This window comes from Streptosporangium sp. H13245, from assembly GCF_055690525.1.
In genome coordinates, this window is sequence record NZ_JBSZKT010000006.1 from 114779 (window position 1) to 170656 (window position 55878).

At 69.6% G+C, this 55878-nt stretch carries 54 protein-coding genes, 3 tRNA genes and 2 pseudogenes (2 of these 59 only partly in view); 30 read left to right on the forward strand and 29 right to left on the reverse strand.

The window, feature by feature from the left end:
• The 4 genes from ACW9TB_RS13465 to ACW9TB_RS13480 all read left to right on the forward strand — a co-directional run.
• On the forward strand, positions 1–268 hold the final stretch of the coding sequence (locus tag ACW9TB_RS13465; protein ID WP_472748331.1) for an ACT domain-containing protein. Its footprint begins 395 nt before the window's first position; only the last 268 of its 663 coding nucleotides appear in the window; the start codon falls outside the window, past its left edge; the stop codon is at positions 266–268.
• Positions 269–421: 153 nt separating this feature from the next.
• Positions 422–493 (forward strand) — tRNA-Gly (locus tag ACW9TB_RS13470).
• A 25-nt stretch (positions 494–518) separates the two neighbouring features.
• Positions 519–589 (forward strand) — tRNA-Cys (locus ACW9TB_RS13475).
• A gap of 17 nt (positions 590–606) precedes the next feature.
• A tRNA-Val gene (locus ACW9TB_RS13480) sits at positions 607–681 on the forward strand.
• A gap of 289 nt (positions 682–970) precedes the next feature.
• On the opposite strand, the pseudogene ACW9TB_RS13485 reads toward ACW9TB_RS13480, so the two are convergent.
• Positions 971–1249: pseudogene (locus ACW9TB_RS13485) on the reverse strand (FAD-dependent thymidylate synthase); the annotation flags it as partial.
• Between the two features lie 25 nt (positions 1250–1274).
• On the opposite strand from ACW9TB_RS13485, the gene ACW9TB_RS13490 reads away from it, so the two are divergent.
• From ACW9TB_RS13490 to ACW9TB_RS13510, 5 genes and pseudogenes are all read left to right on the forward strand, one after another.
• Complete coding sequence (locus tag ACW9TB_RS13490) at positions 1275–2099, forward strand: recombinase family protein (protein WP_472748332.1); 825 nt, start codon at positions 1275–1277, stop codon at positions 2097–2099.
• Positions 1993–2817 (forward strand): recombinase zinc ribbon domain-containing protein, encoded by an 825-nt coding sequence (locus ACW9TB_RS13495; protein WP_472748507.1) that lies wholly within the window; start codon positions 1993–1995, stop codon positions 2815–2817. Before ACW9TB_RS13490 ends, ACW9TB_RS13495 begins: the two co-directional genes overlap by 107 nt.
• A 38-nt stretch (positions 2818–2855) precedes the next feature.
• Positions 2856–3662, forward strand: a pseudogene (locus ACW9TB_RS13500) (IS5 family transposase).
• Positions 3663–4166: 504 nt separating this feature from the next.
• A complete protein-coding gene (locus ACW9TB_RS13505) occupies positions 4167–4355 on the forward strand; it encodes a hypothetical protein (RefSeq protein ID WP_436757765.1) in 189 nt (62 codons plus the stop codon).
• The gene (locus tag ACW9TB_RS13510; RefSeq protein WP_472748333.1) at positions 4352–5779 is read left to right on the forward strand and encodes a replication initiator; all 1428 of its coding nucleotides are present in this window, start codon (positions 4352–4354) and stop codon (positions 5777–5779) included. The genes ACW9TB_RS13505 and ACW9TB_RS13510 overlap by 4 nt, the downstream gene beginning before the upstream one ends.
• Before the next feature lie 73 nt (positions 5780–5852).
• On the opposite strand, the gene ACW9TB_RS13515 is transcribed toward ACW9TB_RS13510, so the two are convergent.
• From ACW9TB_RS13515 to ACW9TB_RS13545, 7 genes are all read right to left on the reverse strand, one after another.
• Positions 5853–6152 (reverse strand): hypothetical protein, encoded by a 300-nt coding sequence (locus tag ACW9TB_RS13515; protein WP_472748334.1) that lies wholly within the window; start codon positions 6150–6152, stop codon positions 5853–5855.
• Entirely contained in the window at positions 6116–6781 is a 666-nt protein-coding gene (locus ACW9TB_RS13520; protein ID WP_472748335.1) for a hypothetical protein, read from the reverse strand. The genes ACW9TB_RS13515 and ACW9TB_RS13520 overlap by 37 nt, the downstream gene beginning before the upstream one ends.
• Before the next feature lie 186 nt (positions 6782–6967).
• Complete coding sequence (locus ACW9TB_RS13525) at positions 6968–7588, reverse strand: hypothetical protein (protein WP_472748336.1); 621 nt, start codon at positions 7586–7588, stop codon at positions 6968–6970.
• Positions 7576–8115 (reverse strand): 3'-5' exonuclease family protein, encoded by a 540-nt coding sequence (locus ACW9TB_RS13530; RefSeq protein ID WP_472748337.1) that lies wholly within the window; start codon positions 8113–8115, stop codon positions 7576–7578. Before ACW9TB_RS13530 ends, ACW9TB_RS13525 begins: the two co-directional genes overlap by 13 nt.
• A complete protein-coding gene (locus ACW9TB_RS13535) occupies positions 8115–8636 on the reverse strand; it encodes a hypothetical protein (RefSeq protein WP_472748338.1) in 522 nt (173 codons plus the stop codon). The genes ACW9TB_RS13530 and ACW9TB_RS13535 overlap by 1 nt, the downstream gene beginning before the upstream one ends.
• Before the next feature lie 516 nt (positions 8637–9152).
• On the reverse strand, positions 9153–9806 hold the full coding sequence (locus ACW9TB_RS13540) for a hypothetical protein (RefSeq protein ID WP_472748339.1): 654 nt from the start codon (positions 9804–9806) through the stop codon (positions 9153–9155).
• 38 nt (positions 9807–9844) lie between these two features.
• Positions 9845–10006 carry a hypothetical protein gene (locus ACW9TB_RS13545; protein ID WP_472748340.1) on the reverse strand — a complete coding sequence of 54 codons (162 nt, stop codon included), beginning with the start codon at positions 10004–10006 and terminating at the stop codon, positions 9845–9847.
• 234 nt (positions 10007–10240) lie between these two features.
• Between ACW9TB_RS13545 and ACW9TB_RS13550 the strand changes: the two genes are divergently transcribed.
• The 6 genes from ACW9TB_RS13550 to ACW9TB_RS13575 all read left to right on the forward strand — a co-directional run bounded on the left by ACW9TB_RS13550 (position 10241) and on the right by ACW9TB_RS13575 (position 15751).
• A complete protein-coding gene (locus ACW9TB_RS13550) occupies positions 10241–10474 on the forward strand; it encodes a hypothetical protein (protein ID WP_472748341.1) in 234 nt (77 codons plus the stop codon).
• A complete protein-coding gene (locus ACW9TB_RS13555) occupies positions 10455–10973 on the forward strand; it encodes a DUF6879 family protein (protein WP_472748342.1) in 519 nt (172 codons plus the stop codon). The genes ACW9TB_RS13550 and ACW9TB_RS13555 overlap by 20 nt, the downstream gene beginning before the upstream one ends.
• 9 nt (positions 10974–10982) lie before the next feature.
• Positions 10983–11822, forward strand: a complete 840-nt coding sequence (locus ACW9TB_RS13560; protein ID WP_472748343.1) for a helix-turn-helix domain-containing protein — start codon at positions 10983–10985, stop codon at positions 11820–11822.
• A gap of 57 nt (positions 11823–11879) precedes the next feature.
• Entirely contained in the window at positions 11880–12269 is a 390-nt protein-coding gene (locus ACW9TB_RS13565; RefSeq protein WP_472748344.1) for a hypothetical protein, read from the forward strand.
• A gap of 233 nt (positions 12270–12502) precedes the next feature.
• Positions 12503–13756 carry an alkyl sulfatase dimerization domain-containing protein gene (locus tag ACW9TB_RS13570; protein WP_472748345.1) on the forward strand — a complete coding sequence of 418 codons (1254 nt, stop codon included), beginning with the start codon at positions 12503–12505 and terminating at the stop codon, positions 13754–13756.
• 354 nt (positions 13757–14110) lie between these two features.
• Positions 14111–15751 carry a DUF885 domain-containing protein gene (locus tag ACW9TB_RS13575; protein WP_472748346.1) on the forward strand — a complete coding sequence of 547 codons (1641 nt, stop codon included), beginning with the start codon at positions 14111–14113 and terminating at the stop codon, positions 15749–15751.
• Positions 15752–15990: 239 nt separating this feature from the next.
• On the opposite strand, the gene ACW9TB_RS13580 is transcribed toward ACW9TB_RS13575, so the two are convergent.
• Both ACW9TB_RS13580 and ACW9TB_RS13585 read right to left on the reverse strand, forming a co-directional pair.
• On the reverse strand, positions 15991–19134 hold the full coding sequence (locus ACW9TB_RS13580; RefSeq protein WP_472748347.1) for an AfsR/SARP family transcriptional regulator: 3144 nt from the start codon (positions 19132–19134) through the stop codon (positions 15991–15993).
• A gap of 361 nt (positions 19135–19495) precedes the next feature.
• Positions 19496–19645, reverse strand: coding sequence for a hypothetical protein (locus tag ACW9TB_RS13585; RefSeq protein ID WP_472748348.1), 150 nt, complete (start codon positions 19643–19645; stop codon positions 19496–19498).
• A gap of 261 nt (positions 19646–19906) precedes the next feature.
• On the opposite strand from ACW9TB_RS13585, the gene ACW9TB_RS13590 reads away from it, so the two are divergent.
• From ACW9TB_RS13590 to ACW9TB_RS13600, 3 genes are read left to right on the forward strand one after another with little or no spacing between them, the layout of a single operon-like run.
• A complete protein-coding gene (locus ACW9TB_RS13590) occupies positions 19907–20245 on the forward strand; it encodes a hydroxyisourate hydrolase (RefSeq protein ID WP_472748349.1) in 339 nt (112 codons plus the stop codon).
• Positions 20246–20286: 41 nt separating this feature from the next.
• Complete coding sequence (locus ACW9TB_RS13595; RefSeq protein WP_472748350.1) at positions 20287–21126, forward strand: AfsR/SARP family transcriptional regulator; 840 nt, start codon at positions 20287–20289, stop codon at positions 21124–21126.
• Positions 21123–21800 carry a hypothetical protein gene (locus tag ACW9TB_RS13600; protein WP_472748351.1) on the forward strand — a complete coding sequence of 226 codons (678 nt, stop codon included), beginning with the start codon at positions 21123–21125 and terminating at the stop codon, positions 21798–21800. Before ACW9TB_RS13595 ends, ACW9TB_RS13600 begins: the two co-directional genes overlap by 4 nt.
• A 203-nt stretch (positions 21801–22003) precedes the next feature.
• Here ACW9TB_RS13600 and ACW9TB_RS13605 read toward each other — a convergent pair whose 3' ends face one another.
• From ACW9TB_RS13605 to ACW9TB_RS13665, 13 genes are all read right to left on the reverse strand, one after another.
• A complete protein-coding gene (locus tag ACW9TB_RS13605) occupies positions 22004–23050 on the reverse strand; it encodes an FAD-dependent oxidoreductase (RefSeq protein ID WP_472748352.1) in 1047 nt (348 codons plus the stop codon).
• A 13-nt stretch (positions 23051–23063) separates the two neighbouring features.
• Entirely contained in the window at positions 23064–24350 is a 1287-nt protein-coding gene (locus ACW9TB_RS13610; protein WP_472748353.1) for an MFS transporter, read from the reverse strand.
• Positions 24347–25585 (reverse strand): ATP-grasp domain-containing protein, encoded by a 1239-nt coding sequence (locus ACW9TB_RS13615; RefSeq protein WP_472748354.1) that lies wholly within the window; start codon positions 25583–25585, stop codon positions 24347–24349. The genes ACW9TB_RS13610 and ACW9TB_RS13615 overlap by 4 nt, the downstream gene beginning before the upstream one ends.
• 1 nt (position 25586) lies before the next feature.
• On the reverse strand, positions 25587–26957 hold the full coding sequence (locus tag ACW9TB_RS13620) for a cation:proton antiporter (protein ID WP_472748508.1): 1371 nt from the start codon (positions 26955–26957) through the stop codon (positions 25587–25589).
• A gap of 5 nt (positions 26958–26962) precedes the next feature.
• Entirely contained in the window at positions 26963–28768 is a 1806-nt protein-coding gene (locus ACW9TB_RS13625; protein ID WP_472748355.1) for an ABC transporter substrate-binding protein, read from the reverse strand.
• Between the two features lies 1 nt (position 28769).
• Positions 28770–29189 carry an avidin-fold protein gene (locus ACW9TB_RS13630; RefSeq protein WP_472748356.1) on the reverse strand — a complete coding sequence of 140 codons (420 nt, stop codon included), beginning with the start codon at positions 29187–29189 and terminating at the stop codon, positions 28770–28772.
• A complete protein-coding gene (gene ddaH, locus ACW9TB_RS13635) occupies positions 29186–30034 on the reverse strand; it encodes a dimethylargininase (protein ID WP_472748357.1) in 849 nt (282 codons plus the stop codon). The genes ACW9TB_RS13630 and ddaH overlap by 4 nt, the downstream gene beginning before the upstream one ends.
• Positions 30031–31275: an ATP-grasp domain-containing protein gene (locus ACW9TB_RS13640; protein ID WP_472748358.1), complete on the reverse strand. Its 1245-nt coding sequence runs from the start codon at positions 31273–31275 to the stop codon at positions 30031–30033. Before ACW9TB_RS13640 ends, ddaH begins: the two co-directional genes overlap by 4 nt.
• Positions 31276–31286: 11 nt before the next feature.
• Positions 31287–32822, reverse strand: a complete 1536-nt coding sequence (locus ACW9TB_RS13645) for a class I tRNA ligase family protein (RefSeq protein WP_472748359.1) — start codon at positions 32820–32822, stop codon at positions 31287–31289.
• On the reverse strand, positions 32819–33184 hold the full coding sequence (locus tag ACW9TB_RS13650) for a cupin domain-containing protein (RefSeq protein ID WP_472748360.1): 366 nt from the start codon (positions 33182–33184) through the stop codon (positions 32819–32821). The genes ACW9TB_RS13645 and ACW9TB_RS13650 overlap by 4 nt, the downstream gene beginning before the upstream one ends.
• 30 nt (positions 33185–33214) lie before the next feature.
• Positions 33215–34513: a SidA/IucD/PvdA family monooxygenase gene (locus ACW9TB_RS13655; protein ID WP_472748361.1), complete on the reverse strand. Its 1299-nt coding sequence runs from the start codon at positions 34511–34513 to the stop codon at positions 33215–33217.
• A gap of 75 nt (positions 34514–34588) precedes the next feature.
• Positions 34589–34735, reverse strand: a complete 147-nt coding sequence (locus ACW9TB_RS13660; RefSeq protein ID WP_472748362.1) for a hypothetical protein — start codon at positions 34733–34735, stop codon at positions 34589–34591.
• Between the two features lie 150 nt (positions 34736–34885).
• Positions 34886–35254, reverse strand: coding sequence for a hypothetical protein (locus tag ACW9TB_RS13665; RefSeq protein WP_472748363.1), 369 nt, complete (start codon positions 35252–35254; stop codon positions 34886–34888).
• Positions 35255–35712: 458 nt separating this feature from the next.
• Between ACW9TB_RS13665 and ACW9TB_RS13670 the strand changes: the two genes are divergently transcribed.
• Positions 35713–36702: a LuxR C-terminal-related transcriptional regulator gene (locus tag ACW9TB_RS13670; RefSeq protein WP_472748364.1), complete on the forward strand. Its 990-nt coding sequence runs from the start codon at positions 35713–35715 to the stop codon at positions 36700–36702.
• A gap of 191 nt (positions 36703–36893) precedes the next feature.
• Here the strand turns inward: ACW9TB_RS13670 and ACW9TB_RS13675 are convergent, their stop codons facing one another.
• A complete protein-coding gene (locus ACW9TB_RS13675) occupies positions 36894–37415 on the reverse strand; it encodes a hypothetical protein (RefSeq protein WP_472748365.1) in 522 nt (173 codons plus the stop codon).
• A 307-nt stretch (positions 37416–37722) separates the two neighbouring features.
• On the opposite strand from ACW9TB_RS13675, the gene ACW9TB_RS13680 reads away from it, so the two are divergent.
• From ACW9TB_RS13680 to ACW9TB_RS13690, 3 genes are all read left to right on the forward strand, one after another.
• A complete protein-coding gene (locus ACW9TB_RS13680; protein WP_472748366.1) occupies positions 37723–39396 on the forward strand; it encodes a purple acid phosphatase family protein in 1674 nt (557 codons plus the stop codon).
• Between the two features lie 90 nt (positions 39397–39486).
• On the forward strand, positions 39487–40143 hold the full coding sequence (locus ACW9TB_RS13685) for a hypothetical protein (protein WP_472748367.1): 657 nt from the start codon (positions 39487–39489) through the stop codon (positions 40141–40143).
• On the forward strand, positions 40140–40922 hold the full coding sequence (locus tag ACW9TB_RS13690; RefSeq protein WP_472748368.1) for a nickel/cobalt transporter: 783 nt from the start codon (positions 40140–40142) through the stop codon (positions 40920–40922). The genes ACW9TB_RS13685 and ACW9TB_RS13690 overlap by 4 nt, the downstream gene beginning before the upstream one ends.
• Before the next feature lie 146 nt (positions 40923–41068).
• Here ACW9TB_RS13690 and ACW9TB_RS13695 read toward each other — a convergent pair whose 3' ends face one another.
• The gene (locus ACW9TB_RS13695; protein ID WP_472748369.1) at positions 41069–41584 is read right to left on the reverse strand and encodes a methyltransferase family protein; all 516 of its coding nucleotides are present in this window, start codon (positions 41582–41584) and stop codon (positions 41069–41071) included.
• 278 nt (positions 41585–41862) lie between these two features.
• Here ACW9TB_RS13695 and ACW9TB_RS13700 point away from each other — a divergent pair, with 278 nt between their 5' ends.
• From ACW9TB_RS13700 to ACW9TB_RS13710, 3 genes are read left to right on the forward strand one after another with little or no spacing between them, the layout of a single operon-like run.
• Positions 41863–45954: a Pls/PosA family non-ribosomal peptide synthetase gene (locus ACW9TB_RS13700; RefSeq protein WP_472748370.1), complete on the forward strand. Its 4092-nt coding sequence runs from the start codon at positions 41863–41865 to the stop codon at positions 45952–45954.
• A 24-nt stretch (positions 45955–45978) separates the two neighbouring features.
• The gene (locus tag ACW9TB_RS13705; RefSeq protein ID WP_472748371.1) at positions 45979–47271 is read left to right on the forward strand and encodes a M1 family metallopeptidase; all 1293 of its coding nucleotides are present in this window, start codon (positions 45979–45981) and stop codon (positions 47269–47271) included.
• 54 nt (positions 47272–47325) lie between these two features.
• Positions 47326–47640, forward strand: coding sequence for an L-rhamnose mutarotase (locus ACW9TB_RS13710; RefSeq protein ID WP_472748372.1), 315 nt, complete (start codon positions 47326–47328; stop codon positions 47638–47640).
• Positions 47641–47679: 39 nt separating this feature from the next.
• On the opposite strand, the gene ACW9TB_RS13715 is transcribed toward ACW9TB_RS13710, so the two are convergent.
• Positions 47680–48111: an ester cyclase gene (locus ACW9TB_RS13715; protein ID WP_472748373.1), complete on the reverse strand. Its 432-nt coding sequence runs from the start codon at positions 48109–48111 to the stop codon at positions 47680–47682.
• Between the two features lie 441 nt (positions 48112–48552).
• On the opposite strand from ACW9TB_RS13715, the gene ACW9TB_RS13720 reads away from it, so the two are divergent.
• Both ACW9TB_RS13720 and ACW9TB_RS13725 read left to right on the forward strand, forming a co-directional pair.
• Entirely contained in the window at positions 48553–48966 is a 414-nt protein-coding gene (locus ACW9TB_RS13720; protein ID WP_472748374.1) for a ribosomal maturation YjgA family protein, read from the forward strand.
• Between the two features lie 33 nt (positions 48967–48999).
• Positions 49000–49809 carry an Fpg/Nei family DNA glycosylase gene (locus ACW9TB_RS13725; protein ID WP_472748375.1) on the forward strand — a complete coding sequence of 270 codons (810 nt, stop codon included), beginning with the start codon at positions 49000–49002 and terminating at the stop codon, positions 49807–49809.
• 125 nt (positions 49810–49934) lie between these two features.
• On the opposite strand, the gene ACW9TB_RS13730 is transcribed toward ACW9TB_RS13725, so the two are convergent.
• Entirely contained in the window at positions 49935–50789 is an 855-nt protein-coding gene (locus tag ACW9TB_RS13730; RefSeq protein WP_472748376.1) for a tryptophan 2,3-dioxygenase, read from the reverse strand.
• 149 nt (positions 50790–50938) lie between these two features.
• On the opposite strand from ACW9TB_RS13730, the gene ACW9TB_RS13735 reads away from it, so the two are divergent.
• The gene (locus ACW9TB_RS13735; RefSeq protein ID WP_362506312.1) at positions 50939–51364 is read left to right on the forward strand and encodes an Lrp/AsnC family transcriptional regulator; all 426 of its coding nucleotides are present in this window, start codon (positions 50939–50941) and stop codon (positions 51362–51364) included.
• Between the two features lie 107 nt (positions 51365–51471).
• Here the strand turns inward: ACW9TB_RS13735 and ACW9TB_RS13740 are convergent, their stop codons facing one another.
• Positions 51472–52716: an alpha/beta hydrolase gene (locus ACW9TB_RS13740; protein WP_472748377.1), complete on the reverse strand. Its 1245-nt coding sequence runs from the start codon at positions 52714–52716 to the stop codon at positions 51472–51474.
• A gap of 28 nt (positions 52717–52744) precedes the next feature.
• Positions 52745–53431 (reverse strand): GntR family transcriptional regulator, encoded by a 687-nt coding sequence (locus tag ACW9TB_RS13745; RefSeq protein WP_472748378.1) that lies wholly within the window; start codon positions 53429–53431, stop codon positions 52745–52747.
• 124 nt (positions 53432–53555) lie between these two features.
• Between ACW9TB_RS13745 and ACW9TB_RS13750 the strand changes: the two genes are divergently transcribed.
• Positions 53556–54908 (forward strand): MFS transporter, encoded by a 1353-nt coding sequence (locus ACW9TB_RS13750; RefSeq protein WP_472748379.1) that lies wholly within the window; start codon positions 53556–53558, stop codon positions 54906–54908.
• Between the two features lie 217 nt (positions 54909–55125).
• Positions 55126–55878 carry the 5' portion of an SPFH domain-containing protein gene (locus ACW9TB_RS13755; protein WP_472748380.1) on the forward strand. 276 nt of this gene lie beyond the right edge of the window, so the window shows 753 of its 1029 coding nt (coding positions 1–753); the start codon lies at positions 55126–55128; its stop codon lies beyond the right edge, outside the window.

Below are 55878 nucleotides of genomic sequence, written 5' to 3' on the forward strand. Positions count from 1 at the left end.
CAGCTGGCGCGCTCCCGAGCAGGTGCCCTTCCCCGACGAGACCCCCGTCCGCCCGACGGCCTTCACCCTCGACTCCGGCCTGCACGTGATCGCCGCCCCGCTGCCCCCGCTGGCCCTGACCTTCCTGCTGGCCCGCGCGGACGGCCCCGCCTTCCACCGCATCGAGGTGCACCGCCTCACCCGCATCCTGGAGATCTTCCTCACCCTGCCCGCCGTGGAACGCGTCGTCACCCGCCAGCCGCGCCGCCCGGCCGGGCAGGACGGCTGAACGACCACCTGGCCGGACCCGCCGTACGGGGGCCCGGGGGCGGATTCGCGCGACGGGCACGGGACCGGGGGCTGAACGCGCGGTTACGCAACCGCCGGGAAAACCCGCTAGAGTTCTCTCGTCGCCACCGGGTACGAAACCCGGAGGAAACACGCGGAAGTGGCTCAGTGGTAGAGCATCACCTTGCCAAGGTGAGGGTCGCGGGTTCGAATCCCGTCTTCCGCTCGAAGGGTCTTCGGGCTCTCACTCCGGTGGAGTGGCCGAGAGGCGAGGCAACGGCCTGCAAAGCCGTCTACACGGGTTCAAATCCCGTCTCCACCTCTGGTCCTTCCCCATGCGGACGATTAGCTCAGCGGGAGAGCACTTCCCTGACACGGAAGGGGTCACAGGTTCAATCCCTGTATCGTCCACCACCGCCCGTACACGGGTAGCTAGAACGGCCGTCAAAGTCCCACCCCAGGGACCTTGGCGGCCTTTCGGCTTCTCTGGGTGATGTCGGTTGTTCCGGGTTGTTGTCAGTACCGGTGCTGACATTGTGCTGACCCTCGACGCCCCTGCCGGCACACGGACCGGGCCTGAGAGTCCGCCCGATAGATGAGTGAACGGGGAGGGGAAGTATGACCTCTCCCCCTCGACTCGTCCCATGACGACCATGTCCACGGGATGGCTGTCGAGGAGGAAGGCGCGGGCGGCCTCTCTGGCCTTCTGGCGCGGCACTCCCTTCTGGGCCAGGTCGTTGCGGACGGCGACGTACCAGTCCTCGGCGATCCCCGAGAAGTTCGTGAGGTAGGTCTCGTAGTCGGTGCCGCGCAGGGCGGGCGGGATGATCGGCTGTCGGCCGGTCTCATCTACGTAGCGCTGGCTCTGCACGGAGAACGAAAGGTGCCGGTGCCTGATCAGCTCGGCCAGCAGGGTTCGGCTGACGTCCCTGATGAGGAACGTCGCGCTGAAGTGCTCCAGTACCGAGAAGTGGTAGAACATGCACAGAGGCCCTATTAAACCGTAGGTGCTCGTGCCGAAGACGACCACACTGCCAGAGGGAACGGACCTGGTCCCCGTCGTGTCCTACGCTCGCATCTCGGCCGACCTTCGCGGCGACGAACACGGAGTGCAGTACCAGCACCGGGTCAACAGCCAGACGGCCGAGCGGCACGGCTGGGTCGTGGTGCACGAGTTCACCGACAACGACAAGTCAGCCGCCAAGGCCGACGTCTACCGCGACGACTTCGAAGCGATGCTCAAGGTTCTCAAGGGCGGAAAGCTGCCGGACGGCAGGGAGGTCCGGGGCGTCGTCATCATCGCAGAGGATCGGCTGGCCCGTCGTCCCGGCGACTACGAACGGTTCGTGGAGGCGATCACCTACCGGGACGGGCGAGTCTTCGCGGACGCCAAGCAGTCCAAAGACCTCTACAGCGAAGACGTGGAGAGCATGGGCCTGTTCGGCGCGGTCATCTCCAAAATGGAGGTCCGCAAGATGCAACGCCGCATGCGCGACTCTCACCAGGCGCGGGCACTCCAGGGCAAGGCCGTGGGCGGTCCTCGTCCGTTCGGCTGGAAGGATGACCGGATCACGGTGGAAGAGCAGGAAGCGGCCTTGCTGCGCCAGGCTGCCCGCGACTTCGCCGGGGGCACGTCGCTCTACGCCATCGTCATGGACTGGAAGCGGCGCGGGGATCAAGACCCCTCGGGGCAACGACTGGCAGATGCGCACACTCAACTCGGCACTGGCCAAGCCGCGCATGTGCGGCTACCGGGAGCTGCGCGGCGAACTGGTCCGCGACGCGAGCGGCGCCCCGATCACCGGGGAGTGGCAACCGATCCTCACCCCTGAGGAATGGCTGGCCGTACGAGACATCATCGACAGCCGCAAAGGACACACCGTCAAGCGGGGCGGCGCCGTAGGTGCTCCCCTCCCCCTGGACTACCGAGAGCACCGCTACCTGCTGACCGGCGTGCTGCGCTGCGGCCGTCCCGTCGCGGGCGGGGGCGTGTGCAACGTGCCGCTGAGAACCAAGAAGACGAAGGACGGCAAGCGGCACATCTACTTCTGTCCCGGCCAGGACGTGGGCGGCTGCGGCGGCGTCGCGCGGCGCGGGGACCTGGTCGACTTCGCGATTTCGGAACTCGTGCTCGGTCAGATGGAACTCGCCCAGTACACGGACGTGGACGACGCTCCCCTGTGGACCAGGGAAGAGGAACTCACCGACGTGGAGGAGCAACTGGAAGAACTGACCCGGCAGTGGCGGGCACGGAAGATCTCCAACAACCTCTACTTCCGCAACGCCGCTGACTTGGAAGGCGACATCGCCCGGTTGCGGGCGGAGAAGAACAAGATCACGGGACGGGCGGAACGCCAGCGGGCGAGCATGGTCACCGACATCAAGGAGATCCGGCGGCGCTGGTACCTCCCGGAAGCGGAGGGTGGGCTACCGCTGTCACGGAAGCGGGCGCATGTCCGGGAGATGCTCCACGCGGTGATCGTGCACCCGGCGGGCAAGGGGCGGGCCACCTTCAACCCCGACCTCCTCGAACCGGTGTGGATGGAGTAGGAGCGTTACTCATCTGGAGATCAGTCGTTAAATCGTCCGTGGATGCGTTCCTTCAGCGACTGGTCCCTGATGAGTTGTGGGAGCTGTTTCAGCGGGTCGTCCCGATGGCGCCCACCCGGCCGCAAGGCGGCGGCCGACGGCGCGTGGACGATCAGATGATCTTGGCCGCGATCGTGTACGTGGCCACCACCGGGTGCGCCTGGCGGCAGCTGCCGCCGGTCTTCGGCGCCTCCTGGCAGACCGTCAATCGCCGATTCGCCAAATGGAGCGCCGCCCGGGTGTGGGCCAAGCTGTACCGCATCATCCTGGACAAGCTCGACGCCCGGGGCGAGCTGAACTGGTCGCGCTGCGCGATCGACTCGGTCAGCCTGCGCGCGGTCAAAGGGGGGAGCTGACAGGCCCGAATCCTGTCGATCGCGGCAAGAGCGGGTCGAAAATTCATCTCATCACCGAGCGGACCGGTCTGCCGATCTCTGTCGCGATCAGTGCCGCCAACACTCATGACAGCCTGGCCTCGCAGCCGCTGGTCCGAAGCAGGCCGCCGATCCGCTCGCGCCACGGACCGCGACGCCGCAAACCCGCCAAGCTTCACAGCGACAAGGGATATGACTATCCCCCACCTGCGGGCCTTTCTGCGCGGCCGGGACATCAATCCGCGCATCGCCCGCCGCGGTATCGAGTCCAGCCAGCGGCTCGGCCGGCACCGCTGGGTCGTGGAGCGAGCCGTCTCCTGGCCGGTCGGCTACCGCCGCCTACACCGGCGTTATGAGCGTCAAGCTGATCATTTCGCATCCTTCGTCGCCATCGCCGCAGCTCTCATTTGCTACCGCCGACTCGCCAAATGAGTCGCACTCTAAGACGTCCTGGGACGTCCTCGATCTCCAAGGGGGCTGAGCACCTGACCAACAGGTGACAGCTCCCTTACTTGTTGCCTCTGACGATCAGATGCAGCCGTACGCAGCCGGACACCACCGGACGACAGAGGACGGCTCGGAAGACGTCCCGGCGGAAATTTCCGCACGCATAATTTCCCGTCCACCGTGGCAAAATGACCATAGATAATTTCCCCCGTCTTTCGGGAAGCAGCAAGAGACCAGACGCGACACATTCGAGCGCAGTACGCCACCGGGCACCAAGATGACGAGAGCCGTTCCGCTGGAGGGACCCGGCCAGCGGTGGGCCAGCACTACAGGCAGCGCTCACTGGTTCACCGTCGCGCGACCTCAACACTCCATCAATCTCGCTGACGAGTGCCGCTCCTCCACAGTCATGTCATTTCCGCATGCCTGCCGATGGCACCTGTATTTTCCCGAAATGGCGTGGGAACTCCGCAGAGAGAAAGGAGTCCTTTGGTACCTCCCGAATTGGTACCGCACGCCGCGCTTGTACGGGAGTGGTCCAAGCGCAAGATCGCCGAGTCGCCTCGGTGGTCACCCGAGAAATGGCGGCGCATCGCCGCCATCCACGGCATCGAGCTGGCCGACGGGCCGACTCGCGCCGAACCTCCGTCCCTCGAAGCCGAGAGGGGGGCCGCGTGAACCCGGCTCCCTCCTTCGCCCCTGACATCCTGGCCGCACTGCAACGCGCGGCCATGCCCGACTTCGCCCGCTGGCAACGCATGGTCTACGCCACGGGCGGCTGTGCCCAACCGGTCCGCCTGCACGGTGAACGCCTGACCTTCGACGGCGCGACCGGTGAGATCCTCGACGTCTATCGGACGGCCGACGAACCTACCGGCTTCCTGCTGACGGCCTGCGGCAACCGTCGCGCGTCCCGGTGTCCTGCCTGCTCGGCGGTCTACAAGGACGACACCTATCACCTCATCATCTCCGGCCTGCGCGGCGGCAAGGGCGTCCCCGAAGACGTGGGCGGCCACCCTCGCGTGTTCGCCACCTTCACCGCTCCCTCCTTCGGCGCGGTCCACGCTCACCGCACCGGCAAGGACGGCAAGACCCTGCCCTGCCGTCCCCGGCGCGACTCCCCGACCTGTCCCCACGGCCGGTATGAGGGTTGCGGCAAGCGCCACAAGCGCGATGACCCGCAAGTGGGGCAACCGCTCTGCGTGGACTGTTATGACTACCAGGGCGCGGTCCTGTGGAACGCTCACGCGGGAGAGCTGTGGCGCCGCTTCACCCAGGCACTCCCGGCTGTCCTGGCTCGACAGCTCGGCGTGCCTCGTGCTCACCTGCGTGAGGTGCTACGCCTGTCCTATGCCAAGGTCGCCGAGTACCAAGCGCGCGGCCTGGTCCACTTCCACGCGGTGATCCGCCTCGACGGCCCGGACGGTCCCGCCTCCCCTCCGCCGGACTGGGCAACCGTCCCACTGCTGGACACCGCGATCCGGCAAGCCGCCGCACAGGTCGTAATGCCTGCCTCGAAGGAATCGCCGGACGCTCCTCCCCCGGTCCTGCTGCGCTGGGGTAATCAGCTCGACGTGCGACCGGTCTACCTCTCCACCGATCTGGACGGCGTGAGTGACCAGCGGGTGGCGTCGTACGTGGCCAAGTACGCGACCAAAGGCGCCGAGTCGGCGGGAACGGTGGACCGACGCATCCGTGACGCTCGGGACATCCCCCGACTGGACGTGACCGAACACGCCCGACGCATGATCTTGACTTGCTTCACTCTCAACCGCCTGCCGCGATACCGGCTGCTCCCGCTGCGGCACTGGTCGCACATGCTGGGGTACCGGGGCCACTTCTCCACCAAGAGCCGCTACTACTCCACCACCCTCGGCACGCTACGCCGGACCCGTGCCGACTACCGGGCCGCGCAAGCTCGGATGATCCTCGGCCTGCCCGACCCTGCCGAAGAGACCACGCTCACCCTGTCGAAGTGGCGCTACGCCGGAAGCGGCCACCGACACGGCGAACCCTTCTGGGCGGAACTGGCTCGGCAACGCATCGCCACTGCTCGTCAGATCGCTAAGGAGCGGACATCTCATGAAGATCATGGAGAATGAAGAATGAACCGCACGGACTTGTTAGGTCTATTCGGCTATTCAAGCGTCGTTCAGTTCGTCACTCAGAAAATGATCACAGAGTCACACCAGAGCGACGCGCGAGAGCATGCAGACCGGAGAGCTTGCCGTGGCGGTCGCGGTGGAGTAGATCGGTGATCACCTGCCGAGGGCCGGTCCGCCGCACTTCGGAAGGGGCGATCTTCTCGGCGACCAGGAGCGCACGCACGGCGCGATCGGTCTTTCCCCAGAGCGTGTACGCCTCGGCGATGCCGGTGTAGTAGCTGGCGCGACGTTCCAGGGGCGGGATCTCTTCGGGAACGATGTCCCTGGCGTGCTCTATGGCTGTTCCGGCGCCCCCGAGAACGATAGACACACCGATCTGTACGTCGCCACATGCCCGACGCTGAGCACGAGCTTGGGCGCGTGTCGTGCGGCCTCTTCGGCTTCCTCCAGCATGCCCAGGGCGTTGTCACGGTCTTCCAACCGAGCTGCGGCGATGGCGCCGGTGGACATCAGCGCCCCGTACGACCCCCAAGCAGAGGCAGAGGCGGAAGGTAGTTGCGGGCGAAGCAGTTCCGCCGTGCTCACCGTGATGTCACGAGCCTTGCCGTAGTCCATCGCCCGGTGGAAGAGGCTGGCCAGGTCTCGACGAGCCTCACCGATGGCCCGGAGGTCACCGCTGGCGTGCGCGGCCCGCTCGCCCTGATGGGCGGCAACCCATGCGTACGGTGAGGCGCTCAGCTTGATCAAGGTGCGGGTCGTCAGGTGATAGACCTGTGCGGCGGTGGCGAGGTCAGCCGGATCGGACGCGTCGCGGGCAACGGGGATCAGCTCGGCGAGATCACCGGCGAGATCGGCGTAACGGGCGGCGGTGAAGTCCCGCCGGGCACGGGTGACGGCACGTGCGAACGACGTAACGGTGACATCACCCGTGTGGCTTCGGTGACCGAGGTTGCCCTCACTAGGATCACTGGTCAGGGAGAGGAAGGGTGCAGCAGTCACGCGTCAACGGCTATCTGACCCCAGACGTGAATTCGCTCATCCTGTGGAGCGCTCTGGCACTTATAGAGGAAGCAGCGGCGAACATGCCAGTCCCCGGCCGGGAGGGTCTGAGCCGGGATGCCGGTAATGCTCATCCGGCCGGTACTGGCCTGGAGCGTGTTGATGTTTGCATGGCAGCGGCCGTTCTCATCCATCCGCGTTGTTCAGGAAGGATTCGGGCCAGGTGCCCGCCCATTTGCCGGCCTTCTTGTACTCCTTGATCGCCTTGGCGAAGTACATGCCGCCTTCGGCCAGGTGCTCCAGGAGGTCGTCATCGGCCTTCGGCTTGCCGGTGGGAGTCTGGAGGAACTCGTCGTGGCCCATATAGACGAGGGCTTCGAAGACCTGCTCCGTCGAACCGGGGTTGAAGGTCTCCGTGTCGATGAAGCCGAGCTTGTCGATCTCGCGCTCGATCTCCATCAGCCAGTACTCCTCCTCTTGGCGGAGGCGGGTGGCCAGTTCGGAGCTGTAGGTGCGGTCGAGTAGGAAGCCCTGTTTGGAGATGTCGGAACAGATCCTGCCGATCTCGTGCTCGTAGCCGATGAGGTGGCGGGCGCTGCCGGGCACCTTCGGGGTGAGCGTCTTGGCCAGGACCCAGGCCAAGATCGGGTCCATCAGCGAGTACATCTGGTAGATCTCGTCGTCGAGCGAGACCGACTCGAAGTACTCGGCTTTCGTGACCTTCAGGTCTTTGCACTGCTGGGCAACGCTGCCCTTGATGTCCTTGGCGGCCTTCGCGTCGATGTAGACCTCGGTCAGTTCCTCCAAGCTGTGTCTGGAGCCGCCTTCCTTGCGGGCGCGGGAGTCGACCAGGCGGGAGATGATGCCGGTGCGTCAATGGCCTTGGGCCACATCTCGGCGAGGGGAACCCCCAGATGGCGGTCCGCCACCTGGAGGTCGAAGCTCGCGTTGTGGATGTAGAGCTTCTTCGCGTGGTGCAACGTGGTTGCGGCGTACCACTGGATTCGGGGGTGCCGCTCGACGGGGAGAAACCGGGTTTGGTCCCCCGCGCTGAACTGGGCGGTGCGAATCCGGAAGCCCGGCTTGTAGACGGCCAAGCTCATGGTCTCAGAGTCGTAGCCGAACTCGGTGTTGCGTGACGCCCACTCCGCGAACGGGGCGAGGTCGGCTTCGGTCTCTACGACATGGCCGGTGATCGTGCGGCCCGCGAGCCGCATCTCGTGGGTCCGCACTGCCAAACTCCTGTATTGGGGCATGCTGAAATGCAAGAGGAGGATGAACATGGCGACCCAGATCGTCAGAAACACCAGGAGCACGTCTCGCGGGTCGGGCATTAGCGCTGCTTGACAAAGATCGGCTTGCACTGGTCGGCGTCGCCCTTTTCGAGCGAGCAGAAGTGCCCAGCCCAGGGGCTCTTGGCGCCGTTGCCAGTCCTGTAGACCATCTCGTCGTGCGCCCAGCTCTTGCCCTGCTGGCCGGGCAGGGTAGACGTCTGCTGGCGAGCCTGGCCACCACCGCTCGCGGCGGCGGGACGGGCAACAGCGCCGGAGTCGAGGCCCTTGGCGAACTTGGCGGCCTTGGCGGTCAGCTCCAGTAGTGCCCTGGCCTCGGTGTTGAGGATGTTGAGGGCCTCCTCCACGCTGGCGGAGTGGAAGACAGTCCACGGGGCGTCGTAGCCCGCACCGTACTTGATGGTGGTTGTGACGCCCTTGGCCTCGGAGCTGTTGTTCGTGGTGATGATGCTCTCCCTGCTCGGTGTGGTGGTAGTCGGCTGGACGGCGGCTTGGGCCTCGTCGACGGGCGGCTCGGGGGGTGGTGTCGAGGTGGCCCAGGGGTCTGTGTCGAAGGTGCTCATAGAGTTGCCGATCTCTTGTATGTGGAGTTGATCAGGGCGCTATCGACGAATGGTTTTTAGGCCCCCGAATCAGAGGGCTCTCCCGTTACTCTGATTCGGTGGACGGAATTGGCTTATTCATTGGCTTAGTCGGCTTGATTCTGGCTGTCGTGCAGATCCACTACGCGCGCCAGCAGACCAAGCGCAAACAGGACACCCGTGAGATGCGGCGCGTAGATCCCAGATGGGTGTATAGCCCCCCACAACCCCCACCTGCCCCAAAACAGCGGAGGTTTTTCCGCAGGCTACGCCAAGTGATCATTTGGCTTGTTATTTTGCTGGCCCTGGCCTGGGGGTTGCTCGTATTGGTGACCACGGCCGGTCGCGGGTACTTTTGACGTGCGAACTCTGAGTCATCAAGCGGTTTCCGGCGTACAGTGACCAAACCCTGTTAAGTCACTTCAACGGATCAGGCACGCGCACTGAAGCGCTCTTCGTCAATGCTGCCTTCGACGCGGGTCGGGCCGAAAGTGAAGTTCAGCCACCCTGCTTTCGCGTGATGTAGATGGCGTCGGCGTTGGACAGGGGGACTCGTGCGCCGGGTCCCTCGTGAAAGTCGGTTGGCTTGTTCGGGCGCCGGTTCAGCTCGTGGGTGAGCTGAGCGACGGCCTCGCTGAGACGCCGTTTGTCGGGCTCGGGAAGGTTCAAGTCCTCGGGGCCGTAGGCGGCGAGGATGGCGTCATGGGCCTTGTCGCCGACCCGCCCCAGTGCCACGTTGATGTCGTGCAGGTTGGCCCAGATGCTCCGGGCCTCCACGGCGGCACCGTGGTTGGCGTCGCGGCCGGGGGTCGTCCAGGAGTCGGGGTTGAAGTAGTACTTCTTGAGTAGCGCACGGACCTCGCGGGGCGTGTAGAGCACCGTGGCGGTGTTCATCATGTAGGCGTAGTGCTGGCGACCGCAGTAGACGCTGGCCCGCTCGCTGAGCAGGAAGTGCAGCACCTCGTACTCGGTCCGCTTGTACTCACCAGCCTGTCCCAGCTTGGTCGAGATGTGCCGCCACTCGCTCAGGGCCTGAGCCGTGACCTCGGCGGCGATCTCGTCGGCTTCCAGGGCGGGGTACTGGCGGGCGAACCTCCTCCCGACCGACGCGGCTACCTCGGCGAGCAGGTCTGTTCGATCGGAGGGGGTCATCCGGCTGTTACCAGTCTCATGTATCTGGCCATGAGTCATCACGCGGCGGCTTTGAACTTGCCGCTGGGGGTGCGCTTGAGGGAGCCGTAGCGTTGAGCCTCGACGACGAACGACCCGTCCGGCCATACGTCGATGGCGACCGGCGACACGTCGCACTTGCCGACGTACAGCAGTCCGAAGCCGGTCTGCCAGTTGGCCACTCCCCCGGCCCCCAGGTACTGATACCGGACCTACCTCGACAAGCACATCAAGCCAGCCCTCGGCGGCATGCGCCTGGACAGCATCGAGGCCACCCACATCGAAGCCCTGCGGGACAAGCTCACCGCGGGCGGATACGCCTCCTCCACCGTCCGGGGCATCCTCACCGTGGTCAAGCAGGTCATCGCAGTGACATCGCACAATCGCCTGCAATCAGATTTTTCGGAGGCCAGGTCATGCGAGTACGGTTCCTCGGCACGGAGACCCAAGGCGGAGGATCTCCGACCCTGTACGACACGGATGAGATCATGTACGGGAAGGAGGTGTACCTCCTTCAAGGGTGGAAGATCACCGACCCTGAGATCCTGGCGCAGTTCGACATACCCGACCACGAGATCATCATGGCGGTCCCGAAGAAGCTCATGAGGCACCTACCGAAGGACAACCCGAATGGAACTGCTGAGGGGTGACGAGTTCGAGAATCTCTTCCACACCTTCAGGAGGACCGCATTCCATCTGGAGCTAAGAGATTCTTACGACACCCCCGAGGAACGAGGTCCGTTCAACCTGTTCCTCGAAGGAAGATCCGACGACTTCGCATGGCATCAGCCCTGGCTGAACCTCGTGCGCGAGGTCACCGGCGACGACAAAAGAATCGAGAGAGTTCGTGTCGTCTCCACCCCTCACACCGACTACACGCGATGGGGCTTGACGGTCGCACCTTTGAACATCGGTGCGGGCGAGGATATTCGCTGGCTGCCTCGTCACATGACCGACGACATCAAGCTGCCCGCAGATGATTTCTGGCTATTCGACGAAAGTCGTCTTGTATTCACGGTGTTCGAAACGAACGGTCAATTCATAGGTGGCGTAGAAGCCCATTATCCCACCCTGGTCGAGCTGTGCCGGACAGCCCAGAAAATAGCCTGGGAACGTGCGATCCCGCATGGCGACTACACAGCAGGGTGAGCGTGTTCCTTGTCAAGTACGGTTCATCAAGCCAAAGAAGCACTGGGTAACAGGCTCAGGGATCTCCGCAAGGACGCTGGGCTGACCGGCAAGCAACTTGCGTCGCTTGCCGGTTGGCACAGCTCCAAGGTCTCCAGGATCGAGTACGGAAAGCAGTCCCCGTCAGAGGAGGACATAAGACACTGGTGTCGGCACTGCACCGCGCCAGATCAGGTTCCAGATCTGATCGCCACCATTCGCAACATCGAAACGATGTACATCGAGTGGCGCCGGAACCTCCAGACCGGCACCAGAAAGCGCCAGGAAGAATCCATCCGCATCGAGGCCGGAACCAAGCTGTTCCGCTGGTACGAGCCCGTCCTGGTCCCAGGAATTCTACACACCGCCGAATACGCCGCCGCGGTCATGGAGAAGGTGATCGGATTCTACGATATTCCGAACGACCTAGACGCCGGGGTATCGGCCAGGATGGAACGCCAGCAGATTCTCTACAGAGGGGACCATCGGTTCCACATTCTTCTCTCCCAGCAGGCCCTGCTGACGAATGTCGGCGGGCCCGCCGTCATGATTGGGCAACTGGACCGTCTGCTCGCGGTCTCCTCCCTGGCGAGGGTAAGTCTGGGAATCATCCCCTCAAGGTCCTCATATGAGGTTCCGTCGAATCAGTTCATCATCTTCGACGAGCGAATGGTCCATGTCGAGGCGGTCTCAGCGGAACTTGCGATAACCCAGCCACGGGAGATCGCCCTGTACGCCAGAGCGTTCCAGGGGCTGACGAACCTGGCGGTCTACGGCCCGAAGGCACGAGCGATCATCACCGCCACGCTGGAAGACCTGCGAGACGACTGACGCAATCTGCTGCAAAATCCTTGAGGGCGGAGACTCCCGGTTCCTATCGTCGCAGGCATGGCGACTGGACAGGCAGCGATAGAGCCCTGCGCGGAGGGGTCCCAGGGCGACGCGACGGCGAAGCTCGCTGAGCGGGAAACTCCCGCGTCTTTGCGTCATCTCGCCGGGCTGGTCCACGCGCGGGGTGTTCGTACGTCGATCATTCACTACGTGGGGCTTCGGCTTCGTGGGCATCGGCCGCTTCCGTTTCCTCGGGAAGATCGGTTCGAGCTGATCGCGCACAGCCGCGACGGGTGGGAGGTGGCGAGCGTGACCGTGGAGGAGCGGTCCGGTTGTTTCGTGGTCTCGCTGCCCTCGGTGGGGATCACCACCCAGCTGGTGAACGCCGACCAGCCGCACGCGGTGGTGGACCTGATCCTCGCCGCGCTGCCGAAGGAGACGGTGTGAGGCGGGAGATGGCGCGGTACGACGTGGCGGAGAAGCCGCGCGGTCGTTTCCGGAACCGCCAGCGAGATGCGTTCACCTCGGATTGGATCACCCGCGAGCGGTGACATATCCGGTGTCGCTCGGCTGGAATGGTGCTGTTCGCCGGGAACCGCGTTGATCCCGGGCGGCTGGAAACATGATAGGCGGGCACCGGCCGGAGCGCGACGGAAGACGTCGAGGAAGGGCTGACCTCCATGGACATCACCGAGTACGCCGACACCGTGTGGCGGGGCGAGGTCCCCGACAGCATCGTGCACGCGGGCCTCGCCGGGCAGGGCTTCGTGGAGATCGCCGACGGCGTGGGTTTCCGCGGCGGCTTCGGCAACGTGATCGCGCTGCGGCACGGCGGGGAGGTGACCCTGTTCGACACGGGCAACCCCTTCGACGCGGACCGGCTCCACACCGAGCTGCGGGCCTGGACGGACGAGCCGGTGACCGCCGCGGTCTACTCCCACGGGCACATCGACCACGTCTCGGGCGTCGGCCCGTTCGACGCCGAGGCGGACACGGCGAGGCGGCCCCGGCCGACGGTGGTGGGGCACGAGGCGGTCGCCGTCCGCTTCGAGCGCTACGTGCTGACCAACGGGTACAACGCCGTCGTCAACCGGCGGCAGTTCCAGGCTCCCGGCCTGACCTGGCCCACCGAGTACCGCCACCCCGACGTGGCCTACCGCGACGTGATGTCGCTTGGCCACGTCGACCTCTTCCACGCGAAGGGCGAGACCGACGACGCGAGCGTCGGCTGGGTGCCCTCGCACCGCATCCTGCTGCCGGGCGACCTGTTCATCTGGGTGACCCCCAACTGCGGCAACCCGCAGAAGGCGCAACGCTACCCGCGCGAGTGGGCGATCGCGCTGCGCAGGATGGTCGAGCTGCGGCCGGAGATCATGCTGCCCGGCCACGGTGCCCCGGTCATCGGCGCCGACAGGGTCGAGCAGGCGCTGACCGAGACGGCCGAGTGGCTGGAGTTCATGGTCGAGCGCACCCTGGGGATGCTCAACGAGGGCGCCAGGCTGGACGACATCGTGCGCGCCGTACAGCCTCCCGCGCGTCTGGCGGAGCGGCCCTACCTGCGCCCGCACTACGACGAGCCGGAGTTCGCGGTGCGCAACATCTGGCGGCTGTACGGCGGCTGGTACGACGGCAACCCGGCCAATCTCAAGCCCGCGCCCGAGGCCGAGCTGGCGGCGGCGGTGGCGGAGCTGGCCGGGGGCGCGGACCGGCTGGGCGAGGCCGCGCTCCGGGCGCTGGCCGCCGGAGATCAGCGGCTGGCGGGGCACCTGGCCGAGATGGCCGTACGGGCCGCGCCGGACGACGCGGCGCTGCACAGGACGCGGGCCGAGGTGTTCGCCGCCAGGGCGGAGTCGGAGGCGTCGCTGATGGCGAAAGGCGTGTTCGGCTGGGCGGCCGAGGAGTCACGCAGGGCCGCGGGAGACGCCCCGGCCTGACCTCCGGGCCGGGTGTGAACGGGCTCCCGCGCCGCCTGGGGCGAGCACACCCACACTGCCCCGGGCCCCCGGGGCGAGCACGCCCGCGCGGCTTCCGGCCCCGGCATGAGCCCGCACCACCCGGGGCGAGCCACACCCACACGGCTTCCGGCCCAGGCACAAGCCCACGCCACCCGCCGCAAGCACACCCACACCGCCCCCGCCCCCGGCACAAGCCCACGCGGCCTTCGGCCCCGGCGTAAGCCCATGTCACCCGGGGCGGGCGCGGCCGTGCGGCGCCGGGTTTGCGGACGTCAGGGCGGGTGGATAGCGAAGGGATAGGGAGCGGATGCCGGGCAGTTTTACGTTCCGGACATGAGCACTCCGATCTTTGAGCTTTGCGATGAGTACGTCACCCGCTGGGCGGCACTCGACCCGATCGCGGCAGGTGCCGAGGGCATCGTGTCCGACTTCGTGGCCGCCACCGACCACAGTCCGGCCGGGAGCGCCGCCCGAGCCGAGCTGATCCGTTCGACCCTGAAGCGTCTCGACGAGCTGGTCCCGACCGGTGAGCCGGACATCAGGGCTGCCACCCACCTGCGGGAGCGGCTGGAGGCCGAGCTCGCCTGGCACGACACGGGCGAGCCGCTCCGCTGGGTGGCGGCGCCGTACGGGCTGCCCTACCGGGTGCGCTCCAGCGTCGTCCTCCTCCCCCACGGCAACGACGACGAGTGGCGCGACGTCGCCGCCCGCCTGGCGGCGATCCCGGAGATGCTCGCCGGGTGGCGGGAGAGCCTGGAGGCCGGTCTGGAGATGGGCCTGCGGGGCGCCCGCAGGCAGGCGCTGGCCATGGCGGACCAGGCCGACCAGTTCGCCGGTGCCGGTGGGACTCCCCCGGCGCACGACGCCTTCGTCGCCACCTACGGCGAGGGCCCGGTCAAGGAGGAACTGCTCAAGGCCGCAGCGGCGGCCCACGACGCCTACGCCTTCGCGGGGCGCTACCTGCGCGAGGAGTACGCGCCCCGGGCGAGCGAGGCCGACGCGGTGGGCCCCGAGCGCTACGCGGTCGTCGCCAGGATCAGCCTGGGCGCCGACATCGACCTGCGCGAGGCGTACGAGTGGGGCTGGGCGGAGCTGGAGCGCATCGGAGCCGAGACGGCCGCCGAGGTCGAGCGGATCAAGCCGGGCGCGACCATCGAGGAGGCGACCGCGATCCTCAACGAGACCCAGGCGGTCGACTCCCTGGAGGAGTACCAGGCGTGGCTGCAGGAGCGCCACGACCGGGCGGTCGAGCAGCTGAACGGCACGCACTTCGACATCCCCGAGCCGCTGCGGCGCATCGTGGCCGAGGTCGACGTGAGCTCCACGTCCGGCGCCGCCTCCTACAACGCGCCCAGCGAGGACCTGTCGCGGCCGGGCCGCACCCTGTGGCCGGTCGGCGGGCGGACCCGCTTCGCCACCTGGACCGAGCTGACCACGATCTTCCACGAGGGCGTTCCCGGCCATCACCTGCAGTTCGGCGCGATGCGCACGGCCGGGGACACCCTGTCCAGGTTCGCCAAGGTCTCCTGGGTGGACGGTCACGGCGAGGGGTGGGGCCTGTACGCCGAGCGGCTCGCCGACGAGCTGGGCTGGTTCACCGAGCCGGGCACCCGGCTGGGCATGCTCAACTGGTCGGCCCTGCGTGCCGCCCGGGTGGTCATCGACCTGGGCGTCCACCTCGACCTACCGCTGCCCGACGGCTCGAAGTGGACCTTCGAGAAGGCCTGCGAGGTGCTACGCGACCAGGGCCGCTGCGAGCCGCACCGCGTCGAGGCCGAGGTGGTGCGCTACTTCGGCTGGCCCTCTCAGGCCATCTCCTACAAGCTGGGCGAGCGGGCGTGGGTGCAGGCCCGCGAGGAGGCCAAGCTGCGTCTGGGTGACGCCTTCGACCTGCGTGCCTGGCACACCGCCGCGCTGGAGCTGGGCCCGGTCGGCCTGTCCAGCCTCGCGGAGGCCCTGCGCCGCATCTGCTGAGCGTCGGCGGCCGTCCCGCTCTCGCGGGGCGGCCGTACGCCCGTACTATCCACGCCGCCTCCGCCGGGCACCGGCGGCCCATCGACCGGTGGCACGGCCGCGACCGATAGGCCCGCGACAGCGGGCGACGGCACGGCGGGCGACGACCGCCCGGAGAGGTCCGGCTCCCGGGCCTCTCCGAATGGCTCACCGCTCGGAACGGTTCGCCGCTCAGAACGCCGAAGCCCGGCTGTCCCCGTTCAGGAGGCCGGGACCCGTCCCGTCCGTCCCCGTGGGTTCTCCGGGTCGGGCGGCGGAGGGTCCTCCAGCTGGGCGCGTATCCGGGCGGCGACCGCCGGGGGCATCGTGTCGGCCAGTTCGAGCGCCTCCTCCGAGACGCTCCGCGCCGCCTCCGTCTCGCCGACGGCGACGTAGGCCGCGCTGAGCATGACCAGGACGCGTACCTGGTGGAGCGGTGCGTCGATCTTGTGGAACAGGCCGAGGGCCTGGTGGAAGCGGCCGATGGCCTGTTCGGTCTGGTCGACGGCGAGCGCCAGTTCGCCGAGCCCGAGCACGACCCTGGCCTCGGCGAGCCTCTCCCCTGCGGCGCTCGCCACCTCCAGGGCCTGCTGGAGGGTGAGCTCGGCCGCCTGGAGGTCGCCCTGGCGCAGCCGGGTGATGCCCAGGCCGTGCAGGGCGTACGCCTCGCCGGTCGGGTCGCCGATGTTGCGCACGGTCGTGAGCGTCTGCTCGAAGACCTCGGCCGCCGACGCGAACTCCTCCGACCTGAGGTAGGTCTCGCCCAGCCGGTGCAGGACCTGCGCCTCCACCCGGCGGCTGCCGCCGACCCTGCTGAGTTCCAGTGCCTCGCCCAGCAGGCGCTTGGCCTCGCCGAGCTCGTCGCAGTCGAGCCTGATCTGGGCCATGCTGTGGAGCACGTAGGCGGAGGCGACCTGGTCGCCGGTACCGCGGAAGATGCCCAGCGCGCGTTCATAACGTTCCACGGCGTCGTCGAGGCGGCCGCTCATCCGGTCCAGGAAGGCGATGTTGCGGATGACGAGGGCCACCCCGAGGTCGTCCCCGGCCTCCTCGAACAGCTCGGCCGCCGACTCGAAGTCGCGCCGCGCGTCCCCGAAGCGCTGCTCGGCGATGTACAGCGAGCCGATCGAGTAGAGCATCGCGGCCTGCCCCCGGCGGTCTCCCGCCTGCCGGGCGGCGGCGAGGGCGACCTGGTGGGTCTCCCGCCAGTCGTCGAAGTAGATTCTCGACTCGAACAGGGTGACCGCGCTGATCGCGAGGTCCCAGCACAGCTCGACGAACCCGGCCTGCGCCGCCTGGCGGATGCCCGAGACGAGCGTGAGCCGCTCACGCTCGTACCAGGGCAGGGGGGCCATCACCAGTTTCTCGACCAGCCGCGCGGGCAGCGGCCAGCGCGGCGCGTCACTGTGGACCTGCACGTAGTCTCCGCCGTACTCGCGGCGGTGCGCCTCGCCGGTCAGGAAGAGCAGGCCGCCGAGCACCCTCTCCAGGGCGGCGTTGCGGTCGGCGATGGCCTCCTCGCCCGCGAGGCGCTCGCGGGCGAACACGTGGATCAGGTCGTGGAAGCGGTACTGGCTGTGCACGCCGTACCCGGCGTCGGTCGTCTCGACCAGCTGGCTGTCGGCGAGGTCGTCGAGCAGGTCCTGCGCGTCGGAGGGGTGGCAGTCGAGCAGCGCGGCGGCGACCCAGCCGGAGAAGTGCCGGGACTCCAGGATGGCCAGGCGCCTGAACAGGCGGCGCGCGTCCTCGCTGACGCTCTCGTACGTCAGGGAGATGCTCGCCCTGATGCCCAGGTCGCCGTGTTTGAGCTCGTCGAGCCTGCGGGTCTCGTCCTCCAGCCGTCCCACGAGCTGGTCGATCGTCCAGTGCGGGCGGGCGGCGAGCCTGGCGCCCGCGATGCGCAGCGCCAGCGGCAGATGGCCGCACAGGTCCGCCAGCTCGGCCGCGGACTCCCGCTCGGCCTGCACCCGCTCGACACCGGCGATGCGGGAGAGCAGGTCCACCGACTGCCTGGAGTCGAAGAGGCCGACGTCGAGGTGGGCCGCGCCGGGCAGGCCCGCGAGCCGGCTGCGGCTGGTGATTATCACCGCGGCCTCGGGATTGCCGGGCAGCAGCGGCAGCACCTGGCTCTCGCTCCTGGCGTCGTCCAGGACGATCAGCACCTTGCGTCCGGAGAGCAGCCCGCGGTACATCTCCGCCCGCTCGTCCACCCCGTCGGGGATCGCGTTGCCCGGCACGCCCAGCGCGCGGAGGAAGCGTTCGAGCACCTGCCCGGAGCCGACCGGGTGGGACTCCCCTCCGTGCAGGTCGGCGAAGAGCTGGCCGTCCTCGTACCGTCCGGCGACGCTGTGGGAGACGTGCACCGCGATCGTGGACTTGCCGATGCCCGGTTTGCCGACGACGGCGATGACGGGGACGGCGAGCCGCTGGCGGTCCTCCGCGGCGAACGTGAGCTGGCGGCGGATGGCCTCGACCAGCTTGATGCGGCCGGTGAAGTCGGCGATGTCGGTGGGCAGCAGGCGGGGCACCGTCCGGCGGGCGACCGGCGCCTCCTGCGCCTCCGCGTGGCGCTGGGACTGCTGCTGCTGTTGCTGTTGTTGCTGCTGCCGTCCCGGCGGGTCGAGGCTCTCGTCGGAGGTGAGGATGGCGTACTCGAGCTGCTGGAGGCTCTCGTTGGGTTCGATGCCCAGCTCGTCGATCATCGTCTGGCGGGCGCGGCGATAGACCGTCAGCGCCTCGGCCTGGCGTCCCGAGCGATAGAGCGCGAGCATCAGCTGGCCGCGCAGCCGCTCCCTGAGGGGGTGTTCCTCGACGAGTTCGCTGAGTTCGCCCACCAGCTCGTGGTGCCTGCCCAGCTCCAGCTCCAGCTCGACGCAGTCCTCGTTCGCGGTGATGCGGCGCTCGGTCAGCCTGCCGACCGCCGCCTGCACCAGCCGGCTCTCCTGGCCGTCGAGGGCGGGTCCCCGCCAGAGGGCGAGCGCGTCCCGATAGTGCCTGACGGCGTCCTCGGGGTGGTGGTTCTCGCGGGCCTGGCGGGCCTGGTTCAGGAGGCCCTCGAAGTTCTGGGAGTCGAGCTGCCCTTCGGCGACCCGCAGTGTGTATCCCTGGGAATGGGTCGCGATGACGTCGGGGCCGCCATTGGCGGCGAACAATCGCCGCAGCGAGGAGATGCAGATCTGCACCTGGGCGCGCGAGGTGCTGGGGAGATCCTCACCGTAGATCGCGTCTGTCAGCCGTCCGATGGTGACCATTCGGTTGGCCTCGAGCAGGAGGCAGGAGAGGACGACCTGTTGCCGGGGCGCTCCCAGATCCAGGCGCTGGGCGCCGGCGACGACCTCCAGGGGGCCGAGGATCCGATACTCCACCGAATCTCCTTACAGAATCGCGGCCTGTCCGGGAGTAGTTCACCGCACGGTTGGTGTAAGAGAGACATCAGGGATCTAACCACTGCCTTAAATCAGGCAACAATATCCTCAACCCCACCCTCTGTGATCTCTGGACATATAACCCAGCGATCACGGTGGGCAATTTTATATGCATGAAACGCGCTCTGCCCGGGATCATACAGCGAGGCTGGGTGGAGAACCAGGGGGGTTTGTAAAGGTCTGGCCCGATTTGCGACTAACGGGCGGGTTTGAGACGCGAAGAAGCGGCCGGGCCTTGGACGGCTCCGACCGCTTCGGCGGACCCCCACCGCCGGCGAGTTCGCCGGGCGGGGGGTGCAGTTCAGCCCCAGGGGGTGTTGCTGGCGAGCACGGTGGTCTTCGTGGCCCCGTCGGCGACCGAGGGGAGGACGGCGGTGAGGCCGAGGCACCCGAGGACGGCGACGGCGGAGACGATGATCCGGAGGGTGTTGAAGCTCGCGAATTCCCGCATTTTCTGTACCTCTTCTTCGTGTCTCGCAGGCCGTTCACTGCTGTCCGCCTGTCTGCTTCAAAACGTAAATAGCGCCCCTATCCACGCCTTATCCGATTCCTTCTGATCCGGCATCCGGCCCATCCGAGGCGAAAGAATAGGCGTGGGTAGCCGATGGATAGCGGGCCGAAGGCGGACGGATAGCCCTCCCCTGGAACCTGATGGGACCGAGGCCGCGTGATAAGGGTCACGCGGCCCCGAACAGCAGATGGGTAACCTCACATGAGCATCGCCACGCAGGCACTTGACGGCGTCTACGGCCGATCCGCGGCCGGTGTCCGAGCTCGCCTGGAGCGCGCCTCGGGTGCCGGCTGGGAGCCGGTCTCCGAGGGCGAGACCGACATCGATGGAAACGTTAAAGAATGGACGGACGAATTCATGGAGCGCGGGCTCTATCGTCTCGTTCTCGCCACCGACCACTATTTCGCCGGGCTCGGCATGACCACCTCCTACCCGGAGATCACGGTCATGTTCAGAATGCACGACGAGCGCATGCCGTATCACGTCCAGGTCGTGCTGGCACCACACTCGTACTCAACGTGCTTCGGCGTCCGCGGGTGAGTCCGCGAGCGGCGGAGGCCGTCCTCCCAAGGGAAGCGAACATGCTCGTTCAAGAATTGGCGACACCCGGCCCCCACGACTCCGGGCAGGACCAGGGCTCGCCCTCGGTCATCGCCCGATGCCTGAGCAACTTCCGCCTGGAGGTCGACGGGCAGGCCGTCTCACACTGGCGGGCCGGCAAGTCCCGGGCCCTGTTCCAGTACATGCTGGTCAACCGCGAACGGTTCGTCCACAGGGACCGGCTGCGCGAGGTGCTGTGGCCCGAGCGGGAGGAGCACCACTCCAGCTCGCTCAAGGTCGCCGTGCACGGCGTGCGGCGGGTGCTCAACGAGTTCGAGGACAGGGACGGTTTCACCCTGCTCCACCAGGACCACGGATACGTGCTGCGGACGAACAGCGCGTGGGTGGACATCGAGGAGTTCCAGCGCGCCTTCGACCGGGGCCGGAACGCGTGGGTGGCCAAGGACCACGACACCGCGATCGCGTGGTTCCAGCGGACCGCCGACCTGTACGTCGGGGACTTCCTCTCCGGCGAGACCGGCGGCTGGATCAACGAGCAGCGGCAGTGGATGCGCGGGACCGCCCTGCGCGCCCTGACCGCGCTGCGCACCGAGGCGCTGGAGCGCGAGGACTGGCCGGCCGCGATGCACTGGTGCCGCAGGGCCCTCGACGTCGACCCCCACCACGAGACCACCTACCAGACCCTGATGATGATGCACGGCGAGCTGGGCGAGCTGGGCCGCGTCCTGAGCTGGTACGAGGTGTGCCGTCACCGGCTGCGCACCGACCTCGGCGTGGACCCGAGCGAGCGTACCGAGCGGCTGCTGGCCACGCTCATGCGAGGCCGGACCCTGCCGCCCCTGAGCGGGCCGCGCCCGTGACGGCGCTCGTAACGGTGCCGGTGATGGCCCTCGACCGGGGGCCCGATCTGGAACGCCTGCGCGCGGCGGTCGGCGAGTTCGCCCGCTACAGCGCGGCCGACAGGTCGTGGGAACGGCTGCTGCTGGCGACCGGGCCGCGGGTCGATCCCGCGCTCGCGGCCCATCGCCGGGCGCTGCTGGCCTGGCTGAACGCCTGGGGATGCCGGCTGCGCTATCCACGTGACGGCGAGCCCGACGTCTTCTGCGCGGAGACCTCGGCCTGGTGGGAGCGATGGAGGGAGCGCCTGCCCGGCCCGGACGCCACGCTCGCGACGCTGGACGACGCGGAGATCGACGTGCTGGGCGAGTGCTACGCGGACCTGTCGGCGATGCGAGCGGCTCCCGGGGCCAGGCCCCGTTCCCTGGGGCCGACCGCGGCGACCAAGATGCTGCACGCCCTGCGCCCGGAGGCGCTGATGCCCTGGGACGCGGCCATCGCCGACGCCCTGCACGGATCCCGTACGGCGGACGCCTACCGCGCGCACCTGCGGCTGGGCCGGGAATGGGCGCGGCGCCTGCTCTCGGAGGCCGGTCTCGGCGAGCGGGAGCTGGCGGTGGAGCTGGGCCGTCCCGGGCGTCCGCTGGCGAAGATGCTGGACGACTACTGCTATCTGATGTTCACCGCGGCGACCTGACCCGCCCCCGGGACCTCGGGAACGGGGTTCGGGAACGGAGCACCGCGGGCCGATAGCGAGTGGATATCCCGCTCGCGCACGGCATGAGCCCGGCCGGGGCCGCCCTCTCCTTCGAGGGCGGCGCCCGGCCGGGCCCCGTTCTCACGGTCGCCGGGACCCGCCCCTGACGGACGGCGTCCCCGGCGTCCCCGGCGTCCCCTCGCTCACCGCAGCGACCTGACGAGGCTTCGCGCGGCCGTACGGCTCGCGGCGAGCACGGTCTTGCCCGCGCCACCGCTCCCCCCGGTGAAGGTGTAGACGCCCTTGGCCAGGGGCCGCAGCGACAACCCGCCCGTGGGGTGGTAGCACTCGACCGCGGTGACGGCCTTGACCGTCCCGCCCGGCGGCCGGTATCCGATCCTGGCCTCGGCGACGTCCAGGATCCTGCTGGTGAGGACGGGGTCGGTCGGCGTGCTTCCAGGGGTGATGTCCCATCTGTTGGTGGGCAGCCCGAGCAGGACCCGCTCCTCGGCGTAGGACCTGCCGTAGAGCCCGGACGTCTCGTCGACGAACGCGTCCGGCTTCTTCCCCGCCGAGGGGCCGAGCACGTACTGGATCACCTTGGTGCGCAGCCCCGCGTCCGTCAGGCCCGTACGGGCGAGAAGGCCCTGGGTCCACGCCCCCGCGGCCACCACGACGGCGTCGAACCTCGCCGGACTCCCCTCGGACGGCCGGACCTCCGCCTCGGCGGTGATGCCGTCCACCTGACCGTCGATGACGAAGGCGCCCGACCTGACGAGCTCGACGAGAAGCCGGTCGCGGAAGGCGTTCGGGGAGAGGTATCCGGCGCGCTTCTCGACGACGGCCACGCTCCCCTCCGGCAGCTGGCGGAACGTGCCCCGGGTGCTGAGCTCCGCGCCGCTGACCAGGGAGATCGAGCCGGGAAGCCGGCTGCGTACCAGCTCGACCAGGCCCTCGGTGCCCGGTCCGAGGCCGGGCAGCAGGTACACCGAGCCGGTCTCCCGGTAGGAGGCCCACTCGCGCAGTTCCCGGTTCGAGTGGAGCTCGGCGAGGCTGTCGGCGGCTTCCAGGCACAGGGCGGGGTCGGGCTCGAAGGCCCTGGTCAGGCCACCGGAGGCGGCGCTGGCGTCGGCCCTCCTGTGTGGCTCTCCGGTGTACAGGTGGACGGCACTGCCTCTGACGACCTCGCACAGGCGCCAGGCCAGCATCGCTCCGGCGATCCCGCCCCCCACGACGGCGATTTTGATCATCGCACTCCTCCGTTCATGTCGCCGAGGCGGTCGCGGTCTGCGACTCGTCGGCCTTGCTTGGGTCTCTCATGCCGATCAGTCCCGCCACCGTCGCGATCGCGGAGACCAGGGCCGCCCACAGCCACACCGAGCGGCCGACCTGGAACCACACCAGGGTTCCGATCACCGGCCCGATCGCGGTGCCGAGCCCGAAGACGCTCTGCATGGCGCCGATGTAGCGCCCGCGGAGCCGCTCGGGAGCGGCCAGGGCGGGGTAGGCGAACGTGGTGGGCCCGCCGATGATCTCCGAGAGTGTCCAGACCAGGGTGCCGAGCATGAACCAGATCGGGAGGGGGGAGATCGCGTAGATGGCGTAGCCGACCGAGACGAGGCCGAGGCCGAGCAGCGCGGTCAGCCGGATCGGCCACTTCTGCACGACCTTCGTCATCGCCAGCTCGCAGGTGATGACGATGAGGCCGTTCAGCGAGACGGCCGCGCCGTACCACCACAGGCTGATGCCCGCGGCGGAGATGTCCAGCGGGAGGGTCGCCGTGTACTGGCAGTAGACGATGGAGGTGAGCAGCATCGCGACCAGGTAGACGCTGTAGCGCCAGTCGGCGAGCACCGCGCGGTAGCCGGTACGGCCCGCCTCGGGGGACTCCTCCACCGTCTCCACCGGCTTGGCCACGCGCGGGGCGCGCTTGGGCAGCGCGAACATCACGATGCCGCCGAAGACCAGTGCCGCCGCGGCCTCGCCCCAGAAGAGCGCGTTGTAGGAGACGGACAGCAGCGCGGCGCCGATCAGCGGGGCGGCGGTCATGCCGAGGTTCAGGCCGAGCCGGTACATCGCCGTGATCATCACGACCCGGTGCCTCGGCGTCAGCTCGGTGAGCATCGTCTGGGCGGCCGGCCGGTAGAACTGGCCGACCGTGCTGACCATGAAGACGGCTGCCAGGATCATGGCGTAGGACGGGGCGTAGAGGATGGACACGATCAGCAGGGCCGAGCCGCCCATGCTGATCAGGGTGACCGCCCGGGCGCCGAGCCGGTCGGAGAGCGATCCTCCGGCCAGCGAGCCCACCACCGCACCGGCTCCGTACACGCCCAGGGCGAGTCCCGCCTGGGTGGCGGAGAAGCCCCGGTCGGTCAGGAACAGCACCAGGTAGATCTGGATGAACGCGGCCAGCCTGCTGATGAATCCCCCGAAGAGCAGCGCCTTGACGGCGCGCGGGGAGTCCCGCAGGGTGGCGAAGACCCCGTCGTCCGGTTTGTCGGGGGGTGTCGCGGACACGTTGCTCTCGTTCTCGATGACGGCGGTCATGCTGCTTCCTTCACCTTCAGGTGCGCCTCGGCGGCGTCCAGCGCGGCCCGGCACTCGTCGACGGTCGGGGACAGCGCGGTGGCGTAGGCGATACGCCCCCACAGAGTGCCCTTGGGCGGTGGTGAGACGGTCGCGCCCGCGGCGACCACCGGGACGACCCGGTCGATCTCGGGGGGCAGGCCGGTCTCGTCGAACTCGATCGACTCGATCGTGGTGTCGTCCTCGGCGACGTAGAAGAAGCGCACGCCGCCGACGAGCTTGCGCTCGGGGACGAGCGCGGGGGTACGGCCGCAGGCCACCGCGGCGGCGGCCAGGCCGGGGTCGATCCCGGTGGTGAGCATCCCGAGGTAGGGGATCATGTCCCCGCCCAGGCGGGCGTTCACCTCGATGACGCGCAGCCCCCTGGAGGAGAGCTTGACCTCGGTGTGGGTGAAACCGTCGGTGAACCCGAGGGCGGTGTGCGTGTCCTGCAAAACGCGGCAGAACTCCGGGTCCTGCAAAAGCTCGTCCTGGGCGTCGACGAAGTGGCCCACCTCCTCGCAGTAGGGCTCGTAGCCGAGGACCTTCCTGCCGAGGAAGAGCGGGGTCACCACACCGTTCTGGACGACGGCGTCGACGCTGACCTCGGAGCCGTCGGCGAACTCCTCGACCAGGACGGGGACCTCGAACGTCGCCCCGTCGGGGACGGTGAGGTCGTGGACGAAGGCGAACCGCTCCGCCAGCTCCGCGGGGTCCTCGACCTTGATGACGCCCAGGCTGCCGCCGAGGCCGCGCGGCTTGAGGATGGCCGGGTAGCCGACCGTCTCGGCGGCGCGCAGGGCCTCGTCGAGCGTGGAGACGGCGAGCGACCTGGGCTGCGGGACGCCGAGCGCGTCGAGCGCGACGCGGGTGAGGTGCTTGTCGCGGCAGCGGCGCACCATCTCCGGGTCGCCGCCCGGCAGGCCGAGGGCCTCCGAGACGTGCGAGGCGGCCAGGATCCTGGACTCGTCCCAGCACAGCACCCCGTGCACGGGCTCGCGGGCGGAGAGCTCCAGCGCGGCGGCGGCCAGCGCGGGGCCGTCGGTGGTGTCGGGGACGACGGTCCAGCCGGTGACGTACTCCCGCTCCCAGCCGGGCTCGGTGGCCACCAGGAGGTGGACGCGGTACTCGGTGGCGATGGAGCGCAGCAGGTACTCGCGGTAGTGCCGCATCCCCGTCGCGACCACCAGGATCAGCGGCCTGGTGTCGGTGGTCATGTCACGCCTCCTTGGCGGTGGTCACGAGCTGCTTGTCGGAGCTGTCGGAGCCCTGTTCGGGGCCCTGAAGGGTGTCGAAGAACTCCTCGCGGATGGCCTCGTCCTCGGTCGGGGCGATCCTGGCCGCCGCGTAGCGCAGCAGGGGCGGCGCCATCATCGAGGTCACGACCGCGACCAGGACGATGACCGTGTACGACGCGGTGGTGAGCACGCCCAGGCGGAGGCCGACCATCGCGATGATCACTTCGATCACCCCGCGGGAGTTGAGACCGGCGCCGAGCGCGAGGGCCTCCCAGCGGGTACGGCGGGCGATGCGCGCCCCGAGGTAGGCCCCGGCGAACTTGGCCGCGATGGCGACGGTCAGCACCACGATCCCGGCGATGAGCACGGGCGGTTTGGCCAGCTCGGTCAGGTTCATCCGCAGGCCCGCCGTCGCGAAGAAGATCGGTGCGAGCACCGCGGCGACGAACGTCTGCAGGGGGGCCAGCCTGGCGACCTTCAGGTCCGGCGAGGAGCCGACGAGCGCCCCGCAGATGAAGGCGCCGAGGATGGCCTCGAAGCCCATCGACTGGGTGATCGCGGCCGAGAGCAGGACCATGATCGTCACAGCGGCGATCGTGGTGGAGCTCCCGCCCCGGTCGGCGGCGCGCAGCACCCTGGCGACCACCCTGCGGCCGAGCAGGACCGACACGGCCACGAGGCCGACGAGCAGCGCGATCGCGGTGAGAGCGGCCTGCCCGGTGCGCGCCCCGGCGGTGGCGAGCGCGGAGACCACCGAGAGCAGGAACCAGCCGACCACGTCGTCGATGACGGCGCTGCTCAGGATGAGCTGGCCGATGTCGCGGTGCAGCAGGCGCATCTCCATCAGCACCTTGGCGATGACGGGGATGGCGCTGACGCAGAGCGCGACGCCGAGGAAGAGCGCGAAGACGGTGTGGTCGACGCCCGCGGCGATCATCTCGGAGGGGGCGAGGAACCCGATCCCGATGCCGAGGACGAGCGGGACGACCAGCCCGGCGCCGCTGATCCAGGCGGCGCTCCTGCCCTGGCGGCGGATGAAGCCCAGGTCGAGGTGCATGCCGGTCAGGCCCACCAGCAGCAGGACGCCGACCTGGCCAACCGCGTCGATCATGTGGAATCTGGCCGGGTCGGTGGGCAGCAGCCAGGCGGAGAACTCGGGGGCGACGTTGGCGAGCAGCGAGGGCCCGATCAGGATGCCCGCGCTGAGCTCACCGAGCAGGGCGGGCAGCCCGAAGCGGACGGACAGACGTCCCAGGACGGTGGCCAGGCTCAGGAGCAGCCCGAGTTGCAGCAGGAGGATCATCAGGTTGTGCGCGGGGATGACGGCGACGGGGGCCGTGGCGATCGCCATGGCGGTCACTCGCCGTCCTCGACGTAGTACCAGTTCTCCGGGCTGATCATCCCGAAGGGGTTGATCGGCTCGAAGCCCCGGAGTTTGTTGGAGACCTCGAACAGCCGCAGGGAGAAGTTCGGGATGAAGATGACGGGGACCTGCTCGGCGATGTAGTCCTGGTACTCGTAGAGCGCCGCGGGGTCGTCGCTGGTCAGGGTGCGGTCGATGAGCTCGTCGGCCCTCGGGTCGGTGTAGTGGCCGAAGTTGCCTCCGGCGTCGGTCCTGAAGAGGATCTCGCCGCTCGGGTAGTGGTAGACCCAGCCGCCGCCCCAGGTGCTCAGCTCCCACAGGCAGGGGCTGTCGGGCCCGACGACGCAGGGGGCGTCCTCGGCCACCAGGACCGAGCCGTAGACCTCCTGCAGCCGCAGCTCGATACCGGCCTTGACGGCGTCGTCGCGGAACTGCTCCATCAGCCGGGTGAGCGCGGGGCGTCCCTCGGCGTACCTGAGGGAGAAGCTGAGCTTGGTACCGCCGGGGATGCCCGCGCCGGCCTGACCGGGGCCCTCGCCGGGGTTGACGCAGACGGCGGGGAACGTGCTGGTGTCCCAGCCGTTCGCCTCCAGCAGCTCGCGGGCCCGCTCGGCGTCGAAGGGCAGGATCGGCGCGCCCTGGAGGGTGGGCGAGACCAGGTCGCTCACCGGGTAGCGGGGCACCGGCCCGTCCTGCCGGTAGGCGTAGCCGTGGTAGATGTCGCGGGCCGCCCGGTCCTGGTCGAGCGCGTGCTGCATCGCCTGCCTGATGTAGGTCTGGGCGAGCATCTTGCCGGCGACGGTCGGGTTGTTGTAGTTGAGCGGGATGTAGCGGATGCAGAAGGCCGCCTGCGGGACCAGCGTGTAGTCGTCGGCGAGCGGGTTGGGACCGCCCTTGGTCGGGTCGTCGGTCGGCTCGGTGCTGAAGCTCAGCGGCAGGTAGCCGACCTGGATGCCGTCGGGCGCGTCCGGTCCCTCCAGCAGTTTCTGGTACTCCTCGCCGTCGGACATGAAGGGGATCTGCCGGAACTCGTCCAGGTGCGCCTTGTTCGGCCCGGAGTAGTGCTCGTTGGGGACGAAGGTGACGACGCCCTCCATGGTGTAGCTCTTCAGCCGCCACGGGCCGCTGACCACGCTCCACACCGGGCTCGTCGCCCAGTGCACCCGGTCGGAGTTGTCCTCCTCGATGACGCCGCCGTTCTCGCCCATCAGGAAGTCGTAGACGGCGGCGACGTTCTCCAGGCTGAACGAGGCGTCGGAGGGCCCCTCGGCGGTGCGATCCCAGGCCTTGGGCATCGGGGTGATGGTGCTGAGCTGGTTCATCAGCACCCAGCGCTTGGAGTAGACCTTGTCGAAGGTGAAGTAGACCTTGTCCTCGGCGAGCTTGCCGTAGGAGACGAGGTTGTCGGGGAAGCAGCCGGGGACGTACTCGCCGTAGCGCTCGCCCTTGACGGCCATCATGTTGACCCAGAACAGCACGTTGTCCGCGCAGATCGTCTCGCCGTTGGACCACTTCCAGGGCTTGACGGTGACGGTGACGGTGAGGCCGTCCTCGCTCCACTGCGGGGGCTCGCCGATGCTGAGGTCGTAGTCGACCTCGGGGGTGCCGTGCGTGCCGAAGAAGTAGAGGGGCCGGTACATCAGGATCTGGAACTCAAGCAGGTTGCGGGTGCCGAAACGCTCGGGCGGGGTGAAGGGGAAGATGATGGAGGGAGGGAACCCGGGCGCGCACGCCCAGGTCACCGTGCCGCCCTTGACGGGCTTCTCCACGTTCGGGCGGGCAATGGTGTTCAGCGTCATGTCAGCTCTCAGTCCTCGGGTGGGGCAGGGTGAAGGTGTCGGGGTCGATCTCTTCAAGGAGGTCGGGGTCGATCTCTTCGAGGAGGTCGGGGTCGATCTCCTCAAGGAGGGAGACGCCGCTGCTCGCGTGGGCGCCGTAGCGCTCCCACGTCTCGTGCAGCAGGACCCGGCCGTCGGGGAGCAGTTCGGGGGTGCTTCGGCAGTGGCCCGACACGACGGCCCCGTTGTCGAGGACCATCGTGTAGGCGAAGTCGAGGGAGCCGTCGGGGGCGCAGAGCCCGGTGAGGGTTCCCCGGCGGGCGTGGCCGCCGGAGAACTCGCCCCACAGCAGGTCGCCGTCCTGGCGGTACAGCGCGATCGGGTGCTTCTCCTCGGGGGGGACGCCGCCGGTGGTGAAGCGGCGCCCGTTGTAGTCGATCATGAGCGGGCCGCCCTGAGTTCGAGGGTGCAGCACTTGGCGCTGCCACCGGACTTCAGCAGCTCGGAGAGCTCGACGCCGATGGGCTCGTAGCCGCGCTCGCGCAGCTCGCCCATCAGGTGGGTGGCCGCGGGCGGCATCAGGACGTGGCGGCCGTCGGAGACGGCGTTCAGCCCGAACACCTCGGCGTCGGCCTCGGTGGCGATGATCGCGTCGGGGTACAGGACGCGCAGCACGCCCTGGCTCTCCCTGGAGAAGGCCCCCGGGTAGTACATGATCTGGTCGCGATCGAGCACGGCCAGCGCGGTGTCGAGGTGGTAGAAGCGCGGGTCGACCAGCCTCAGCCCCGCCACGGGCATCCCGAAGAACTTCTCCGCCTCGCGGTGCGAGCGGATGTCGGTACGGAAGCCGGTGCCGGCCAGCAGGTATCTCCCGGCGTGCAGGTAGTCGCCCTCGCCCTCGTTGACGTGGACCGCCTCGCGGGTCCGGTAGCCGCGGGCGCGGAACCACTCCAGGTACGCGGGGCCCTCGGCGGCCCGCTCCTCGTACCGGAACTTGGCCGACAGCACCCTGCCCTTGATGACCGTCGCGCCGTTGGCGGCGAACACCATGTCGGGGTAGCCGGGCAGCGGCTCGATGAACTCCACCTGGTGGCCCAGGGCGCGGAAGGCGCGCAGCAGGCCGTCCCACTGGAGTCTGGCCAGCGCGCCGTCGACTGGTTTGTCGGGGTTCATCCAGGGGTTGATGGAGTAGACGACGTCGAAGTGGGTGGGCGGGCACATCAGGTAGCGGCGGGTGCGGGCGACCCGAAGGGTCCGGTGCGGCGCCTCCTCGGCCAGCTGTGTCATGACGCTTCTCCGTCCCGGACGAGGGTGACGTTGATCTTGGAGGCGTAGTCGAGCATCGTCGCCCTGGCGTCCTCCAGGGAGGTGCCGGTGGTGCCCAGGAAGCCGAGGATGCTGTTGCCCTCCGGCGGGCGCCGGACGACGTCCCCGGGGCTGGCGGTGATCTTGAGGAAGAAGACCTTCTCGGACTCGGAGACCTCGGCGGGCACGTCGATCGCGGTGATCCGGCCCGCGTCGCACATCAGGCACATCGCGGTGACGTGGACGCCGGTGGGCCGGTAGTGGCGCACCCTCGGCGCCGCGCCTCGGGCCACGTCCATCACGGCGCGGATCGGGTTGTGCGCGGCGGTGATCCCGGCGATGAGGTCCAGCCCGCCGCCGCCCGGCCTGATCGCGATCTCCAGCAGGTACGGCTCGCCCCGGTGGAAGCGCACCTCGGCGTGCAGCACACTGCGCCGCAGCCCCTGGGAGTGCGCGCCCGCCCTGACCACGCGGTGCACCGCGGCCACCTGCTCGGGGGTGAGCGAGGTCGGCCCGTGGTGCACGTCGTCGTCGAAGGTGCCTCCCTCGACGGTGATGCGGTCCACGATGGAGCCGAGGTAGACCTCGCCGTCCCAGGCCACGGCCTCGATGAGGAACTCCTCCCCGTCGAGGAAGGACTCGACCAGCAGGCCGTGCGGGCCGAGGTCGAGGCCGTGCGCCTCCATCTCGAACCACGACATCCCCTCGATACCGGCCAGCGCCTGGGGGAACAGCTCCGCCATCTCCTCCGCGTCGTCGACCTTGAACACGAAGTTGCTCGCGGCGCCCAGGGTGGGCTTGAGGATGACCGGGTAGCCGTAGTCACCGGCCGCGCCGAGCGCCCCCTCCAGGTCGGTGACGAAGCGGAAGTCCGGGTGCGGCGCGTCGTACTTGCGGTGCGCCTCGCGCATCAGCAGCTTGTTGCGGCTGGTCCTGGCCGCCTCGAAGCCCACGCCCGGCAGCCCGAGCGCCTCGGCGACGGCCGCGACCGTGGTCACGGCCGACTCCGAGAAGGTGATGATCCCGTCGAAGCGCTCCTGCTCGTGCCACTCCTTGGCCTCGGTGATGAGGTCGTCGATGTTCTGCGAGCCCACGACGCGGTAGCGGTCCGCGGGCCAGAAGTCCGGGGTGCCGACGCCGTTGAGCACGTAGAGCTCGGCGCCGTAGTCCTGCACCTGCTGGTAGCGGGAGCGGTAGTAGGTGGCGTTCTGTCTGGCTTCCATGGCGAGGAGTTTCATCGGGGGCTCCCGGGCAGTCGCGGTAGCAGGAAGGCGTCGATCGTCTCCGCGGAGGTGTCGAGGGTGAGCTCGACACCGGCCGCCTCGGCCTCGGCCGCGACGTCGATGAGGATGGGGGCGGCGCAGGACAGGAAGGCGCGCACCTCCATCAGGAGGTCACCGGGCTCGTCGCGCTCGGCGGTCAGCAACCTGCCGAGCTGGGTGACGATGCCGTCCGCGGCCCTGGTCGGGCTGAACGAGGTGAGGTCGTAGCAGAGGCGGAACCGCTCGACGACCACCGCGGCCCGGCGGCGCCCGGCGTCGGTGACCTTGAGCTCCTCCCCGGGGTCGGTGACGAGGGTGTCGAGGCGGTCGGCGAGCGCGTTCCACGGCTCGCGCAGCCTGCGGGCGGTGACCTTGTCGAGCCCCTCCCTGGTGAAGTTGGCCCGCTGGTCCTCCGGGCAGGTCAGGGCGAGGTAGAACCGGACGAGGTCGCGCGGCACCTCGGCGACGAGGTCGGCGCCGCGGATGAGGTGGTTGCGGCTGGTGGAGAACTTCTCGTTCTCCAGCTCGTAGAACTCGTTGCAGATGTTGGCGTCGGGGGTGATGTAGCGGTCGCCGTGGGCGAGCAGCATGACCAGGTCGACCATGCCCCAGAAGTAGACGTTGTCGAATCCGTGGAAGTAGACGAGGCTGTTGCCGCTCTCGGCGCGCCAGGCCTGGTCGACGGGCCCCTCGGGCTCACCGGCCGCCTTCCAGGTGCTGTAGATCGAGGCGGGCATCGCCTCGACCCACGGGTAGAGGATCTGGCCGGGCGTCTCGGCGAACGGGGCGTCGATCCCCCAGCCCGGCGACGGCACCGTGATCGGGATCTCCGGGAGCGGCCGGGCCAGGATCTCGCGGATGAGCTGCTTGCTGTGTCCCCTCCAGGTGTTCTCGCGGGCGGCGTAGTAGGCGGTGAGCTCCTCCCGGTAGTTCTCGGTGGGCAGGACCAGGACGGTGACCTCGCGCGAGGTCACCGAGTCGGCGGGGTCGAGGACCGAGCGCGGGGAGCCCAGGTCGTCGAAGTGGTTGGGGTGGCCGCAGCCCTCGCAGGAGCCGCCGCAGCTCTCGGTCAGGCAGGCCGGGCACTCGCCCTTGACCAGCCCGTCGAACAGGTAGGTGCCCGCGTTCTCCGCGTACGGCATGCGCACGGTCCGCAGCTCGAACCGGCCCAGCTCGTGCAGGGCGGTGACGAAGTCGAGCACGGTCTTGCGGTAGGTGTCGTCGATGGGCGGCATCGGGGCCAGGGAGATGCCCATCGCCTCGACCGACCGCTGGATGGCCGCGGTGGACGCCGCGCACAGCTCGGCGGGCGTGGTGCCGTGCTTGTGGGCGGTCGAGATCATGTACGACTGGCTGTCGTCGGTGCAGGTGTTGTAGTTGACCGGGCGGCCGTCGGCCCGCAGGTAGCGGGAGTAGACGTCGCCGGCGACGTAGGGGCCCGCCATGTGGCCGACGTGCAGGTCCCCGTTGGGCGTCGGCGTGGCGGCGATGACGATCGTCTCGCTCATCGCTCCCCCTCGTGGCGGGTCTCGAACGTGCGGACCAGGTCGTGGTCCCACCAGATGCCGTACATCTCGAAGATGTCGGTGCCGTCGTTGACGACCCGGTGGTCGGTGCCGGGCGGGAAGTAGGCGACGTCCCCGGCGGAGAAGGGGGCGCTCTCGCCCTCGCTCTCCAGGACCGCCTCGCCGGAGACGGCTATGAAGATCTCGTATTCGTGATGGGCGTGCCGGGTCGAGGCGGTTCCGGGCGCGATGACGCACCAGGCCCCCTCGAACGGGGCGTTCAGCGTCTCCCAGGGCATCAGCCGCTTGGCGAGCAGGCCGTTGTCCTGGCGCAGGTGGGCAGGGTCATAGGAACGGAGGTCCACGGGAGTTCTCCTTGTGGGGGTCGGAGAGGATCAGGAGGCGACCGGGAGGGCGAACGGCGTCAGGAGCTCGGCGGCGGCGTCGTTCTCGCGGATGTCGTAGACGATCTCCTCCGCCCGGTTGGCCAGCGTGCTGAGCAGGGAGTCGGCGATGCCGTGCGTGTCCTCGTTGACGCCCTGCAGGTAGCAGGCGGCGTCCGAGCCGGCGGGCAGGGACAGCTTGTAGAAGCGGTCGACACCGATCTCGCCGAGGCCCGCCCTCGCGGCGAGGTCGCGGATCAGCTTGGGCATCCGGCGGTCGAAGCCGGTGCCGAGCAGCAGGACGTCGCAGACCAGCTCGTCGTAGCCGCCGCTCTTCCTGTCCTGGAGGGTGAGGACGATCTCCTCGCCCTCGGTCCTGGCCGCGGCGATCTCGGCCATCGTGATGATCTGGATCCGCTCCTGCCCGAGGAGCCGCTCCAGGTAGATCTGCCGGTAGAGGTTCTCGAGCAGGCCCGGGGACAGGCCCGCGTAGTTGGTGCGGTGCATCTCGCCGAGGAGCTGGCGGCGCGCGTCGGGGCGCGATCCGTGGAACTCGTCCACGAAGGAGGGGTAGAAGAGCTCGTTGGTGAACTTGCTGCTCTCGTAGCCGTTGAGGCCGATGGAGCGCATCACCATCGTGCACTGGGCGTTGGGCATGCTCTGGTGGGTGGCCCACAGCATCTCGGCCGCGCTCTGCGCGCCGCCGATGACCGCGACCCGGTGCGGGGCGTCGTGGTCGAGCCCGGCGACTTTCCGGCTGTACTCGGTGCTGTGGATGACCCGCTCGCGGGGGATCGTGCCGAACACCTCGGGGACGTGCGCGTCGCGGCCGGCGCCGACCACGAGGGTGCGGCAGCCGATGGTCGAGCCGTCGGCGAGCTGGACGACCCACCGCTCGACGCCGCCGTCCGCGGCCAGGATCGGCTCGACGGTCACGCAGCGCCGGTTGTACTCGATGCGCACCTGGGCGAGCGACTCGGCCACCCAGAGCAGGTAGTTCGAGATCTCCATTCTGTACGGGGTGAAACTGCCCAGGTTGACGAATTCACCGAGCCTTCCCACGGAGTGCAGGTGGTTCACGAAGGAGAATCTGCTCTGCGGGTTTCTCAGGGTGACCAGGTCCTTGAGAAAGGACACCTGGCTCTGGGTCCAGGGCAGCAGCATTCCCCGCTGCCAGACCACGTTCTCGTGCTGTTCTATGATCAGCGTTTTGGTGGCCAGTTCCGGAGCGAGCTCTTCGAGGGCCACGGCGAGGGCGAGGTTGGACGGCCCTGCGCCGAGGGCGAGTAACTCGACTTCCTGGTGCTTCACGGTGGTCGCCTCCCGGACGACTTCTCGGGCGCGGTGCCCGTGACGAATGGTTTTCTTGGGTTTCTCCTGGTCGGCTCACTGCCATCCGGCACCGCCGGCCGGGGCGAGGGCCACGGTGGCCGCGAGGCCGGCCCTCGCTCCCGGCACGGCCTGGGCGACGGGGAAGGTGGTGAGCGAGCGGACGCCGAGGACGGGGGCGGTGGGACGGATCGTGGTGTTCATCGTTCTTCTTTTCCTTTCGGCCGACGATCTCGGCGCCCTTTTTTCTTTTTCGCGGGAGCCCCCCGGATTCTTTTTCCGGATATTTCCCGCTTCGTTCTGACACTTCGATTCTTGGTCGATCCGGGTGGTTTGCGGAAGCCCTGGAGGCTGTCAGCGCGCTGCAATGGCAGGACGCTGACAGGCCTCCTCGTCGAACGCCTCAAGGCGCCCGAGCGCGAGGTTGAGATCGGTGCCGCAGGCCACCAGCGCCCAGCCCGACAGCTGGGGTACGTCGTCGAGGGCGCGCAGGCACAGCCGGGCCGCCGCGCTCTCGGCGTCGTCGAGGGAGGGTCTGCGGATGAAGAGACCGAGATGGATTCCAGCGGGATGTTCCTCGCTGTAGATGTGCTCTATCCCGTCAGCGGGCTCCGCCAGCACCAGGAGCAGGTGTCGGAGCTCACGCGCGGACAGCCACCCGCCGGGCGGGGCCGGGCGGCCTTCGATCTCGGGGGCGCGCAGTCGCGCGTTGATGAGATACATGAATCGACCGTGGTTCGCGCGCGGCGAATTCACCAGGTGTTTCCGCTGGCAGGTCCATGGCGTGGCAGGTTCATGCCATCGCGCTGAACTCCCGCGTCCCGGCGTCGGCGGGCCCCGTACGGCGCCCCGCGAGACCCGGAACCCCCGTCGCGAAAAACCCGGAACTCCAGCCCCGCGGGACCCCGGAATCGCCATCGCGAAAGGACCTGGAATCGCCATCGCGAAAGACCCCGGAACCGCCGTCGCGAGAGGACATCGCCGTCGCGAAAGAGCCCGGAACCCCTGTCGCGAAAAACCCCCGCGAGGCTCCAGAAAAGGGCATCACACCTCGGGAGAAACCGGGCAATCGCATAACCCGGTCGTCACTGCGCCGGGCTACTTTCAGAATGCGATCGTCGTGGGCCCCGCCCATTCGGATCGCGTCTCGGTCATGCTCGAACCGTGAAGGGGTCGTGCTCATGCTGCTTGGCATCGGGTCCGCCGAGGAAACCGTCTACCGCACCATCCTGGAGAACCCCTCCTACGGGGTGACCGAGCTGAGCCTGGAGCTGGGATGGCCGGTCCACCGGATCCGCGCCACCCTGGACGAGCTGGCCAAGCTGTCGCTCCTGCGCCCCTCGTGGGAGGAGCCGGACGTGCTGCGCCTGGTCCGCCCGGAGGTGGGGCTGTCCGCGCTGCTGGCCAGGGAGGAGGCCGCGCTGCTCGCCAAGCAGCAGGAGATCGAGCGGAGCCGGACGGCCATCGCCCAGATGATCGCGGTCTACGGCGACCAGAACCCGGCGCGCTCAAGCGACGACTCCGAGGCGCTCGTCGGCATCGACACGATCCGCAACAGGATCGAGGAGCTGGTCACCGAGTGCCGGCAGGAGCTGCTCGGGTTCGAGCCCAAGAGCGCCCAGACCCCGGAGAACATCATGGCGAGCCGCCCGCTGGACGAGGCCCTGCTCGACCGCGGCGTGGCGATCCGCATCATCTACCCCGACAGCGTCCGCAACGACCAGGCGACCACCGGATACGCGACCTGGCTCACCGGGAACGGCGGCCGGGTCCGTACCACCCCCGGCCTCCCGCTCCGCATGCTCATCTTCGACCGGCGGGTGGCCCTGCTGCCGACGGACCCCGCGGACACCAGCGTTGGAGCGGTCCTGTTGCGCGGGGCGGGCGTCGTCACCGCCCTGACCGCCCTGTTCGAGCAGACCTGGGGTGCCTCCAGTCCCCTCGGCGAGGAGCGCAGCCGCGACGAGAAGGGCCTCAGCGGCCAGGAACGCGAGGTGCTCCGCCTGCTCTCGACGGGGCTGACCGACGAGGCGGTGGCCCGCAGGCTCGACGTCTCGGTACGCACCCTGCGGCGGGTCACCGCCGAGCTGATGGAACGGCTCGACGCGCGCAGCCGGTTCCAGGCCGGATACCTCGCGGCCGCCAGGGGATGGCTGCCGTCCGGCCTCTGAGCACGGTCACTTCCTCGTACGGCCTCTGAGCACGCCACGAACCACGGGCACTCCCTCGTACGGCCTCTGAGCACGTCACAAACCCCCGGGCACTCCCCCGTACGGTGTCCGACCTCCGGTGGCGACACGGCACGCGGGACCGGCCCCGGTTCCAGCCCCGGCCCCGGCCCCCGCTCCGGTGTGAACGGGGTTCAGCTCGCCGCGGGGAGCGCGGAGCCGTCCATCGGGCCGCCGGGACTGTAGACCACGCACATGACGTCGCGGTCGCCGCCCGCCCAGGTCTCCCGGGTCGGCAGGACCGGGTAGAAGTCCAGTTCCGAGGCCGACTCGCCGCTCCAGTAGGTGTCGAACCCCCGTCGGCAGCTCCGCCACGCGAACGCGCTCAGCGCGACCGGATCCCACCCGCCCTCGGGAGCGTGCACGAAGCCGTACGCCTGGTTGGCCGCCCGCTCGTGGCAGGGCGTGTACAGCACGACGACCTCGGCCGCCTCCCCGGAGTAGGCCGGGTCGGTGAAGCACTCCCCCGCCTCGATGTGCAGGATCCCGCTCGTCCGCGCGGTGACGAAGGTCTCGTCCTTGACCGTCGGCCCGGTCGTCCCCGGCGGCCCCGTCGTGGTCGGCGGCGGGAACAGCGTCCCGAGCGCCACGAGGCCGAGAAGCAGGATCCAGCGGCGGGCGGGCCGCCCGGTACCGGCCTGGCGGGTGGCGGTCAACGGGACATCCTGTTCCTCGGGAAGCGGCTCTTCACCCGGGGAGCGACTCCGCTGTTCGACGGCCGGTTCGACGGCTGGTCGGCCACACCATAGGCGCGGCCCGCGGAACGCGCGGGCAACGGGGGGTGGCGGGCGCGCGGACGTCCGGCGACATCGGCGGTACGGCCGGGGCCACGGGTTCCCAGGGGGACATGTTCATCCGGGCGCAATACTCAATATAGGCATTTGATGATCTTTTCTGGATCAATACGGACGTCCACCGCACTCCCTCGGTGGACGGCGACTCCTCCCCGGAAAAGAGCTCAAGATGGGCGAAGTCAATATGCCCCGGCCCACCGGATCTCGGCGAACGAAACTGACCGCGGCGGGCGCGGGCGTGCTGCTCCTCGGCGGCCTGGCGTTCGGCCCGGTGGCGTTCGGCGCCGCCGCGCCGCCGAAATATCCCGCCGCCGACATCCACAAGCCCTCCCCCATGCCCGACCGGGTCATCCTGACCCCGACCACCACCCCGTCGACCAGCCAGAAGGTCACCTGGCGGGCCGTGGCCGACGCCGAGTCGGCGCAGGCGGAGATCCTGGAGGCCCCGCGCGCGCTCGGCGCGGTCGTACCGGCCGCGGGCGCGGTCGTCAACGTCAGGGCGGCCAGCACCACCCCGGTCAACACCACCCTCGGGTACGCCTCCATCTACCACACGGTGGAGTTCACCGGCCTGAAGCCGAACACCCGGTACACCTACCGGGTCGGCGACGGCACCAACTGGGCCGAGTGGAGCGACTTCACCACCGCGGCGGCCGGTCTCCAGCCGTTCTCGTTCATCTACTACGGCGACGCGCAGAACTACATCGACTCGGCGGTGCCGCGCGTCTTCCGCCAGGCGTTCGCCGACCGCCCGCAGGCGAAGGTGATCGTCAACGCCGGTGACCTCATCGACTCCGCGAACAGCGAGGAGCAGTGGGGCCAGTGGTACAAGGCCGCGGGCTTCATCGACAGCCAGGTCAACAACATCTCGATCCCCGGCAACCACGAGTACAGCGGCGGGCTGTCCGCCTTCTGGCGGCCGCAGTTCCCCTATCCGGACAACGGTCCGGGCAACCCCGAGCTGAAGCAGACCGCCTACACCGTCGACTACCAGGGCGTACGCTTCATCGGCCTGGACTCCAACGTGCAGGGCACCCCGGCCCTGATGGCCGCGCAGGCCACCTGGCTGGAGGGCCTGCTCAAGGACAACCCGAACAGGTGGACGGTGGTGACCTTCCACCACCCCGTCTACTCCACCACCGGGACCCGCAACAACCCCGCCGTACGTGACCAGTGGGGTCCGCTGTTCGAGAAGTACGGCGTGGACCTGGTCCTTCAGGGCCACGACCACTCCTACGGCCGGGGCAACGTGGCGACCGCCCGCAAGTCGGTCACGGTCAACAACGGCGTCGCCTACGTCGTGTCGGTCTCCGGCGGCAAGATGTACGCCCTCAACAACGGCGAGAACTGGACCGGCAACGGCGCCGAGGTCGTCAGCAAGAGCGAGAACACCCAGCTCTACCAGCTGATCGACGTCGAGGCCGACCGCATCACGTTCGAGGCCCGCTACGCCAACGGCGAGCACCACGACGGCTTCGTCATCCGCAAGAACCGGGCGGGCGAGCGCACGGTCAACGAGGTCCGCACCCCGGAGAACACCGTCGGCGAGCAGGTCACCGTCGACAGGACCACCGTCGGGACGCGCGGCGAGCTCAAGATCTCCGCGTACGGCTACGACCCGGGCGAGCGGGTGTCCGTCTACCTGCGGAAGGCGAGTGACCGCGACAGGGGACACGGGCACGACAGGGACGAGTCGATCGGCGTCCGGAACGCCGACGAGCTGGGCCGCCTGACCTACGCCTTCAGGCTGCCGAGCAAGGCGAGGCGGGGCGACACCTACGTGGTGTACCTGTCCAGCGCCAACCAGAAGATCACCAGCCCGGTCATCACGGTCACCCGGTAGTGACCTCTCCGGGAGCGGGACCGTCATCACGGCGGTCCCGCTCCCGGAGGTGCCGGGCACCGCGCCCGAGTCGTGCGAACAGGAGATCCGTTGAGAATCCACACCCGCGTGCTGGCGGGCGTGCTGCTCGTCTGCGTCCTGGGCGGCTGGGCCACACCGGCCGCCGCTCACCCCTTCGGGCCGCCGTCCACCGCGCGGATCGAGGCCGACGGCTCGCGCGTGACCATCTCGTGGTTCGCGGCCGAGGACGACTGGGTCGCCCTCGGCCAGTCGATCGGGGCGTTCGAGGACCCGGCCACCGGCACCGTGTCGACGGAGCTGACCGGCGAGCAGAAACTGGAGCGGTCATCGGCCCTGCGTGACTACCTGCTGGACCGGATCACGGTCGCCCAGGGCGGGCGGCGGTGTGAGAGCCGGTTGGAGGAGCTCCGGGCCCTGGTCACCGACGGCGCCCGGTTCGTCTTCGACTGCCGGAGCCCGGTCACGCAGCTGGACGTCACCGTCGCCGCCCTGACCGACCTCAACAAGGCGTACCGGACGATGCTCGTCGCCGAGACTCCCGCGACTCCCGGGCGGACGCTTCTCACCGGGGCCGAGAGCACCCGGCGCCTGACCTTCTCCGACACGGGCGGGAGCGGCCTGCCCTCGGGGACGACGGCCGTCGTCGTCTGGGCCGCCGTACTGCTGGCCGGAGCGGGTGTGCTCACCGCGTTGTGGAGGCGGCGCGGGACGGACGGGCGGTCGTGACGGAGTTCGGCGGCTTCGAGGGCCGGTTCGTCTCGCTCTTCGACGACAGGGGCGTCTTCTGGGCGATCCTCGCCGTCGCGCTCGTCGCCGGAGCCCTGCACGCGGTCGCCCCCGGCCACGGCAAGAGCGTCACGGCGGCCTATCTGGTCGGCACCCGGGGCGGCTACCGCGACGCGCTGCGCCTGGGGGTCATCGTGGCGCTGATGCACACCTTCTCGGTGTTGGTGCTGGCGTTCGCCTGGGTGGGACTGAGCGGCGCCGCGAGTTTCGGCACGAAGAACGTCACCGCCTGGATGCAGGTCGCGGCCGGGCTGGTCACGATCGGCGTCGGCGCGCATCTCACCTACCGCCACCTGCGGGACCGGAACCGGCTGAGAACCCACCACGGCCACGGACATGGCCACGGCCACGGGCACGGCCACGGGCATCCGGCCGAGGACGGGACGGACCCCTGGTCGCGCCGGGGCCTCCTCGCGCTCGCCCTCTCCGGCGGGTTGCTGCCCTCGCCGTCGGCCTTCGTCGTCCTGATGAGCGGGCTGCTCACCGGCCGGGCCTTCGACGCCGTCGTGCTCGTCGCCGCCTTCGGCCTGGGGATGGCCCTCACCCTGACCGGCGTGGGCGTCGTGACGATCCGGGGATACGCGCTGCTGACCCGGGGAACCCGCGGGTGGTCACGGGCCTCCACCGCGCTGGCCTGGGCTCCGGCCGCCGCCGGGGTCGTGGTCTCCTCCGCGGGCGGTCTCTATCTCGTCGCGGCGCTGAGCGTCGTGACCGGCTGAGCGTCGTGACCGGCTGAGCTTCATGACCGGCTGAGCTTCATGACCGGCTGAGCTTCATGACCGGCTGAATCGCGCGAACGGCGATCAACCGGGGACACGGTGACCGATCAAGGACACGGTGACCGAATCAAGGGCGCGGCGATCGATCAGGGTTCGTAGCCGCGTGAGCGGGGCCACCAGCCGGGCACCGCCGCGCGGTATCTCTCGTAGTCGGCGCCGAACGCGCGGCGCAGGGTCGGTTCCTCGTACCAGCGGACGAACGCGACGACCGGCACGGCCGTGGCGGCGGCGTACAGCAGCAGGACGGGGCGGCCCAGGAGCAGCGCCTGCCCGCCGATGATCGCGAAGACCGCCACGTACATCGGGTTGCGGACGTGCGCGTACAGCCCGCCGACGACCAAGTGCTCGGTGGGCGCGATCGGGGCGGGGGTGCCGAGGCCCTCCACGACGAACCTGACGAACGCCCTGACCAGCACCGTGGCCCCGGCGAGGACGAGTACCGCGCCGACGAGACGCAGTGACACCGCGACCCAGGGCGGCGCCGCGAGCAGGAGGTCCCCCGCCTCCCAGCGGGTGATCCACCAGGGCAGGAGCCCGGCGACGGTGCCCGGTGCCAGCGCGAAGAAGATCGCGGTCCCGACGGCGGCGGGGGTTCTGCGCATCGCGTCACGCTCCTGTGTCGCTGCCTCCGGAGGCGTACGACCGTCGCCTGCGGCGGTTAATTCATTGTGCGTTGAGTTTAGGCTCAGGACGAAGGGGCGTCAACGACCGGAAGGCCGCCATGGCAACCTGGGTGAAAGATGCCTGAAAGGGAAGATTTATACGGGGTAAGGCCGCACGGACGAAACGCATTAACCCCGTGCACGTAGGCTGTCCCGGGCCCACAGGGGCGTCGTACACATGGGGGAAGACAGTGATTCCGTTACCAGCAGGCACCGGCATGCCGTCGCGAGCACTCCTGCCCGGAGGGACCGCGCCGCAGGCCAGGACGTTGCTGGACATCCTCGACCAGACCACGCGACGTCATCCTCACGCGCTCGCCTTGGACGACGGGCGGACCCGTCTCGACTACACCGAACTCCGGACCGAGGCGGGCCGGATGGCCCTGGAGCTACGGGCGGCCGGAGTCGGGCGCGGCGACCGGGTCGGGGTGCGGATCCCCTCGGGCACCGTCGGCCTGTACGTCGCGATCGTCGCCGTCCTCACCGCCGGGGCCGCCTACGTCCCGGTGGACGCCGACGACCCCGAGGAGCGGGCTGACCTGGTCTTCGGCGAGGCCCGGGTCCGCGCCGTCATCGGCGACGGCGGGAAGATCGCCCCCTACGGCGACCCGTACGAGCGCCTGGGCACCCCCTCGCCCGGCGCCGGTGCGGCGCGCGGGACCGGCCACGGCGAGCGTTCCGGCGGGCAGGACGGCGCCCCCGACCCCGAATGTGAGATTCACCACTCCGGCGACCGCCCCGGCAACGGGCCTCTCGCCCCGGAGCCCCGGCACACCGGCGGGTCGGAACTCGACTACGCGGCGGAGCTGCACGGCATCGGCCCGCACATCGTCCGGTACTCCACACCCCTGCCAGTCGCCCGCGACAGGGAGACGGCCACGGTCCGCGACAGGGAGCGGGACCGGAGCCGGGGCAGCGGCCGTCCGGGGCCGGAGGACGACGCGTGGATCATCTTCACCTCCGGGTCCACCGGCAAGCCCAAGGGCGTGGCGGTGACCCACCGCAACGCGGCGGCGTTCGTGGACGCCGAGGCACGGCTGTTCCTCACCGGGGAGCCCATCGGGCCCGGTGACCGGGTGCTGGCGGGGCTCTCGGTGGCGTTCGACGCCTCCTGCGAGGAGATGTGGCTGGCCTGGCGGTACGGCGGCTGCCTGGTGGCGGCCCCCCGCGCGCTGGTGCGCACCGGCATGGACCTGGGGCCGTGGCTGCTGGACATGGGCATCACGGTCGTGTCGACCGTACCGACCCTGGCGGCGCTCTGGCCGGTGGAGACCCTCGACGACGTACGGCTGCTGATCTTCGGCGGTGAGGCGTGCCCGCCGGAGCTGGCCGAGCGGCTGGCCGTACCGGGGCGCGAGGTGTGGAACACCTACGGCCCGACCGAGGCGACGGTGGTGGCGTGCGCGGCGCCGCTGACCGGGGAGGGCCCGGTGCGGATCGGGCTGCCGCTGGCGGGCTGGGACCTGGCCGTCGTCGGCAAGGACGGCGAGCCGGTGGCGATGGGCGAGACCGGCGAGCTGGTCATCGGCGGGGTCGGGCTCGCCAGATACCTGGACCCGGCCAAGGACGCCGAGAAGTACGCGCCGCTCGCGTCGCTCGGCTGGGAGCGCGCCTACCGCAGCGGTGACCTGGTACGGGCGGAGCCCGAGGGACTGATCTTCGTCGGGCGGGCCGACGAGCAGATCAAGCTCGGCGGGCGCAGGATCGAGCTGGGCGAGGTGGACGCGGCGCTGCAGGCGCTGCCCGGGGTCGCCGGGGCCGCCTCGGCGGTCCGCACGACCGGCGGCGGGCACCAGCTGCTCGTCGGCTACGTCGTGCCCGGCGAGGGGTTCGACCGCGAGGACGCCAGGGACCGCCTCCGCCACTCCCTGCCCGCCGCGCTGATCCCCAGGATCGCCCTGGTGGACGAGCTTCCGACGCGCACCTCCGGGAAGATCGACAGGGACGCCCTGCCCTGGCCGCTCCCCAAGGAGTCCACGACGCCCGACGCCGGGATACCGGACGTCGACCCGTGGGTGGCCGAGTGCTGGCTGGACATCCTGGGCGGCGTCGAGGGCGACTTCTTCGCCGAGGGCGGCACCAGCCTCGCGGCGGCGCGGCTGGTCTCGGCACTGCGGACCCGCTACCCGGCGGTCACCGTCGGCGACGTCTACGACAACCCGACGCTGCCCCAGCTCGGCAGGCACCTGTCGGCGCTCGACGCGCCGGAGATCGTGACCACCGACCGGATCGTCACGCCGATGCCGCGCCGCTCCGCGATCGCGCAGGCGGCGCTCACCGTGCCGCTGCTCAGCGTCGGCGCGCTGCGCTGGGTGGTGGCGCTGGCCGCGCTGAACAACCTGGTGGGCCTGCCCGGGGCGCCGGTCGTCTCGTGGTGGTGGGTGCTCGCGGGCGCGCTGCTGTTCGTCAGCCCCGCGGGGCGGATCGCGCTCGCCGCGGGCGGCGCCCGGCTGCTGCTGCGCGACCTGAGACCGGGCACGTACCCCAGGGGCGGCGGCACGCACCTGCGGCTGTGGTTCGCCGAGCAGCTCTCCGAACGGCTCGGCGTGGGCGAGGTGTCGACCGCGCCGTGGCTCACCCACTACGCGCGGGCACTCGGCGCCCAGGTCGGCGACGACGCGGACCTGCACTCGATGCCGCCGATCACCGGGATGCTCAAGCTGGGCAGGTACGCGGCCGTCGAGCCCGAGGTCGACCTGAACGGCTACTGGATCGACGGCGACCAGGTGCACGTCGGCGAGATCAAGATCGGCGCCTCCGCCACGGTCGGCGCCCGCACGACCCTGTTCCCCGGCACGAAGATCGGCAAGAACGCCCAGGTGGCACCCGGTTCGGCGGTGGCGGGCTCGGTGCCGTCCGGGGAGCGCTGGGCGGGCGTGCCCGCGAGCCGGATGGGCAAGGCCAGACCCCCGGCCGCCGACCGCCCGCCGCGCTCGTGGCACTGGGCGACGGCCTACGGGCTGTCCGCGCTGGTCCTGAGCGCCTTCCCGGTGATCGCCGCGCTGCCGGGCCTCGCCGTCCTGCTGCGCGACGGCGCCCCCTCCCTGACCTCCGTCCTGTACGGGGTGCCCCTGGCCACCCTCGCCTCGGTGGCCACCCTCGCCCTGCTGACCGTGCTCTCGGTACGGCTGCTCTCGGCCGGGCTGCACGCCGGGCAGCACCCGGTGCACAGCCGTCAGGCCTGGCAGGCGTGGGCGACGGGCCTGCTGATGTCGATGGCGCGGGTCTGGCTGTTCCCGCTGTACGCGAGCATGGTCACCCCCGCCTGGCTGCGCGCCCTGGGCATGAAGGTCGGCCGGGACGTGGAGCTGTCGACGGTGCTGGCGCTGCCGTCGATGACCTCGGTCGGCGACGGCGCCTTCCTCGCCGACGACACGATGGTCGCCCCGTACGAGCTGGAGGGCGGGCGGCTGCGGGTCGATCACGTGCGGATCGGCAAGCGCGCGTTCCTCGGCAACTCGGGAATGACCGCGCCGGGGCGCAAGGTGCCCAAGGACGGGCTGGTCGCGGTGCTGTCGGCGGCGCCGAAGAAGGCCAAGGCGGGCTCGTCGTACCTGGGGATGCCCCCGGTGGAGCTGCGCAGGGCCGCCGAGGAGGGCGACCGGAGCCGCACCTACGACCCGCCGCCGAGGCTGAGGTTCGCCCGCGCCGCGGTCGAGGTGTGCCGCGTGGTGCCGGTGATGTGCACGGTCGCGGTGGCCGTGCTCGTCGTGGCGGCCGTGGAGTGGCTGGCGGGGGCGTACGGCTTCGCGGTGGCGGCGGCCCTGTCGGGCGTGGCGGTGCTGGGCGGCGGGGTGCTCGCCGCGGCGACGGCGACCGTGGCCAAGTGGGCCCTGGTGGGCCGGATCTCGGTGGGCGACCGGCCCCTGTGGAGCTCGTTCGTGTGGCGCAACGAACTGGCCGACACCTTCGTGGAGGTGCTGGCCGCGCCCTGGTTCGCCCAGCGCTGGCTGGGGACGGCGCCGCTGAACCTGTGGCTGCGTTCCCTGGGGGCGCGGGTGGGCAGGGGCGTGTGGTGCGAGACCTACTGGCTGCCCGAGGTCGACCTGGTCAGCCTGGGGGACGGGGTGTCGGTGAACCGGGGCTGCGTGTTGCAGACACACCTGTTCCACGACCGCGTGATGAGCATCGATACTGTCGTCATGCGGGACGGATCCACACTCGGACCCCACGGGGTGGTCCTGCCCGCGGCGACGATCGGGGAGAACACCACGGTCGGACCGGCGTCCCTGGTGATGCGCGGCGAGTCCGTGCCCGCCGGGACCCGCTGGTTCGGCAACCCGATCGCGGCGTGGGCCCGGCGAAGATAGGCACGAAGAACAGAGGAAGCCGGTGTGGCTCTGAGCACGACCTCCATCCCTCAGCTGTATTTCCCCATGCACGGCGACGACGGCTACCGGGTGGAGCACTACGACCTGACCCTCGACTACCGGGTGGGCCCCAACCGCCTGGGCGGGGTGGCCCGGATCTCCGCGGTGGCGCTGCGGCGGCTCACCCGGATCGCCTTCGACCTCGGCGCCCTGCGGGTGGGCGGCGTGCTGGTCGACGGCGCCCCGGTCCGCTTCACCCACCGCGGGGGCAAGCTCCACCTGTCGCCCGCCGGGCTGCGCCCCGGCCTGTTCACCGTCGAGATCCGCTACGCGGGCACCCCCCAGCCGGTGAACAGCCACTGGGGCGGGCTCGGCTGGGAGCAGCTCACCGACGGCGTCATCGTGGCCAGCCAGCCGATCGGGGCGCCCTCGTGGTTCCCGTGCAACGACCGGCCCGACGACAAGGCCACCTACCGGATCTCGGTCACCACCGCCTCCGCGTACCACGTGGTCGCCAACGGGGAGCTGGTCTCGAAGCGGCGGGCGGCCTCGACGACCACGTGGGTGTACGAGCAGGCCGAGCCGATGGCCTCCTACCTGGCGAGCGTGCAGATCGGCCGCTACCAGCAGACCGAACCGGCCCCGGGGATGCGGCTGATCTTCCCCGTCAGGTACGCCTCGCGGGTGCGCCACGACTTCGAGCGCCAGGACCGGATGATGGAGGTCTTCCGCGAGCGGTTCGGCCCCTACCCGTTCGGCTCCTACACCGCGGTGGTCGTGGACGACGAGCTGGAGATCCCGGTCGAGGCACAGGGCATGTCGATCTTCGGGGCGAACCACGTGGACGGCAGGCGGGGCGAGGAGCGGCTGGTCGCCCACGAGCTGGCCCACCAGTGGTTCGGCAACAGCCTGACGGTGGCCGACTGGCGTGACATCTGGCTGCACGAGGGGTTCGCCTCGTACGCGGAGTGGGTCTGGTCGGAGAGCTCCGGCGGCCTGTCATCCGATGACCACGCGCAGCGCTGGCACCGGCGCCTCTCCACGCTCCCCCAGGACTTCGTGCTGGCCGACCCGGGCCCCCGGCGGCTGTTCGACGACCGCGTCTACAAGCGCGGCGCGCTCACCCTGCACGCGCTCCGGCGCACCATGGGCGACGAGCCCTTCTTCGCGCTGCTCAGGGAGTGGACTGCCGGACACCGCCACGGGACCGTCACCACCGGCGCCTTCACCGCGCTGGCCTCGGGCCGCACGACGCAGCCACTGGACAAACTGATCGCAGGCTGGCTGTACGACCGCCGCCTGCCCGCCCTCCCCTGACCCGCATACGTCGGACCACTGCTATAACGGTCTACAACTTCGTGGAGGTACGGCATGCGCGTCGCGTTGCACACCCGGGTCAAGCCGGGCAGGGAGTCCGAGTACGACCAGGCGCACCGGGAGGTGCCCGCCGAGCTGACCGAGGCCATCAGGAGGGGCGGCGCGCACGAGTGGACGATCTGGCGCAGCGGCCAGGACCTGTTCCACGTGATCGAGTGCGACGACTACGAGGCGCTGCTGTCGTCGCTGGCGGACCTGCCGGTGAACATCACCTGGCAGGCCCGGATGGCCGAGCTGCTGGAGGTCGTGCACGACTATTCCGGGGAGGGCGCGGGCAAGGGCCTCCCGGCGGTGTGGCGGCTGCCCTGAGGCCCTTTTGGGACCGGACCCTTAAAAGGCCGGTAGGGGTCACACCGGCGCGGTCAGGAGGGAGAAGCCCAGCTGGCTGTACAGCTCCAGCTGGTCGTAGTAGCTCCGGTGGGTGGCGATCCTGTCGCCCTCGAGCGAGCACGCGCTGCAGCCCCGGACGATGATCTTGCGGCCGGTCCCCTCCGCCACGTGACCGTCGGGCAGGAGGAAGGGCCCGGTGTGAGTGGCCATGACCGTCCACTCGGTGACGGCGGGGTCGTCGCAGAACACCTTGTGCCAGGCGTTGAGGTGTATGTCGGGGAAACCGGCCAGGAAGTGCTGGTAGTACCAGAGAATCTGCTCGTGGCCTTCGGCTATGCCCACCGGCGTGACCAGGACGGCGTCCTCCCGGTAGCAGTCCATTATTTTGTTTATGTCATGCTCGTTGAGCGCGTCGAACAGCATGTCTTTGATCTCGCGGGCATCGGACATGACACACCTCCTTGGCCGCTGGGGCCACGGTATAACCGATTGTTTGGCAGCGGAAGGGCGCCGCCGACATCCGTCGCGAAACCACGAGATGCGCCCTGAGCAGCGACGATGCCAAACGCCCCGGGAGATCGCGGCGGCCGACGACACACCCGGAACGCGGAATTCCCCATGTCACGGTCACACGCGAATCGAAAAACACAAACACGCCGACCTCACGATGAATGTTCCGGAAGATCCCCGGCCTGCCCTTTCGAACAGGGGCGGCGACGGCCTATTCCGCGATTTCCTGGGAACAACCGCAAAATGATGTTTTGACGATAATGGCCGGACGGTGACCCGGGCCGCATCGGCGATGCGGGACGTGAACAGACGTTTCCTTCCCCCCTTTTCCATGTCCGCCAGAGGCCAAGGAGGCTACAGCGCGATCGCTATCGTGGGCGGGTGTCCCTCCTCCCTCGCACCCGCCTGCTCGCCGCGCTCGCCGCGGCCGTGACCGTCGCCGCCGGACTGACCGTCCGCGCGGTCACCGGCGGCTGGTTCGGCAAGTACGCGGGCGACGCCCTCTACACCGTGCTCGTGTACGCGCTGGTGGTGCTGGTGTGGCCCCGGGTCACACCGGTGCGGGCCGCGATCGGCGCGCTGGCGTTCAGCTGGGCGGTCGAGCTGGCCCAGCTGACCCCCGTTCCCGCCGCGCTCTCCGAGGCGAGCGTCGTGGCCAGGCTGGTGCTCGGCAGCACGTTCGGCGCGGCGGACCTCGTGGCGTACGCGGCCGGGGCCGTCCTCGCCGCGTCGGCCCACACCCTGCTCGGGCGCCGCTCCCGGCACCGGCGGGAACGGGCGTCCGCCGTGCCCTGAGCATCGCCGGGTGGATCGTATGATTTTCAGACCATGCCAGAAGGACACACCATTCATCGCCTGGCCGGAGAGCATCGGCGGGCGTTCGGCGGGCGGGTCGTGCACGCGGAGAGCCCCCAGGGGCGGTTCGCCGCCGGAGCCCTGCGGATCGACGGGCGGGTGCTCACCGAGGCCGACGCCCACGGCAAGCACCTGCTGCTGGGCTTCGACGACGAGCGGTGGCTCCACATCCACCTGGGCATCTACGGCAAGTACGCCTTCGGCCCGGTCCCCGTGCCCGCGCCGACGGGGATGGTGCGCCTGCGCCTGAGCAACGCGGGCGAGTACGCCGACCTGCGCGGCCCCAACACCTGCGAGCTGCTCGACCCGGCGGGGAAGGCGGCGCTGCACGCCAGGCTCGGGCCCGATCCGCTGCGTACGGACGCCGATCCCGAGGTCGCCTGGCGGCGGATCAGCCGCAGCCGCGTCTCCGTGGGGGTCCTGCTGATGGACCAGTCGGTCGTCGCGGGGGTGGGCAACATCTACCGGGCCGAGGCGCTGTTCCGCCAGGGTGTCGACCCGTCACGGCCCGGCCGTGACCTCACCCACGGCCAGTGGGAGGCGATCTGGGCGGATCTGGTGCTCCTGATGGCCGACGGCGTCCGGGTCGGCCACATCGACACGGTCAGGCCAGAGCACACGCCGGAGGCGATGGGCCGCCCGCCCCGCGTCGACGGCCACGGCGGCGAGGTCTACGTCTACCGGCGCTCCAGCATGCCCTGCTTCCTGTGCGGTACCGAGATCCGCACGGAGGTGCTCGCCGGGCGCAACCTCTTCTGGTGCCCGGCCTGCCAGGTCGGCTGACCCCCGAGCGTCCGGGGGCGGGTCACCCACGGCCCGGAGACACCGGCACCCGACCGGCAGGGGCGTCACCTCGGCCGTGGCGTACGGACACCAGCCCTGGTTCCGGGGAGCACCGGGGAGGGATCTCACATCAGGGTCCGGGCCGTCCAGAGTTCGGGGAAGATCTCCCGTCGCATGCTCCGCTCAAGCCAGCTCAGGCCGCTCGACCCGCCGGAGCCCGGCTTGGCGCCCATCGAGCGGCGTACCGCCATCAGGTGCCGGTAGCGCCACTCGGAGAACTGCTCGGCCAGGTCGGTCAGCGCCTCGGCCAGCGGGGCGAGCGGGCCACCGTAGACCTCGACCCATACCGCCTCGACCTCGGGATCGGGCTCGTGCTCGGCGGCGAGGTCGCGGTCGAGTACCGAACGGGGGACGGCGTGGCCCGCGCGGGCGAGGAAGGCCAGGACCGAGTCGTAGAGGCTCGGCCGGTGCAGCGCCTCGACCAGCTCCTCGTACGCCTCGGGGTTGCGGCGGTGCGGCCGGATGAGCGCCTCGGACTTGTTGCCGAGCAGGAACTCCACGTGCCGGTAGAGGGCCGACTGGAAGCCGGAGCCCTCGCCGAGGGCGTCGCGGAAGGAGTTGAACTGCGCCGGGGTGAGCCAGCTCAGCGCGGCCCAGGCGGCGTTGAGCGCCTCGAAGTGCCGTACGGTGCGCCTGATCGTCAGGGTCGCGGCGGTGACGTCGTCCTCGTCGAGCTGCCGCTGGGCGAGGCGCCACTCGGTGCGGAGCAGCCCGAAGTAGAGCTCCATCACCTGGGTGGTGACCAGGAAGGGCAGTTCCTCAGGGACGTCGGTGACGGTGCGCTGGAGCCCGCGCAGGACGGCGGTGCCCACGTAGTCGTCGTAGGGCGTTCCGGCGTCGAAACCCAGCGTCGGCAGCCCCTCGTTGGCCTCGGCGCGCGCCTTGCGGTCCTGCTCCGTGAGCTGCTTGATGCCGGTCATCACGTCTCCTTCGTCTGTACACCTCCATGGTGGTCTGTATCGGTCTGTACGGAAATAATGGAAGAAAGGCGATTCTCGGATTGGGCCTTCGGAACGGAAGGCATCGAGCGGATCAAGTTACGACGTGACGGAGCGTGACCGTGGACGCGATGGATTGGGCGTTGCTGGCCGAGTTGCAGGACGACGCGCGGCTGTCGTACAGCGAGCTCTCGCGCCGGGTGCACCTGTCGGCTCCGGCGGTGGCGGAGCGGGTACGGCGGCTGGAGGAGACCGGGGTGATCACCGGCTACCACGCCCGGGTGGACGCGGCGCTGGCCGGGCGCGGGGTGGCCGCGCTGATCAGGATGTCCTGTTACGGGCCCCGCTGCGTGCTCCGCGACGAGCAGGCGCTGGCCTGGCCGGAGATCCTGGAGGTGCACCGGGTGACCGGTGACGCGTGCTGCCTGCTGCGGGTGGCCGCCTCCTCGATGACCGCCTTCGAGGAGATGATCGACCGGCTCGCTCCGTACGGCCACCCGTCGAGCATGATGGTGCTGTCCAGCCCCGTCCCCTGGCGTCCGCTGTCCTCCCTCTGACCTCTGGCCTCTGAGCCTTGACCTCCGACGGACCTCCGACGGGTTTTTCACCCGGCGAGCCCGGCGAGTCCTTCACGACCCGGCGGGGTGCCGTCGGCGGGGGCGGGTCAGGAGGGCTTGCGGTGCTCGGCGACCGCCCCGGCGGTGGCCCGCCAGATCGGTGACGCGGGGTCGATGACGTCGAAGTGATCGCCCGACATTTCGAGATATGTCACCTGATCGCCTGACTCCTGGGCGGCTCGTGCGTAGCGGCGGCCGAAGTCGACCAGGTCCAGGTCGTCCCCACCACCCTGCACGATGAGCTGGGGCACCCCCAGGGGGAGCCGTTCCAGCGGCCCCGAACGCCGGTAGGCCCCGGGCACCTCGGTCGCGGACCCGCCGAGCGCGACGGCGACCGCGCCGGAGCTCATGTCCCGGCGATCCCCCTCGGCCAGGTCGAGCACCCCCGCCAGGGAGACGGCCAGGGTGATCCGGTGGTCGTCGGCGGCGGCGCGCAGGGCGAGCTGCCCGCCCGCCGAGTGGCCGATCACCACGAGCGGGCCGCGCGCGCTCTCCGCCGCGAGGGCGACGCCCCTGGCGACGTCCTCGGTGGTCGCGTCCCAGCCGTGCAGGTCGGGACGGCGGTATTCGAGGTTCCAGGCGGCGAACCCGCGCTCGGCGAGGTCGATGGCGAGCGCGTCCATCAGGTCCGCGCCCCAGATCGAGCGCCAGAAACCACCGTGCAGCAGCACCACGGCCGGAACCTGCTCCCCGGTGTCCCCGGCCGCACGCGCCCGCCCGTTGCCCTCGTACGGCGCCGGGGCGGGAGCCTGCCCGGCGACGCCGTACGGGGGCCGCATCTCCGCCCACTGGTCGGGGTGGTCGCCGTAGGCGATCCTGTGCGCGGGGCGGCGCAGGCGGTGGACGGCGTGCCTGATCGCCCAGGTCAGCCCCCAGATCCCCCGCCCGTGCATGTGGGTGCCCGCCACACCCCTCGTACCACCCGCCGAGAACGCCGAACCACCCGCGGACCCCGCGCTCACCACGGACGCCACACCACCGACGGACGCCGCGCCACCCGCGAGCGCGGAAAGGGCGGGGAGGGGGGTGTCGGCCTTGGTCAGGTCGAGCCAGACCGCGTCGGGGCGTTCGGCGAACAGGCGGCGGACCTCCGGATCCGGGCCCGGCAGGACGACCAGGACGTCCGGCGACCCCAGCGCCGCCCGAAAGTCCGCCAGGTCGGAGGTCGCCGACACCGTACCGCCGACGCCGAGGGCCGCGAACTCGCGATCGGCCACCTCGGTGAGCAGGCGAAGGTCCGCGACCAGACCGGGACCGGTAAGCACGATCACATGCGGATTCGGAGGAGACATCCGCTTATTCTGCCCCATTAAGCCGGGTTTACGGCTCGGGGATATATGCCTGCATCAGCAGTTTCTCGGCGTCGTCCAGGTAGCTCTCCAGGGCCTGTCCGGCCTCGGCCGCGCGTCCGGCCTCCATCAGCTCGACCAGCTCCAGGTTGCGGGCCACGAACGGCTCGTGGAAGGCGCGGGGGTTGCTCATGACGTGGAAGACCAGGCGGAGCTCGGCCAGCAGCTGGCGCATCGCCTCGTCCAGGCGGGGGCTGCCGTTCAGGGCGGCGAGGCTCTGGTGGAAGCGGATGTTGGCCGTCCCGACGTCCCGCCAGCGTCCCTCGTCGGCGGCGCGGGACGCCTCGATGACGGCCTCCTTGATCGCGGCCAGGGCGTCAGGGGTGGCGTGCGCGCTGTTGCGCACGGCGGCCCCCTCGATCACCCTGCGCACCCGGTAGAGGTCGGCCACGTCCTCGGCCGACAGCACCCGGACGAACACCCCCCGGTTGAGCCGGTGCTCCAGCAGGCGCTCGTGACCGAGCAGCCGGAACGCCTCGCGCAGGGTGTTGCGCGAGACCTCGAGCGCCGCGCCGATGCTCTCCTCCGACAGGCGCTGACCTGGGACGAAGAGCCCCTCGGCGATCCGGTCACGGAGGATGTCGGCGACCACCTCCGCCGCGCTGCTGCGCCCGAGACGACCGCGGTCGCGCTGTAGCGCTGCGGTGACGTTTTCCACGCCCCCAAGAAATCATCAAACAAACCTATTGTCGAATTGTTGAACGATTCTTATGTTGATGGGGACCACAACAAGAAGCTAGCTCAGGGAACATCCCCCAACAAGAAGCTAAGGAGCGCATGCGATGGCGAGCTCCCAGACCAGGCGGGTCATCGTGGCCGGGCTGGTCGGCACATCCCTGGAGTGGTACGACTTCTTCCTCTACGGTTCGGCCGCGGCACTGGTCTTCAACAAGCTCTTCTTCCCCACCTTCGAACCGCTCACCGGCACGCTGCTGGCGTTCCTCACCTACGCGATCGGGTTCGTCGCGCGACCGCTCGGCGGCATCGTGTTCGGGCACTTCGGCGACCGGGTCGGCCGCAAGAACGTGCTGGTGGTGACCCTGCTGCTGATGGGCGTCGCCACCTTCCTGATCGGCCTGCTGCCCGGCTACGCGACCATCGGCGTGGCCGCCCCGCTGCTGCTCGTCACCCTGCGCTTCGTGCAGGGGCTCGGCCTGGGCGGCGAGTGGGGCGGGGCCGTGCTGATGTCCATCGAGCACGGCGACCCCCGCAGGCGCGGGTTCAACGCGAGCTGGCCGCAGGTCGGCGTACCCGCGGGAAACCTGCTGGCGGCGGGCGTGCTCGGGGTCATGTCCGCGGCGCTTCCCGAGGAGGCGTTCCTGTCGTGGGGATGGCGGGTGCCGTTCCTGCTGTCGGGCGCGCTGGTGGTCGTGGGCCTGTGGATCCGCCTGCGGATCGTGGAGTCGCCGCTGTTCGCCCAGGTCGAGCGGGCGGGCGCGAAGGCGCGGATGCCGCTGGTGGAGGTGCTGCGCACGCACCCGCGCGCGCTGGTCTCCGCGGGCCTCGCGCGCATCGGCGTGGACGTCGCCTTCTACATCTTCGTGACCTACGTCCTGGCCTACGTCACCGGTCCCCTCGGGCTCGAACGCGGTGTCGCGCTGAACGCGGTGCTGATCGGCTCCGCCTTCCAGCTCTTCCTGATCCCGCTGTTCGGCGCGCTGTCGGACAGGGTCGGCCGCCGCCCGGTCTACCTGGCGGGCGTGGTCGGGGCCGCGGTCTGGGTGTTCGCCTTCTTCCCCCTGCTCGACACCGGGTCCTTCCCGCTCATCGCGCTGGCCTCGGTCGTGGCCCTGGCCTGCCACGCCGCGATGTACGGGCCCCAGGCGGCCTTCATCGCCGAGCTGTTCAGCACCCGCCTGCGCTACAGCGGCGCCTCCATGGGCTACCAGGTCGCCGGGATCTTCGGGGGCGCCCTCGCCCCGATCATCGCGCTGTCGCTGTACGACCGGTTCGGCGGCACCCTCGCCATCTCGCTCTACGTGGTCGCCGCGCTGGCCGTCACCACGGTGGGCCTGGCCATGGCCCCCGGTACGCACGACGACCTGCCCGCCCCCACCGAAGGCTCCGGAGACTCCGGAGACGCCCGCGAGGGCGCCCCGGGAACGCGTACGGGGACCGCTTCCCGGGACGCCTGAGCTTCTTCCGCGGTCACCGGCCCTCCCTCGCATCCGGAACCGCCCGGGTTTTCGGACACCATCACCGAACTCACCGGCCCACCGGCTCGTCAAAGTCCCTTGGAACACGTCAGGAACCGCCAGAGCCCGCCACGAAGGGAAGCCGGGTGGGCCGGTGGCCGAGGACGGCCATCCCCGGCCACCGCCCTCCGGTGCCCACCCCCCAAGGAGAATTGACATGTCCATCGGAAAAAGCGTCGCCGCCGTGGTCTTCGCGATCATCTCGGTGATCGTCGTGATCAGCGTCGGAGGCGGTTTCGAGCGCACCGAGCCGGGCCAGGTGGCCGTCGTCAGGGACGGCGGCCCGCTGGACGACTCCGGGATCCGGCAGGTCATCCCGCCAGACTCGGGACTCACCTGGGTCGGCCTGTGGTCGTCGGTGCACTCCTATCCCTCCCAGCAGCGGATCTACACCATCACCACCGACGCCAAGCGGGCCAGCGCCAGCGGCGTGGACGAGGTGACCGTGCCGAGCTCCGACGGGGTGAACCTCGGCATCGAGGGCACGCTCTACTTCACGCTCAATCTCGACCAGGAGGCGCTCAAACGCTTCGACGACAGGTACGGCACCCGCACCTACCTGGGCCAGGACGGCGAGTCCCGTTACGCGTGGGACGGGGACGAGGGATGGAACGGGTTCTTCATCCAGTCCGTGCGGCCGGTGATCTACAACGCCCTGCGCAGCCAGATCGGTGCCGCCGAGTGCGCCGAGCTGCTCTCCTCCTGCTCGCTGGTGCAGACGACCTCCAACAAGAAGGCCGCCCCCGCCGTCCCCGCCGTGATCGACAGCAACGCCTCCATCACCCGCGCCCAGAACGGCATCAACCAGATCCTGGAGCGCGACCTGGAGCAGCTGCTCGGCGGCCGTTTCTTCACCGGCCTGCGGTTCACGCTGGTCCGGGTGACGCTTCCGGCCGAGATCCAGGCCGCG

Excerpts from the sequence above, each read along its gene's own strand:
- ACW9TB_RS13530 (WP_472748337.1), bottom strand. The coding sequence starts at position 8,115 with ATGCCCGACCCGCGAGACGTGCTCCTGGTGTTTCTGACGATCTGGGTC.
- ACW9TB_RS13535 (WP_472748338.1), bottom strand. The coding sequence starts at position 8,636 with ATGAGCACCTTCGACACAGACCCCTGGGCCACCTCGACACCACCCCCC.
- ACW9TB_RS13540 (WP_472748339.1), bottom strand. The coding sequence starts at position 9,806 with ATGACCCCCTCCGATCGAACAGACCTGCTCGCCGAGGTAGCCGCGTCG.
- ACW9TB_RS13550 (WP_472748341.1), top strand. The coding sequence starts at position 10,241 with ATGCGAGTACGGTTCCTCGGCACGGAGACCCAAGGCGGAGGATCTCCG.
- ACW9TB_RS13555 (WP_472748342.1), top strand. The coding sequence starts at position 10,455 with ATGGAACTGCTGAGGGGTGACGAGTTCGAGAATCTCTTCCACACCTTC.
- ACW9TB_RS13565 (WP_472748344.1), top strand. The coding sequence starts at position 11,880 with ATGGCGACTGGACAGGCAGCGATAGAGCCCTGCGCGGAGGGGTCCCAG.
- ACW9TB_RS13570 (WP_472748345.1), top strand. The coding sequence starts at position 12,503 with ATGGACATCACCGAGTACGCCGACACCGTGTGGCGGGGCGAGGTCCCC.
- ACW9TB_RS13575 (WP_472748346.1), top strand. The coding sequence starts at position 14,111 with ATGAGCACTCCGATCTTTGAGCTTTGCGATGAGTACGTCACCCGCTGG.
- ACW9TB_RS13585 (WP_472748348.1), bottom strand. The coding sequence starts at position 19,645 with ATGCGGGAATTCGCGAGCTTCAACACCCTCCGGATCATCGTCTCCGCC.
- ACW9TB_RS13590 (WP_472748349.1), top strand. The coding sequence starts at position 19,907 with ATGAGCATCGCCACGCAGGCACTTGACGGCGTCTACGGCCGATCCGCG.
- ACW9TB_RS13595 (WP_472748350.1), top strand. The coding sequence starts at position 20,287 with ATGCTCGTTCAAGAATTGGCGACACCCGGCCCCCACGACTCCGGGCAG.
- ACW9TB_RS13605 (WP_472748352.1), bottom strand. The coding sequence starts at position 23,050 with ATGATCAAAATCGCCGTCGTGGGGGGCGGGATCGCCGGAGCGATGCTG.
- ACW9TB_RS13610 (WP_472748353.1), bottom strand. The coding sequence starts at position 24,350 with ATGACCGCCGTCATCGAGAACGAGAGCAACGTGTCCGCGACACCCCCC.
- ACW9TB_RS13615 (WP_472748354.1), bottom strand. The coding sequence starts at position 25,585 with ATGACCACCGACACCAGGCCGCTGATCCTGGTGGTCGCGACGGGGATG.
- ACW9TB_RS13620 (WP_472748508.1), bottom strand. The coding sequence starts at position 26,957 with ATGGCGATCGCCACGGCCCCCGTCGCCGTCATCCCCGCGCACAACCTG.
- ACW9TB_RS13625 (WP_472748355.1), bottom strand. The coding sequence starts at position 28,768 with ATGACGCTGAACACCATTGCCCGCCCGAACGTGGAGAAGCCCGTCAAG.
- ACW9TB_RS13630 (WP_472748356.1), bottom strand. The coding sequence starts at position 29,189 with ATGATCGACTACAACGGGCGCCGCTTCACCACCGGCGGCGTCCCCCCC.
- ddaH (WP_472748357.1), bottom strand. The coding sequence starts at position 30,034 with ATGACACAGCTGGCCGAGGAGGCGCCGCACCGGACCCTTCGGGTCGCC.
- ACW9TB_RS13640 (WP_472748358.1), bottom strand. The coding sequence starts at position 31,275 with ATGGAAGCCAGACAGAACGCCACCTACTACCGCTCCCGCTACCAGCAG.
- ACW9TB_RS13645 (WP_472748359.1), bottom strand. The coding sequence starts at position 32,822 with ATGAGCGAGACGATCGTCATCGCCGCCACGCCGACGCCCAACGGGGAC.
- ACW9TB_RS13660 (WP_472748362.1), bottom strand. The coding sequence starts at position 34,735 with ATGAACACCACGATCCGTCCCACCGCCCCCGTCCTCGGCGTCCGCTCG.
- ACW9TB_RS13665 (WP_472748363.1), bottom strand. The coding sequence starts at position 35,254 with ATGTATCTCATCAACGCGCGACTGCGCGCCCCCGAGATCGAAGGCCGC.
- ACW9TB_RS13670 (WP_472748364.1), top strand. The coding sequence starts at position 35,713 with ATGCTGCTTGGCATCGGGTCCGCCGAGGAAACCGTCTACCGCACCATC.
- ACW9TB_RS13680 (WP_472748366.1), top strand. The coding sequence starts at position 37,723 with ATGGGCGAAGTCAATATGCCCCGGCCCACCGGATCTCGGCGAACGAAA.
- ACW9TB_RS13695 (WP_472748369.1), bottom strand. The coding sequence starts at position 41,584 with ATGCGCAGAACCCCCGCCGCCGTCGGGACCGCGATCTTCTTCGCGCTG.
- ACW9TB_RS13700 (WP_472748370.1), top strand. The coding sequence starts at position 41,863 with ATGCCGTCGCGAGCACTCCTGCCCGGAGGGACCGCGCCGCAGGCCAGG.
- ACW9TB_RS13710 (WP_472748372.1), top strand. The coding sequence starts at position 47,326 with ATGCGCGTCGCGTTGCACACCCGGGTCAAGCCGGGCAGGGAGTCCGAG.
- ACW9TB_RS13715 (WP_472748373.1), bottom strand. The coding sequence starts at position 48,111 with ATGTCCGATGCCCGCGAGATCAAAGACATGCTGTTCGACGCGCTCAAC.
- ACW9TB_RS13725 (WP_472748375.1), top strand. The coding sequence starts at position 49,000 with ATGCCAGAAGGACACACCATTCATCGCCTGGCCGGAGAGCATCGGCGG.
- ACW9TB_RS13730 (WP_472748376.1), bottom strand. The coding sequence starts at position 50,789 with ATGACCGGCATCAAGCAGCTCACGGAGCAGGACCGCAAGGCGCGCGCC.
- ACW9TB_RS13735 (WP_362506312.1), top strand. The coding sequence starts at position 50,939 with ATGGATTGGGCGTTGCTGGCCGAGTTGCAGGACGACGCGCGGCTGTCG.
- ACW9TB_RS13740 (WP_472748377.1), bottom strand. The coding sequence starts at position 52,716 with ATGTCTCCTCCGAATCCGCATGTGATCGTGCTTACCGGTCCCGGTCTG.
- ACW9TB_RS13750 (WP_472748379.1), top strand. The coding sequence starts at position 53,556 with ATGGCGAGCTCCCAGACCAGGCGGGTCATCGTGGCCGGGCTGGTCGGC.